Here is a 57,671-nt window from a genome sequence, read left to right as displayed (position 1 = left end):
CCTACTCGGAGCAGTACCTGCTGGCGGCGTTCCTGCTGGCCGATCGGGGGCGGTACGTGGTGGAGCTGCCCAACGCGTACATCACCGACGACCCGGCGCTCGGCGGCCTGTTCGACGACCTGTGGGCGGACCTAGGCCTGGGCGACCGCCTGCACCCTTCGTCGTTCTGGCTCTCGGTGGGGCCCTGAGAGGCGCGTATGGGGTTCCGCCGCGGCGTGATCCACAACCATGAATCTTGCGCAGGCACGGTTCCGGCGGTCAGGACGAAGTCCTGACCGCCGGACTATCGCCGCCACTGCTGTCCGCCCATCCACGCCGCAATATGGCTACTGGCTGATGAAAGAGCCTGGAAGTTCCATATTGACCGGCCGGTAGTATTGCTGTAATTTCCTGCTCACGCTCCGCAAAAGACTTGCAAGTCGCAGTCATAGCGTTGACCACTCGGCCGTTAACAGGTTCCACGCCGCCGCCAACCGTGGTGACCTGTCCAGTCCGGGCGCGTGCTCCCGCCCCGGGCCTGCCGCCGTGCGCGGCGGCCAATGTACGCCCCGTCGCACCGATGCGGGCGCATCCGGTATCACCCCTCCTCAGCGCAGTCGCGCCCCTCCAAGAGAGCCGATGAGGATGAACAACACACGCAGACCCCGCCGACTGCGGACGGTCACCCTGGCGCTGGTAGGCCTCGTGGCCGCCGCGCTACCCACGTTCAGCACCACAACCGCCCACGCCGCGAGCACGAACCTGGCGCTGGGTAAGGCGGTCGCGGTCAGCAGCAGCAACGGCCAGTATGTGGCGGCCAACATCAACGACGGGAACCAGGCCAGCTACTGGGAGAGCGCCAACGGCACCTTCCCGCAGTGGGCCCAGGTCGACCTGGGCTCCGCGACGTCGGTCAACCAGGTCGTCCTCAAGCTGCCCACCGGCTGGGGTGCCCGCACCGAGACGCTATCGGTCCAGGGCAGCACGGACAACTCGACATTCTCCACCATCGTCGCCTCGGCCGGGTACAACTTCGACCCCAGTGGCAACGGCAACACGGTGACGATCTCGTTCGGCGCGACGTCGACCCGCTACCTGCGAATCAACATCACGGCGAACACCGGCTGGCCGGCCGGGCAGATCTCCGAGTTCGAGATCTACGGCACCATCACCTCGACCACGAACCTGGCGCTGGGCAAGACGATGAGCGCCAGCGGCGTCAACCAGACCTACGTGGCCGCCAACGCCAACGATGGCAACGCCTCGACCTACTGGGAGAGCACGAACAACGCCTTCCCGCAGTGGCTGCAGGTCGACCTCGGCGCCTCCGTCGCCGTCAACCAGGTCGTGTTGAAGCTGCCGCCGTCCACGTCCTGGGGCGCGCGGACCCAGACGCTGGCGGTGCGGGGAAGCACCGACGGGTCGACGTTCACCGACATCGTCGCCGCGGCCGCGTACACGTTCGACCCGAACACGGGCAACGTGGTCACGATCAACTTCAACGCCACGACCACCCGGTACGTGCGGCTGAACATCACCGCCAACACCGGCTGGCCGGCCGGGCAGATCTCCGAGTTCGAGGTCTACGGCCCCGCGACCGGCGACACGCAGCCGCCGACCGCCCCGTCCAACCTCGCCTACACCCAGAACTCCAGCGGCGCGGTCACCCTGACCTGGGGTGCGAGCACCGACAACGTCGGCGTCACCGGCTACGACGTGTACGCCAACAACGCCCTGCTCACCTCGGTGCCCGGCACGGTGCTGACCTACACGGACAACCCGCCGCTCACCTCGACGATCACGTATTTCGTCCGGGCGCACGACGCGGCGGGCAACCAGTCGAGCAACAGCAACAGCGTCACCCGCACCGGCCAGTCCGGCGGCGACACACAGCCGCCGACCGCTCCGTCCAACCTCGCCTACACCCAGCCCGCCTCTGGCCAGATCAAGCTGACCTGGGGCGCGTCGACGGACAACGTCGGGGTTACGGGCTACGACGTCTTCCGCAACGGCACGCAGATCGGCACGGTCTCAGGCACCACCCTGACCTACACCGACGCGCAGCCGGACACCGCCACGGTCTCGTACTACGTCAAGGCGCACGACGCGGCCGGCAACGTCTCCGCCCCGAGCAACACCGTGACCCGGACGGGTTCCGGCGGCAGCGGTACCAACCTCGCGCTCGGCAAACCGATCGACGGCACGGCGAACACGTACATCTACGTGCCCGCCAATGCTAACGACGGCGACGTGACCACGTACTTCGAGGGCTCCTCCTACCCGTCTCAGTTGACGGTGCACCTGGGCGCCAACGCCGACATCACCTCGGTTGTGGTCAAGCTGAACCCGGCCTCGGTGTGGGCGGCCCGCACCCAGACCATCGCGGTGCTCGGCCGGGAGCAGAGCGCGACGGCGTTCACCACGATCGCCGCCGCGCAGACGTACTCGTTCGACCCGAACACCAACCAGAACACGGTCACCATCCCGGTCACCGCGCGGGTCGCCGACGTCGAGCTGTCCATCACGTCCAACAGCGGCGCCCCGGGCGGGCAGGTCGGCGAGTTCCAGGTGATGGGCACGCCCGCGCCGAACCCGGACCTGACCCCGACGTCCAGCTCGTGGACGCCGTCCGCACCAGTGGAGTCGGACACGATCACCGCCTCGGCCGTGATCCAGAACGCCGGCACCGCGGCCTCGGTGGCCACTGACGTGAACTTCTACGTCGGCAGCAACAAGGTCGGCTCCACGACGGTCGGCGCGCTCGCCCCCGGGGCGACGCAGACCGTGTCCGCCTCGATCGGCACGCTGAGCGCCGGCACCTATCAGCTGACGACCAAGGTCGACGAGTCGAAGAAGAACTTTGAGCAGCAGGCCAACCAGAGCTACACCAACCCGACCAACCTGGTCGTCACCCCGGTGCAGTCCGCCGACCTGGTCGGCACCGTCAACTGGACGCCGAGCACGCCGAGCGCCGGCAACACGGTGAACTTCACGGTCACCGTGAAGAACCAGGGCAACGTGGCCACCACGTCCGGATCGCACGGCATCACCCTGACCCTGCTGGACGCCAACAACAACACCGTGGCCACCCTGTCCGGCTCGGTGTCCGGCGTCATCGCCGCCGGGGCCTCGGCCGCACCGGTGAACATCGGCTCGTGGACCGCGGCCAACGGCAAGTACACCGCACACCTCGTGCTGGCCACCGACCCCAACGAACTGCCGGTCAAGCAGCCGCACCTCACCAGCGACACCCCGCTGTTCGTCGGCCAGGGCGCGAACATGCCGTACGGCATGTACAAGGCCACCGACGGCACGCTCGGCGGGTCCGCAGCCGTGGTCGGGCCGAACCGCACGATCGGCGACATCGCCGGCGAGGCCACCGGCCGCAAGGCTGTGACGCTGAACAACACCGGCGACTCGGTCAGCTGGACCTCACGCGAACAGACGAACACGTTCGTGCTGCGCTACTCGATCCCGGACGCCCCGGGCGGCGGGGGCACCACGGCCACCCTGAACCTGTACGCGAACGGGCAGCTGGTCCAGCCGCTGAACCTCACCTCGCACTACGCGTGGCTCTACGGTTCCGAGACCGGGCCGGGCGACTCGCCCAGTGCCGCCTCGCCGCGGCACATCTACGACGAATCCAGCTTCCTGCTGTCCCAGACGTACTCCGTCGGCACCGTCTTCAAGCTGCAGAAGGACTCGTCGAACCAGTCGCAGTACGCGATCGACTTCATGAACCTCGAGAAGACCGCGCCGACCGCGAACCCCGACCCGGCCCACCTGGTCGTCCCGGCCGGCTTCACCCAGCAGGACGTCCAGAACGCCCTGGACAAGGTCCGCATGGACACCACCAACACCTTCACCGGCGTGTACCTGCCGACCGGGCAGTACAGCGTGTCCGGGCGCCTGCTGATCTACAACAAGCCGGTCAAGGTGGTCGGCGCCGGCGTCTGGTACACCCAGCTCCTCGCGCCGCAGAACCAGACCAACACCGACACTGGGTGGGACCTGCAGTCCGGCGCCAGCGGCTCGACGTTCACCGGGTTCGCGTGGTTCGGCAACTACACCACCCGCCAGGACGGCCCCGGCCACACCTGGGATCTGCGCAACCAGTCGAACATCACCATCGACAACGTCTGGATCGAGCACAACGTCGTCGGCGTTTGGGGCGCGTCCAACGTCCAGAACTCGACGTTCACCAACATGCGCATCCGCGACACGATGGCCGATGGGATCAACCTGACCAACGGCAGCCAAGGCAACCTCATCTCCAACGACGAGGCCCGCACCACCGGCGACGACAGCTTCGCGCTGTTCGCCGCGCAGGACCAGTGCGGCGGCTGCAAGCTCGCGAACAACACCATCCAGAACGTCACCGCGATCGCCCCCTGGCGGGCGGCCGGCATGGCGGTCTACGGCGGCGGCGGCAACACGATCCAGAACTTCACCGTCTCCGACACCCTCTGCTACCCGGGCCTGACGATCAGCTCCCTGAACTTCGGGTTCTCCTTCGAAGGGTTCGAGTCGACACCGCAGACGACGATCCAGAACTTCTCGCTGCAGCGCGACGGCGGCCACTTCTGGGGCAACCAGGCGTTCGGCGCGATCTGGGTCTTCTCCGCGACCCAGCCGTTCCAGGGCATCCGGGTCAACAACGCCACGATCACCGACCCGACGTACACCGGCATCATGTTCCAGACCGACTACAGCGGCGGTACCGCGCTGAACCCGGTCAAGGACACGATCTTCACCGACACCACAATCACCGGCGCCCACACCAACAACGACGGCTTCGGCAACGGCAAGTCCGGCTTCGGCATCTGGGCCAACCCGCTGCCGGAACCGGGCCAGGGCCCGGCGGTCGGCTCGGTCACGTTCAACCACCTGACCGAGAGCAACAACGACGTCAACATCCAGAACACCACATCCACGTTCACCATCACCGTCAACCCGTGACCGCCTGCCGGTCCTGACGTGACGCACGCGGCGCCTGCCCGGGTTTCTCCGGGCGGGCACCGTCGTGTCGGCGTCAGCCGGCCGCGAGCGGTTCGAGGGCCCCGGACAGCAGGTCGGGGCCCGTCGAGCATGAAACTCTCCCGGCCGCACTTGGCGACCTCACCGCGGCTCGTGTCGGGCGGGTGTCCGGAATCAACCACAAAGCGCGTGAATCACCATGTCGGTCCACATTGGACACCGGGGCCGAAAATCCTTCCCTCGCGCCGCTACGATGATGGCGATCGACGCCGATCGTGGCGTCGTCACGGGGAGGTACACGTCCACATGAAACGCATCGGAACGGCGATGCTGGTAAGCGCGGTCGGTGTCGCCGCCGCAGTCCTGGCCACCGGCCAGCCCGCCCTCGCCGCCACCTCGGCCAATCTACCCCTGTCGAGCTGGGCCTATCTCGACTCCCAGAGCCCGAAGGCGAAGTTCGTCAACCCGACGGTCCCGCCACCCGTCGGCACGCTGGTCGACAGCGCGAACAACGCGCACACCTACCGCTCCTACTTCACGTATGACCTGACCCAGCTCAAGGGTGCGGTCGTGCACAGCTCGTATCTCTACACCTTTGAGAACGCGGTCACGGACTGCAACAGTCCCGCGACGATCGAAGTGTGGCGGACCGCTGCGGTGAAGGACAACACGACCTGGAAGAACCCGCCGGCCGAGCTGGAGAAGCTGGTCTCCGCCAACCGCGGGAAGGGCTCCTACTACTGCCCCGGCTACCTGGGCATCGACATGGTGTCGGTGCTCAACGCCGCGCTCAGCCGGCACGAGAAGTCGGTCACCCTGGAGTACCGGATCACGGCGACTCAGGAGACAGACCCGCACGCCGGCCGCACGATTGAGCGGCCGACGCTGAGTTCGACCTCCAACCGGCCGCCGACCGTCAGCGACCTGCACCTGGCCGGCCCTGACCGGCCGTGCGGCACGCTGAACAAGCCGTCGCCGGCGGCGGCTTGGACTTCGTTCAAGGCTACGGCCAACGATCCCGACGGCGACTACGCGACGGTCCTGTATGCGATCTGGCCGGTCGACCACCCGGACCAGCGCCGGGAGTTTCACGACTACTACGGCACCGACCTGAGTCAGTACGCCGACGGTGCGCTGCTCGCCTGGCAGGCGCGGGCCAGCGACTACTACGACCCCGGCCCGTGGAGCAAGGTCTGCTACATCGTCATGGACAAGACGGCGCCGGCAAACCCGCCGAACGTCTCGTCGAACATCTACCCCGAGGGCAACACACCGGGTGGCGGCACCGGTATCAAGGGGAAGTTCCGCCTCGACTCGGGTGGTGACCGTGACGTCGTCGCCTTCGCGTGGCGGGACTCAATGGGCTACTACGGCCAAGTCCCGGCGCGGCACCCGGGCGGTGCAGCGATCCTGGAGTACACCCCGCAGCGGGCGTGGTTCGCAGATCTTTACATCACCGCGATCGACGCGGCGGGCAACCGCGGGCCGGAGAAGGACTACCGGTTCTGGGTCGCCGACACCGCGCCGAGCGCGCAGGTCGACATGAACGGAGTCGGGCTGCCGAGCACGATCCACCTAACCGCGCCGAAGCCCGAGACGACCGCCTTCGGCTACCAGATCAAGGGCAGCCCCGAGACGCGGGTGCCGGCGGTCGGCGGCAAGGCGACCGGCCACGTCACCTTCGCCGCGACCGGCGACACCGAGGTCATTGTCAGCAGCTACGCGAAGAACAAGCTGATCGGGCAGGACACCCTGCGGATCTGGGTCACCGACGCCCCCGGGGTCGAGTCGGCCGAGTTCAACTTCGAGAACGAACAGATCGCCGGCAAGGTGGGCTCGTTCAAGTTCACGCCGCACAACAGCGACGTGGTCGCCTACGAGTACCTGCTGGACGATGCCTGGCAGACCGTCCAGGCGGCGGCCGACAACACCGCCGTGGTGCAATGGACGGCGACCGCCGGGTGGCATGCCATGTATGTCCGGTCGATCAAGGCCGACGGCTCCAAGTCGTTTGAGAACTACTACCAGTTCCGCGTCCTCAACCCCGTGCCGAGCCTGTACTCGCCGACGCTGCAGCACCTGGACCGGATCGACGGCGTCGGGCTCCCGGTGCAGTTCTATCTGAGCAGCGAACTGCCGAACCTGAGCGGGTTCGCCTATCGGTTCGACGGCGGCGCGGAGGTCGTCGTCCACGACAGCGCCTGGTGGAACACCGCGGAGATCTACGTCACGCCGGTACACACCGGTGACAACACGCTCATCGTCGAGGCGCTGCTGTCCGACGGCACCCGGTCGCCGCAGCAGACCTTCACGTGGAAGCCCTTCGAGGGGCCGGTCGTCACCACCGACCCGCCCAACGGCGGCGCGGCGGCTCAGCCGATGACGCTGACCTTCCGTTCGGTTCTGCCGAACACGAAGGAGTTCCGCTACTCGCTGGAATTCAGCGAGTACCAGACCGTCGCGGCGGGGCCGGACGGCACGGCGACCGTGTCGTTCACACCGCAGTGGAACGGCTGGTTCTCCACCCGGGTCGTCAGTATCGCCCAGGACGGCACGCAGTCACCGGAGCGGGTGATGACGGTCCCGGTCCGCGACACGCGGGTCTCGGTGTGGAGCCAGTACAACGAGTGGGTTCCGAGGGGTGGCATCGGCGTGCCCGGTGACTTCTCCTTCAGCACCGCCTGGACGCCGGAGGTCGTGGAGTACCACTACCGTTTCAACGGCGGCCCGGAGCTGACCGTGCCGATCGCGGACAGCTGGAACACCCTGGTCACGCTCGTGCCCGACCGCAACGGGCTCAACACGCTCACCGTCCAGGGCCGCACCGCGGACGGCCGGCTCTCGCCGGTGACCGAATATGCTTTCCAGGTCGGCACCATGCCGTACGTCTACTCCGAGGTCTACCCGGAGGGGACGCCCGGCGGCGGGCCCGGCGTCGAGGGCCGGTTCGAGTTCAGCGGCGGCACGGCCGGCATCACATCGTTCGAGTACGAGATCGGTGGGGTGGCCGGCACGGTCGACGCCGACGCGCAGGGCCGCGCGTCGATCACGTGGACTCCGACCGAGGCGACCGGCGTCTACCTGGTCGTCAAGGGCCGCAAGGCGGACGGCGGCACGACCGACGAGGTCTGGTACTACATCTCGGTCAAGTCGGCCTGAGCAATCGTCTCGGACGACCATAAGGCCACAGCGTTCTACCAGTGACAGCGTGACGCTCCGCAGACCGGCGACGGCCTGCGGAGCGTCACCTGCTCTCGCCGGCAACGCTATCGTGGCGATGTGACCGCGGAATGGACCCTCTCGGATGCCTGGATTTTTGCCTCCATCGCGGGAACAGGTCCTGACGACGGCTGCACGCTCACCCAGATCATCGCGACGGCGGACGCCATCAACCACGCCATCCCGACCGAGGCCGAGTTCGTCCAGGCCGTGCCCCGCCTGATCGCCGCGGGTCTCGTCGGAGCCCAGCCGGAGGCCGACCGCTACTGGCACACCCCGGCCGGTCGGGCACTGAACGGCCGCGACCTCTTCGGCTGGATGGACGCGATACCACCGGCGCTACGACGCCTCGGCGAGCCTCAGGACACCGCGTGGTCACTGCCCCCGGGCGCGTTCAACCGTGCGACCCAGGAATGGCTGCAGCGCGCCGACGCGATCCTGAAACGCAGGTCCCGGACCGCCGGAAATCCGTTGCCCTGAGGATCCCACGGCTCGTATCGTTCACCTCGAACGCGACGCCGCAACCCGCAAGTTCACTCAGGAGCAGACCCGTGAACACCTGGCACGCCAATCACACCCGGCAGCACCGGCCGGCGTGCGAGCAGACGGGACGCGGCGAGAAACGGTGGTGGCGAGGGTAAGCCCAGAAGCTTCCCGACGCCGCCCGCCCCGCAAGGGACCCGGGCGGTTTTTCGTTGCAGGACAAGCATTTTCATAGGGGCGTAGCTCAACTGGCCGAGCAGCGGTCTCCAAAACCGCAGGTTGCAGGTTCGAATCCTGTCGCCCCTGCGCACAGCCCCATCATTCCCGCGTAGCTCAATCGGCAGATGCGCCCGGCTGTTAACCGGGAGGTTGTGTGTTCGAGTCACACCGCGGGAGCGCATGGAAGAAGCGGCGGCGTCGCCTGGCCGCCATAGGTTCGAATCCCACCTCCGCTTCTTGCTCGCGTAGCTCAGCCGGGATGAGCGCCGCCCTCACACGGCGGAGGCCGCAGGTTCGATCCCTGCCGCGAGTACGGTGACCGTGGTGTACCGGATGTGCACGCCGGATTGTGGCTCCGGAAGGCGAGGGTTCGACTCCCCGCGGCCACCCCAAGGGAGCGCCGACGTTGGTTCGACTCGGGGCGGCGGTTCTTCTCGATGCCATCCACTGTGGACACCGAGACCCACTTGCCCCGTAGGCGCGTTGTTCTCGGGAAGCCGCCCGTAGCGGCCGGGTCAGATGCCGCCGGGCGACTGCGAACCGTCAGGGCACGGCCCATCCGTCTCGGGCCGGGCCCGACTCCGCTGCCGCGGCCGGGACTGGGTTCGGCGCCGCGGCCGGGTCCGAGTTCGGCGCCATGCTCGGCGTCGTGTTCGGGGCCGCGGCCTGGGCCGGCGGGGTCCAGCCGGACCAGGACCACACCGTGGCGTGCGTCGACGCCGGGGCGGGCGTCCGGACGAACCGCTTGGTGCGCGGGTCGACGAGGCCCACCACGGCGGCCATTGTCAGCGCGACGCCGGTCGCCATCCCGGCGAGGAGTGCGACGCCGACCGGCGGTGGCACGTGCCGTGCGGCGCCCGACGGCGAGCCGGCGGCGACGGCCGAGATCTCCACCAGCAGTACGACATCCAGGGTCTTGACATCCTCCCCTCCCTAAAGGGAGGGGATTGCCTGGGTCGCCCCAGGGGTTTCCTGCTTCACCGCCGGTCGCCGCGTCCGGGAGGACTCCCGTTGAGGTCTTACACCAACTCCACAGGCCGACACCGCCAGCCCGGCGGCCAGGATGTTGCGTGCCGCGTTCACGTCCCGGTCGTGGACGGTGCCGCACCGGCACGTCCACTTCCGCACGTGCAGCGGCAGCTGCTCGGCCAGCGCGCCGCAGGCCGAACAGCGTTTGGAGGACGGGTACCAGCGGTCGACCGCGATCACCTCACGGCCGTACCAGGTGGCCTTGTACTCCAGCATGGTCCGGAACTGCCGCCACGCCGCATCCGAGATGGCACGGGCCAGCGTGCGATTCTTGACCATGTTCCGTACGGTCAGGTCCTCGATCACGATCGTTTGGTTGTCACGAACGAGCCGAGTGCTCAGCTTGTGCAGGTGGTCGCGCCGCCGGTCGGCGATCCGGGCATGGACGCGGGCGACCTTGACCCGGGCCTTCACCCGGTTGCTGGAGCCCTTCTCCTTGCGGGACAACGCCCGCTGCGCGCGGACCAGTCGCGCCCGGTCGCGGCGCTCGTGCCGCAGGTTGGGGATCTTCTCCCCGGTGGAGAGGGTGAGCAGACTGTCCAGCCCGGCATCGACCCCGACAGCAGCAGCCGCTGCCGGGGCGTCGGGGATCACGTCGTCGCAGAGCAGGGACACGAACCAGCGCCCGGCCACGTCCTGCGACACGGTCACCGTCGACGGCGAAGCCCCCTCCGGCAGCGGCCGGGACCACACGATGTCCAGCGACCCGGCCATCTTCGCCAACGTCAGCCTGCCGCCACGGAACCGGAACGCGCTGGTGGTGTACTCCGCCGACCGCCGAGACTTCTTCTTCGACTTGAAGCTCGGGTAGCAGGCCCGGCCAGCGAAGAAGTTCGCAAACCCCGCCTGCAGATGCCGCAGGGCCTGCTGCAACGGCACGGACGAGACGTCGTTGAGGAACGCCAGTTCCTCGGTCTGCTTCCACGCGGTCAGCATCGCCGAGGTCGCGTTGTAGCCCACCCGCTCCCGCCGCAACGTCCACGCCTCGCTGCGGGCTGCGAGGGCCAGGTTGTAGACCTTCCGGACACACCCGAACGTCCGCGCCAGCTCAGCGGCCTGCGCGCCGGTCGGGTAGCAGCGGTACTTGAACGCCCGCTTCACCGTCCTGCACACGCCACACATCTTGGCCGATCTATTTTGTGAACCTTGCGGTGACACGCCGGTAGACGCCGATCCGCCATGGCGGCGAATCAGCTATCTCTGCCCTGCTCCGCAGGGGTTCCGTTTCCTCCCCGGGCCTGAAGGCCGGGTATCCACGGAAGGAATCCGATGACGATCCCGGCGGCCGCGCGGGCCAGCAGCGCCGCGACCCGGCGACCGCGCTGGCGGCGCAGGCGGCGGCGGTGGCCACGGTGTACGGGGCGAGGACCACCGCGACGAAGGTCAACGCCGAGGCGAGCTGGTCGGGGCGGACCACGATCGCCACGGCGGCGACGAAGGACGCGACGCTGAGCGCCCCGCCGAGTGCGAAGCGGCGTAGCGCGGGCACCGCGAACCCGGTGTCCACCATCGGCAGCTCGGGCACCGCCGGCGGCGCCTGCGGCTCGGACCGCGATGCTTGTCAGGCCCGGACGCGTCACCGCCAGCCTCCCCCGCCGGTTGCCAGGACCGCCGGCGGGGCGCCGGATGAGAGGTCAGGCGAGTCGGCCTGGGCCAAGGGGTCGGGCGAACAGACGGACCAGCCGTGGGCCCCGGAGGTCATAATGCCCCGGTGGCCACGGACGCATCGTTGACGACCGCAACCCGCCCGCGCGACGTGGTGAACGCCGCCGGCGCGTGGCTCGGCGCCGCCCTGGCCGCGGAGGGCTTCCGGTGGCTGCCGCGACGCCGCCGGCTGGAGCGTGAGGCCGGTGGCCTGCTGCACCGGATCAGCCTCGCCCCCAGCGCGTACAACCGAACCGGATCGTCGATCGAGGTGACGACGTACGTGAGCGTCCACGACCCGGCGCTGCGCGCCCGGCGGGGCGGCGACGACGATCTGGTGTGCGGGCACGCGCTCGGCTACACCGCCGGCCGGGCCAACGGCTACGTGTACGGCGACTTCACCGACGGGCAACTCCAGCTGGCCGACCCGGTGCTGCGGCTCGGCGTTCTGGAGCGGTTCGCGGCGACGGTCCGCGAGGGCGTGCTCCCGTGGTTCGCCGAGGCGAGCGACGTCGAGACCGTCGTCGGCTCCTTCGCCGGGGATCACACGGCCAACCCGGAGGCGCTGGTCGACTGGCTGGCGAGCCGCGGCCGCCCCGACCTGGTCGCGGCGTACGGCGCACGGTACCTGGCCCGCCACCCCGGCCGCGAGGAGGGCTGGGCGGCCAGGATCGCGAGAGGCAACGGCGGCCCACCGGCTGGCCGGTGACGCCCTGAGCGGACGGTCAGTGGTGGTAGCGGTCGCCGGCGTAGGTTTCCAGGGACTCGCGGACCAGTTGGTCGCCGAAGCCGCTGGTGCTGGTCAGGAAGAACACGCTGTACGGGCGGGACCAGAAGCGGGCCGTGCCGTGGTCGCTGCCCAGCGCCGTGTTGCTCGCCGGCGTGCAGACCAGCCAGCGGCTGAAGCGGTGCGGGCGGAAGTACACCGTCGCCATCTGCGCCCACGGGAACGTCGTGTCCTGACCGTTCAGCGTGATGGTGATGCCGGTCGCGTCGATCGTCGTCGGGCGGGTGTCGCGCGAGCACATCGCCCACTGGAACAGCTTCACCGCCAGGCCCGCACCGCCGGCCAGGAGCAGCAGCCAGCTCAGTGCCGTGAACAGCAGGCCGTCGAAAGCGCCCAGGATCAGGCCGACGACGAAGAGCGCGCCGAAGCGGAACGTCGCGCCGGAGTGGTGGCGGTACGGGTTGGCGATGAGCTTGCGCTTGTCCTGTTGGCGCGCCGGCGGCGGGGCCGGGGGCGGCGGCATCATCGGCGCGGGCTGCGGATGCGGTGGTGGCGGCGGCGGGGGCATGACGACGGTGACCGTCTCCCGCAGCGTGTTGCCGTCCCGGCCGGGGGCGGTGAAGGGCGTGGGCGGCGCGGTCGTGGGGGCCGCCGGCATCGGTACGGTCCGGCGGCGCGGCGGTGGCTCGTTGCCCACCATCGCGAGGTACCACAGCGCCCCCTCGGCGACGACGAGCTCCGGGTGCTCGACCCGGCGCGGCGAGCGGCCCGTGCTCTGGCCCAGCAGCGTGCCGACGAGCGGGGTGCGGGTGGCCCCGCCGACCAGGAACAGCTCGGCGCGGTCGTCGCGGCCGATCTTCGCGCGGCGCAGCACCGACTCGGTCATCGCGACGGTGCGCTGCAGCAGGGCCCGGGCGTCGCGCTCGAAGTCGCCGCGGGTGACCGAGACGTCCTCGTCGACGAGCGGCACCGACACGCGGGCCACGCGCTCGGTGCTCAGCCGCTCCTTCGCGCCGCGGCAGTCGTCCCACAGCAGGCGGGCCGACCAGCGGTCCGGGCCCTCGGGCTCGACGAGCCGGGCCCACTCGTCCGGGTGGCGGTCGCCGACGGACCGGCCGACGCGGCGCAGCACGACCTCGTCGAGGTCCAGGCCGCCGACGTCGTCGAGGCCGGCCTTGGCCAGCTGCTGGAACTCCCGGCCGGTGCGCAGCACCGCGGTGACGTCGCAGGTGCCGGCGCCCAGGTCGTAGACGACCAGCGGGTCGCCGTCGGCGACGGTGGCGCCGCTGGCCAGCAGGTGCGCGGCGGCCGCCTCCGGCTCGCTGATCAGGCTCGGCTGATGCAGGCCGGCATGGCCGGCGGCGGCGCGTAGCACCGCCTGCCGGTCGGCGGACCAGGCCGCCGGGTGGGTGAGCACGACCCGGAGCCGGTCGGTACCGGCGAGGCGGACCGCCTCGGCGTAGACCTGGGCCAGGGTCGCGCCGATGAGCTGAGCGACGTCGAACTCGTCACCGCCGAGCAGCACCCGGCGCTCGCCGATGCGCCGCTTCGGGTTGGGCTCGTAGCGGCCGGGGTCGAGCCGGGCCGAGCGCACCGCGGCGTTGCCGACGACCAGGGACCGGTGCTCGTCGGCCCACACCGCCGAGGGCAGCAGCGGGCGCCCGTCGAACTGCAGCGGAAACGGCGCCTCGCCCGGCGGCTGCAGGTAGGCCACCGTGTTCGTGGTGCCGTAGTCGATGCTCAGCCGGTATTCGCTCACTGGGAACCCCCCTGCAGGCTGAAGATCACGACGGCGACGAGGGCGACGACGACGAGCGCGATCGCGGCCACGGCGAGGACCGTGCGCGGCTGCGCCCGGCCGACGACGGAGGCGACCCCGCGTCCGGAGCGGGTCCCCGTGCGAGCCCCGGTGCCGTCCACCGTGCCGGACGCCACCGGCAGCGCGCGGACCCGGGTCCGGCGTTCGGCCAGGAGCAGCTCGGTGCGCTCGGGCCAGATGTCGGGCAGGCCCGCGTCCAGGTAGCGGTCCCGGGCGGCGAGCTGGTCGACGCGCGCCTTGCCTGCCAGCGTCGGCTGGAAGCGCCGCAGGGCGAAGAGCAGCGCCGGCGGTACCTCGGAGATGGCATCGCGCGCGAGGAACTTCAGCACGTCGTGGAGCGTGCGCCCGTCCTCGGCGCCGAGCTGCGGCCCGAACGCGGCCTTGAGCACGCGGTACCAGCGGTCCTGGGCCAGCTGCGCGTCGCCGGGCAGGAACGGGATGCAGTGCACGAGGTAGTCGGTGCGCTCCAGCGCCACGTGGGTGGCCTGCAGCGCGTCGGGGTCGAACCGGCGCGCCTCGGCCGCGCTGAGCAGCAGCTCGGTGATGTGCACGTCGGAGCTGGTGTGCCGGTTGGCCAGTTCGATGAGGTCGGCGAGGGAGATGCGGTCCATGAGGGCGCGGATGCCCGGCGACTGCAGGGCGGGCGGCACGCCGAAGGACACGGCCCGCTGGGCCAGCTCGACGATCACGGCCGGGCTGGCGGTGGCGTTGCGGCCGTGCCCCACCCAGCCGCGCAGGTGGTCGTCGACGACGGCGGGCTCGAACGCCGAGCTGCGTAGCGCGTCGCGCAGGGCGTTGCTGGCCGAGGTGCGCATGCAGCGCTGCACGGTGTACCGCGTGACGACCGCCGCCGCGCCCGGGTGGTGCGCGGCGAGCCGGCCGGTGGGCTGCCACGCGAGATACACGGTGCGCAGGTCCCCGTCGTTGAGCTTGGCCAGCTCCGCCTCGAACTGTTGCAGCCCCTCCGCGGTGCGCAGCAGGTCCAGGTGCTCGGGCGCGGCCTGCCCGGAAGTGACCGCCTGGACGAGCGTGGTCTGCAGGATGCGGCCGGCGACGAGCACCTCGCTCTGCCATTGCCGCACTTCGGCGGCGCCGGCCAGGCTGCGCGCGCCGCGCAGCGGTGCCACGGCCGCGGCGCCGCCGCCGCGCCACACGTCGGCGAGCTGCTGGGCGAAGCCGGACTGGCGGGCGCCGGCCGCGCCGGGATAGAGCCGGAACCGGGTGGCCGCGTAGCCGGTGCCGCCGGCGACGGCGTCGAGGAAGACGATCCTGGGCAGGTCGGGGTCGGTGTCGTCGTCCTCGTTGGTGGCGAACGTCAGCTCGCGGCCGTCGCCGAGCACGTCGACCAGGCCGCGGACCAGCGCCGTGGCCGGTGCGTCGGGCAGCACGACGGTGAGCGGGGCGGCCGGGTTGTCCAGGACCCGGCCCAGCAGCTCGTCGAAGACCGGGCCGGGGTCGGTGACCGGCCGGGCCAGCGCCGCCCCGGCGTGCTCGCGCAGCGCCGGGTAGTCCACCGGGTGGAGCCGGCCGGGCGGGTACGCCTCGGGCCCGTTGTGCCCGGCCCAGCCCGGCCAGTCCTCGAGGCCGAGCGCGAGCTGCACGTTGACGACGTCCTCGGGGCCGATCAGCGCGTGCGCGATCGCCGCGCCGGGCCGGTTCTTGTCGTCGCGGGCCGGCACCTTGTGCAGCACCACCCCGGAGCCGTCGACGCGCAGGTAGGCCAGCGACGGCCGGTCGTTGCGGCCGCTGGCCCGGTTGATGCGCAGCGCCAGCCGCTCGTCCCACCACGGCACCGCGGCGTCGGGCAGCGACGTGGCGTCGGGGCCGACGCCGTCGTGGCCGGTGGCGTGCGCCCGGGCCCGCCAGCGGAACACGATCTGGTCGATCCGGGTCCGGCCGCTGCCCGCTCCCTGGCTCATCGCTCCCCCTCTCAGTTGCCCAGCAGGGACCGGTCGAGCACGCCGGTCATGGCGAACAGGGACAGCAGCGGGCGCAGCACCCGGCGCGGGCCGAAGCCCTCGGCCGGGAAGTGCCCGTCCACCGGCGCGACGCCGGCCGCGGAGGCGAAGTGCAGGCTCACGTCGCTGACCCGGTTGACCGGCGGCAGGAAGCGCTCGGCGCCGTTGGTGGCGAGGAACTCGTACACCTCCTCGCTCTCCTCGGCGACGGTCTGCAGCCGCCGGGTGTCGTCGCGGGACAGCCACCGCGCGACCTCGGGCCGGCGCGGGGCGAGCAGGTCGGACTTGGCCACCACCATCGCCGCCGGGATCGGCAGGAACTGGGTGCCGGTCTCGCCGCGGACCTCGACGAGGCGGTCCATGACGGCGTTGAACGCCGGGTCGCCGTACACGGTGGCCGGCTCGCCGAGCACGGTCGGCAGCGCCTTCTCCGGGTCGACCACGAAGATGAGCGCGTTGACCGCGGACAGGAACGACGTGTCGAGGAACCGGTCGCCGGAGCGGCGGCGGCGCAGCTGCTCGCCGGCCACGTCGAAGAACGCGACGGCGAAGTCGCGCCGGGCGTACGCGCTGTAGACCTTCGCGACGTAGCTGAACGCGATCGGGCTGATCTGGGTCAGCGGCAGCTGCTCGCGGCGCTGGCAGAACGGCTCGACGAAGCGGGTCATGTAGTTGTGCTCGATGGCCTCGTCGAGCCGCTCGACGCGCAGCCCGAGGTCGGCCAGCTCGAGGTTGTTGCGCAGCGCCTCGACCATCGCGGCCAGCAGCAGGGTCTTGCCGGCGGCGCGGTGCCCGACGAGCCCGATGACGATCGGGTCGCCGTAGTCGCCGTACCGGTCGGGCAGGTAGTGCGTGGTCGCCATGCCGTCGCGCATGAGCGTGCAGGAGCGCTGCGCGCCGAGGCGCCGCTCGGCGAAGGCCTCCTTCGTCTCGTCGGCGCCGCGCGGCCGGAACGGCCGGTGCTGCTGGGTCTCCACGTCGACCTCGACCCGCTGCGCCTTGCTCCAGTGGATCCACTGCAGGCAGATCGGGCACAGCACCCGGCCGAGCAGCCGGCTCGGGCTCGGCAGGCTCATTTCGCCCCTCCCAGGTGCGACACGACGAGGATGACCAGCACCAGCGGCACGCCGAGGACGACGAGCGCGCCGGCGCCGAGGACGATGCGGCTGGAGAGGTCGTCGCGGCTGTACCACAGCACGTCGAACGTCTCCCGCACGTACCGCCAGGCGACCGCCTGCGGCGTGGCCCGCGCGGCCCGGTACTCCCGCTTCGCCTCGACCAGCCGGCGGAACTCGTCGCGGGCCGGGCTGAGCGGCACCGCGGCCCGCGCGACCGCGGCCGCCGGCGGCGGGGCCGGCGAGAACTGCTGCGGGATCGAGCGGTCCTGGGGGATCTGGACGGTGGCGGTCGTCGCGTCGGACGGGTCCGCGCTCTGCCACACCGGCTCGTAGCGGGCCTCCTCGACACGGCGCAGCAGCTGGTGCGCGTCGGGCCGCTCCCGCGGGTCGTCGGCGAACACCCCGTCGAGCAGCGCCGAGAGTGCCGAGCCGCCGCCGCGGGCCAGCTCCTCGCGCACGCCGGGCGCGTCGGCCGGGCCGGTCTGCAGGGCGATGCAGTACACCACCATCCCGGCCTGATAGACGTCGTGCGCATCGGTGGCCAGGCGCAGCCCGTCCGGGCCGGGCGGGGGCTGCCACAGCGGTTCGAGCGCCGCCCGGGCCGGCTCGCCGACGGCGGCGCCCTCGCCGAGGTTGACCAGCTGCGCGTGGCTGCCGTCCCATAGCACGAACTCGGGCAGGATCGCGCCGTGGGTCAGCCCCGCCTTCGCCAGCGTCTGGATCGCCAGCAGGAGGTCGCCGAAGATGGTCAGCAGCGTCTCCGGCAGCGGCGCGCCGGGCAGCCCGGCGACCGGCACGCCCCGGTAGGTGGTGGTGACCTGCGGGTGAGGGCCGGTCAGCTCGTGGTCCACGACCCGGCACAGCTGCAGCGGGTACATGGTGTCGGCCAGCCCCCACAGCAGGTTGCCGGCGTTGACCTCGGCGTGCACGAGCCGGTTGGCCTCGGCGTTGCGGGCGGTCTTGCGCAGCACCCGCTCGCCGGACGTCGCCAGCCGGCCCCACTGCAGCTCGAACAGGTCGGTGAAGCGCCGGTCGGGATCGAACTCGATGTGCACCGTCATATGGGCAGTCGCTCCCCGTCGTCGGCGTTGATGGCGAACAGTGTGTAGCCGTTGTCGAGGTACACGACACCGTCGCCGACGACCGGCGCGCGGGTGGCGTGGATGTCGGGCGCGGACCAGCGGGCGGCGCCGTCGTCGCGCGAGTACGCGTGCAGGATGCCGGCGTCGACCACGTAGACCAGTGTCGCGGTGACGCGCACCTCGGGCCACACGACGACGCCGGGGACGCGCCAGCGCACCAAGCCGTCGGGGCCGAGCGCGGTGAGGCCGGTCGGCTCGGCCACGAAGACGGCGCCGGGCACGGCGTGCGGGGTACCGTCGCCGGGCAGCCGCCAGCGCAGCGCGCCGTCGGCCGGGTCAAGGCCGAGCAGCTCCCCACCGGCCGGCTGCACCACGATCTCGGCCGTGGCGGCCGGGGCGGCGCGCGGCGGCAGCCCGGTGCGGCGGAAGCGCAGCCCGCCGTCGCGGGCGCCGATGCCGAGCAGCTCGTCCGCGACGCGGACCAGCACCAGGTCGCCGGCCGCACTCAGCACGCTGGCCGGTGCGGGCAGCTCGCCGTGCTGCCAGCCCTCCCCGCCGTGGCTGAGCCGCTCCCGCACGAGCCGCCCCTGGATCACCGCCACGCCGCCGGGGACCGGCACCGGCCGGATGCCCGCCGACGTGGTGCGCCACCCGGGCGCGCCGGTGGCGGCGTCGACGGCGTGCAGGTTGCGTAGGCCGGGGCCGAGCACGTGGACGAGGCCGTGCGCGTACACCGGCTCGCCGTGCGGCGGCACCGGCAGCTCCCACCGCTGCGCGCCGGTGCGCAGGTCGAGCGCGGTCACGCCGGCCGGGGTCGGGCTGACCACGACGCCGGCGGCGACGAGCGGCCGGTACCCGGGCGCGGTGGCCGCCGGATGCCGCCAGCGCTCGCTGCCGTCGCCGGCCTCGAGCACGTGCACGCCGTCGTCGGCGCTGACCACGACCGCGTCGCCGGCCACGACCGTCTCGCTGCGCGCCATCGCGTGCCGGGCCGCCCGCCACGGCCGGCGCGCGCCCGAGGCGTGCAGCAGCCGGGCCACCGCCCGGCCGCGCCCGGCGATCTCGGCCAGCACCGGGTCGGGCAGCCACGGCCCGGACGCCCACGGCCGGCCGGCAGGCAGGCCGGCGGCGAGGCGCTCGCTGACCTGACGGGCGGTGGGCCGGTCCTCCGGCGCCGCCTCCAGGCACTTGCGCAGCGTCCAGGTCATGCCGACCGGCACGCCGGTCAGGTTGGGGGCGCTGTAGTGCACGGCGTAGAGGTACTGCTCCATGGAGGTGCCTTCGAAGGGCAGCCGGCCGGTCGCGGCGCGCACCAGGATCGCGGCGAGGGCGAACACGTCGGAGGCCGGGGTGCCCGGCTTGCCGGCGAACCGCTCCGGCGCCATGTAACCGACGGTGCCGTGGAAGTGACGCGACGCGGTCATGCGCGGGGCGTCGTCCGGCCGGGCGATGCCGAAGTCGATGATCCGCAGCCCGTCGGCGAGCACCAGCACGTTGCTGGGCTTGAGGTCGCGGTGCACGACCCGGGCCGCGTGGATGGCCGCGAGCCCGTCGGCGAGCGCCGCGCCGAGCCGCCGGACCAGCTCCTCGGGCAGCGCCCCGGCGAGCTCCTCCACCTCGGCGAGGGTGATCCCGGGCAGGTATTCGGTGGCCAGCCACGGCGGCGAGCCGGCCGGGTCGGCGTCGAGCAGCCGCGCGGTGTGCTCGGAGCGGATCTTCGCAGCCAGGTCGACCTCGCCGCGGAACCGCGCGACCAGCTCGTCGTCCTCGTTGACAGGGCCGGCGCCGAGGTGCAGGGTCTTCACCGCCGCGGCCGCGCCGGAGGCGTCGCGGCCGAGAAAGACCTGCCCCATCCCGCCGGCGCCGAGCCGGCCCAGGATGCGGTACGGCCCGAGGCGGCGCGGATCGTCGCGCCGTAACGGGTCAACCACCGCTGCTCACGACCCCCATGGTGGACCCTGCGCGCAACCCGGGGACGGGTCCGTCGCGATGGCCACTGTCCGGAGTGCACATCGAAGGGGTATTCCCCTCGAGGCGGGCGCCGTACGTGGCAACGAGGTGAACCGCCCCGCGAGGCTCACCCCCGCCCACCCCGCCTTCACCCCGGGGCGCCTCGAGCGCCACCGGCTACGGCGCCGCCCGCTGGATCGTGATCGTGCCGTACCACGTGCGGGCGTGGACGGTGACGCGCTCGGCGAAGCCGTCCGGCCCGTCGCGGACCTCCAGCAGGTTGTGCACCGAGCCCAGCGTCGAGCGCGCGTCCACGTGCGCCGCGGTCCCCTCCCCGATGCCGACGTCCACCGAGCCCCGCGCGGTGGTCAGCCACGCCTGGCCGCGGACGAGCTCGCCGACGCGGATGTCGCCGTTGGCGGTCTTCGCGGTGAGGCTGCGGGCCGCCCGGGCGACCTCGACGCCGCCGTTGGCGGTGGACACGCTGACGTCCCCGGCGCACTCGCGCAGGCGCACGCTCGCGGTGGACGCCTGCACGTCGACCGGGCCGGCCACGCGCTCGGCGACGACGTCGGAGCCGGACGTCGACACGTGCAGCGCGTCGGCGCCCTCCAGGCGGATGGGGCCGGACATGGTGCTGAACCGGCAGTCGCCGAGCTCGCCCTCGGCGCGCACGTCGACCAGGACCGCGCTCACCGCCAGGCTCGACCCGGCCGGCAGCTCCAGCCGGACGTCGATGCCGCCGCCCGGGTGCGGGAACGCGCGCTTCGGCGCGGTGACGCTCAGCGCCCCGGCGGCGTGCTCGACCCGGGTCTGCTCGGCGTCGGCCGCCGCGGACGAGGCGGTGCCGGCCGGGCGCACCTCGACCAGCGTGTCGGCGCGGTCGCCGGCGACGACCCGCACCCGGCCGGTATCCATGGTGATCTTGACCGCGACCGGCTCCGGGGTGGCGAACGTGGGCATCGGCGTCCTTCCTGCGCGCCTGGGGTTCCAGTATGGCGCCAGGTTGGCGCCATACTGGGCCCTGGCCGGATCAGGGCGCGAGGATCTCGTTCCAGTCCCTGATCTCGTACGCGCTGACCACCCCGTTCATCACGAACGGGTCCTCGGCCACGAACTCCTCCGCGCTCTCGCGGGTGCGGAAGATCGCCATCGAGCCCTCCCGCTGCGGGTCGCCGAAGGCGCCGACCAGGAGCAGCTCGCCGCGCGCGTGAAACTCGTCGAGGCGCCGCTTGTGCGCCGGGAAGTGGGCCGGTGCCCGGCTCGCCACGTCGTCGGCGGAGGTGTACAGCACCACGTACTTCACGCCGCCTCCCCGATCCCCCGCGCGTAGGCGTCCAGGGTTGCGGTCCAGGCGCCGGGCTGCTCGAACGTCTCGCGCATCGCGGCCGCGTCGGCGCCGAACGCCTCAAGGTCGCGGTGCTCCAGCCGCACGCGGGTCCGGCCGGGCGCGTCCTCGGTGAAGCGGACGTCCACGGTGGTCACGAGGTCGGTGTGGTACTTCCAGTCGCTGCCGATCTGCCAGGTGACCACGAGCCGTTCGGGCGGGTCCCACACGGTGACGACGCCGGTGTACGTCTCCGACCCGTCCTGATGCACCGTGTACCACCGCCCGCCGACCCGCGGCTCGATCATGACCCGCTCGATCGGCGCGGATCCGATGTGATGGGCGCTCGGCCACCACGACGTCATGTCCGCGGTGAAGATCTCGAACGCCCGCTCCCGGCCGACGCCGACCACGATCTCCCGCCGGATGGCCTCAATTGTCTGCGTCATCACGCTCGCCTCACTCATTCCTGTTCTCGTTCTCGACTCGTCGCTGAAAGGCCGTCAGGGAGCGCGCCCACATCTCGTCCAGGTGCGCGCGCAGCGTCGCGACGCCGTCCGGATCGACCTGGTAGAGGCGCCGCGTCCCCTCCTGACGGTCCGTCACCAGCCCCACGTCCTTGAGCACCTTGAGGTGCTGCGAGACGGCGGGCCGGCTGATCGGCAGCACCTCGGCCAGCCGGCCGACGGGCATCGGCCCGTCGGACAGCCGGTCCAATATCGACTGCCGCATGGGGTCACCGAGCGCGACCAGCATCGCGGTTATGTTCGTCATGGCTAACCGTAAGTTACCACTTACCAAATCCGGCCGACAAGCACCGCCTCACCGCGGGCTTCCCTGCAACCTGGGCGATCTTCGGCCGATAGGCGTTCGTGTCCCGTTTCGCTGTCGTCGCGGCCGTCGGAGCGCGCGCCATGCGGTCCAAACGCCAACCCAAGCGCTGCTCGTGACCTGGGGGGTTCCAAGGCGGCGGGCGAGCCGCCCGGTCAGGCGCCTTCGATCGGAATCTCGACCATCAGCGACGTCCCGATTCCGGCGGGACTCGTGAAGTCCATCTGTCCACCGAGTGCCTCGACCCGATCTTTGAGACCAATGAGCCCGGACCCACGGCCAGGATCGGCTCCTCCGACCCCGTCATCGCGAATCGAGAGCTGGAGGACCCCGTCGTCCGTGCCGACGTCGACATGCACCACGGACGCGCATGCATGTTTGGCCGCGTTGGTCAGTGATTCCGACACGACGTAGTACGCGGCCACCTCTACCTGCTCCGGCAGCTGTCGGTCGTTGTGCATGTCGAGCTTGACCAGGACAGCAGAGCGGCGGGCAAGCGTTCTGAGCGCTGGCCCGAGACCGCCCTTGGAAAGGATCGCCGGATGAATCCCCCGTGAGGTCTCCCGCAGGTTGTCCAAGATCTCTACCAGGCTCGTCGCTACGCGCGACAACTGCCCCTTGAGCTCGTCCAGCTCAGCAGGCGCGGCCGCTGCCATTCTCGACTCGAGCGCGAGTGCGACGAGCTGCTGTTGCGCGCCGTCGTGCAGGTCGCGCTCGATGCGGCGGCGGGCCTCATCGGCGGCGGCGACGATACGGGCACGGGATGCGACGAGCGCGTTGCGACTGTCGGCGTTGGCGATGCCGATGGCGGCGAGATCGGTGAAGTTCGCGATGCGCGCCTCTGTGTCGGATGGCAGCGGCTCGGGCCCCGTTGACGCGACCTCCGCCACGCCCCACAGCCGCCCTCCGATGAGGATCGGCACGCCGACCGAGGAGCGGATGCCCAGCTCACGTGCCATCGCGGCAGGGCGGCCGGTGGCGGTCTCCTGGTTGTCGATCCGGGCGGGGCGGCCGGTGTTCCACACCAGCGCGATGACGTTGTCGCCCTCGAACGGCCAGCGCAGTTGCTCCGCCGTCAGGCCGCGCACGGTGGTCGAGACGTAAGCGGCCATGCCATCGGGCTCGTAGCGCAGCAGGCAGGTGGTGTCCGCGCCCAGGAGCCGGCGCAGCTCCTTCGTGACCGCGTCGAGGATCTCGGAAGGCGGGACGCCGCGCGCGACGAGGGTGGCCACCCGCCGCAACGCCGCCTGCTCGCCGGCCAGCAGGCGGAGTTTCTCGTGGCTTGCCTCGAGAGAGTTCAGCATGGCCGTGCGCTCGTGTGCGGCGTACAGCAGCGACTCCAACGACGGCGCCACCCGCTCGTGCAGGCGCCGCCTCGCCCGCTTCGGCAGGCCGGCTGGCACGAGCAGTGTGCCTATCGGGATGCCGTTCGCGCGTAGCGGGAACGGCGCGTGGCGCTCGTCAGCGGGGACCGTTTCGAGCTCGATCGTCGCGGACGGCAGCTTGAGCGCCTGTGCCAGGCGCTGTGCGACCGCCGGAACCGCCGAGCGCGGATCGTCGGTGTACAGCAGGATGCGGGCCATGTCAGCGGCAAGGTCTGACTCAGCCGCCCGCGATCGGGACCGGTCCGCGAGGAAGCTGGTCACCAGCGCGACGATCAGGAAGACGGTGGCCCTCACCATGTCCTGGGACTCGACGGTGAAGGTCCCGGTCGGCGGGATGTGGAAGAAGTTGAAGGCGAGAACGCTCGCCACCGCCGTCGCCAGTCCCAGCCGCAGCCCCCACCCCGTCACCACCACGAGGATGCCGATCAGGTAGATCACACCCAGGGACGGTACGGGCGTGAAACGTTTGAGCGGATAGACCACCAAGGTCTCCGCCGCGACCAACGAAGCAGCGACCGCGATCCCCAACGTCAGGGGTGGGGGCGTCGGGCGCAGCAACAGCGAACCCGCACGCATTTCCCCCTAATTTACTCCCTAATTTACTCCCTGCCGAACGAGGCGGTCAGCGACGGATCAGTCCTCGGGTCTTGGCGGTGGCCACGGCCGCGGTGCGGGAGTCGACGCCGAGCTTGTCGTAGATGTGTACCAGGTGGGTTTTGACGGTGGCCTGGCTGAGGTAGAGCTGCTTGCTGATCTGTTGGTTCGACAAGCCGTCGGCGACGAGCTGGAGGACTTCGACCTCACGACGGCTCAACGCGGCACCGGGGGTGCGAATCCGGTCGATCAGGCGGTTGGCGATCGTGGGGGCGAGCGCGGACTGACCGGCGGCAGCGGTGCGCACGGCCGCGGCAAGCTCGTCGGGTGGGGCGTCTTTGAGCAGATAGCCTGTGGCACCGGCCTCGATGGCGGCGAGGATGTCCGCGTCGGTGTCGTAGGTGGTCAACACGAGCACGCGGGGACCGTCAGGGCGTGCGGTGATGGCGGCGGTGGCTTCGGCGCCGTGCATGCCGGCGCCGAACTGCAGATCCATGAGCACCACGTCGACCTGCTCCTGCGCGGCGAGTGCGACTGCTTGTTCGGCGGTGGCGGCCTCGGCGACCACCTCAAGGTCGGGTTCGGTAGCCAGGACGGCGCGCAGGCCGGAACGCACCACCGGGTGGTCGTCGGCCAGCAGCAGCCGGATCGGGTCACTCATGCGCTCGTCGGTGTCCCTTCACTCGTCGGTGCCCCTGCAACCGTCTGGTGGGCGAAGGTGACGGCAAGCGCGGTCCCCTGCCCGGGTGTCGACTCCACAGTCAGTGTTCCGCCGAGCTCTGCGGCCCGAGCTCGCATCGCGGCCAGGCCGAAGCCCCCGTCGCCGCCGCACGGAGCGGCTTGGGCGTCCGGGTCGAAGCCGACCCCGTTGTCGACCACGTCGAGGGCAACGTGGTACTCCATGTAGCTCAACGTGACCTCTGCCCGGGTGGCCCCGGCGTGGCGGGCAGTGTTGGCCAGCGCGGACTGAGCGATGCGGAGCAGGGCCACCTCGAACGGGGTGGGCAGCGGCACCGCGGTGCCGTCGAGATGGAATTGCACGGCCAGCCCAGACCGGGCACCGGTCGTGGCGCACAGCCGTTGCAGGGCCGCGGGCAGCGACCCCGCTTCCAGGGCGGGCGGAGACAGCGCGCGGACGAATCGTCGCGCCTCGGCGAGGTTGTCCTGTGCCGTCTGCCGGGCCTGCTCGACGTGTCCGGCGACGACGTCGAGCTGCCCAGGCAGTGCCCGTTGGGCGGCGCGCAGCAGCAATTGGATGCTGGACAGCCCCTGGGCGAGCGTGTCGTGGATTTCGCGGGCGAGCCGTTCGCGTTCGGCGAGGACACCGGCGGTGTGTTCGGCGGCGGCGAGGTCCGCGCGGGTGGCGGTCAACTGCTCGATCAATTGCCGACGCTGCTCGCTCTCGCGGTACAGCGTCTGGTAGCCCAACACGGTGGCGACCGCGACGGCGGCACCGATGACCGGGCCGATCACCGCTCCCGGGGTGACCGCGCGTTGATGCAGGACGACGCCGGCGACCGCCGTCACAGTCGTGACCGCCACCGCGAACGTCCCCCAGCGGGCAGGCAGCAGATGCAACTGCATCAGAAACAGGGGGAACGCCAGCCACACCCCGTCCGGGGTCAGCCCGAGCAGTAGCAGCCATGCGGCGGTGAGCGCCGTCATCCACGTCGCTGCTGCGAGGAGTGATCGGCGCCCCCGCAGCAACGCGGGTCCGGCGGCGTAGACGGCGGCCAGCACCGCCGACGCGGCGACCACGGCCGCGCGGTGCGGTACCTGCTCGACGAGGGCGCGGCCGGCGGCCAGCGCGAGCAGGGCGGCGACCAGCAGGTGCAGGCAGACGCGCAGCGTCCGCAGCGGCTGAATGAGCGATTCCGGGTTCACGGTATCTCCAGGCTAGGACGCGGCGGAGCGCCGGCATCAACCAAAGGGTTGATCCCGTGATGCACAGTTCGATGCTCGGCAGGCGATCCGCGGCGCGATGCCGGCGGACGGGAACCTGGCCACAGTTGATGCCAGGCCGCGTAACCCGGCGCGGCGTCCCCGAAGTGGAGGGCTCGACCCGCCGTGTTCGTCGCCTGGAGAGATCTACGATTCGCCAAGGGCCGATTCGCCCTGATGGGAACCGTCGTCACCTTGATGACGCTGCTCGTCGTCCTACTGTCCGGTCTGACCGCCGGGCTGGGCAGGGAAAGCACGTCGGCGATCAGCGATCTGCCCACCGACCATCTGGTGTTTTCCGTTCCGGCCAGCGGCCAGAAGGTCTCCTTCACCGAGTCCACCGTCACCGAAGCACAATGGCGGCGGTGGTCCGAAGTCCCCGGAGTGACCAGCGCCTCCCCGCTGGGTATCACCACCACCAAGGCGAGCGCCGGCGACCGCACCGCGGCGCTGTCCGCGTTCGGCGTGCTTCCCGGCTCGAAACTCGCCCCCGAAGCCGACAAGATCACCGCTGGGCGGGTCGTGCTGTCCCGGGGAGCGGCCGACGCCCTGAACGCCCAGCCAGGACAGGCCGTGATCGTGGCTGGGCAGCGGCTGAGCGTCGTCGCCGTAGCCGGTGACGCCTCCTACAGCCACACACCGGTGATCTGGACCAGCCTCACCGACTGGCAGCGACTGACCCCAGGCTCGAGCGGCGGCAACGCAACGATCATCGCGTTGACCACAACGAGCGGCGCCGACCTGCCTTCCGCCGACCGGCAACTGCACACCAGCACCGTCACCCGTGCGGCGGCGCTGTCCGCGATCGGCTCCTACACCTCCGAGAACGGGTCACTGCAGCTGATGCGTGGCCTGCTGTTCGCGATCTCCGCGCTGGTCATCGGCGCCTTCTTCACCGTGTGGACGATCCAGCGCAGCGGCGACGTCGCCGTACTGAAGGCGCTCGGTGCGACCACCCGCTACCTCCTGCGTGACGCCCTCGGCCAAGCCTTGGCCCTCCTGCTCGCCGGCACGGCGATCGGCACCGGGCTCGCCGCCGCGATCGGCGCCGCAGCGGCCGGAAGCGTGCCATTCGCGCTCACAGCCGGCTCCGTCCTACCGCCGGCCGCCGTGATGATCGCCCTCGGCGCGACCGGAGCCGCCCTGTCCATCCGCCGTATCACGTCCATCGACCCGCTGACTGCACTGGGGAGCGCCCGATGAGCCTCGACCTGCTCGACATCACCCTGACCTATCCCGATGGGGACACCCGGCTGACGGCTCTCGACCGGGTCAGCCTGAGGGTGCCGGCCGGCACCACCACCGCCGTCATCGGCCCTTCCGGCTCCGGCAAGTCCAGCCTGCTGGCCGTAGCCGCCACCCTGATCACCCCCGACAAAGGGCAGGTCGTCATCGCCGGCACCGACACCGCCGGGATGAGCCTCGAGGCGACCACAGCGCTGCGCCGCGAAAAGATTGGGATCATCTTCCAGCAGCCCAACCTGATCGCCTCACTGACCGCCGCCGAACAGCTGCAGGTCATGGCGCACCTCAATGGCCGCTCACCCGGACAGGCCCGCGACCGCGCCAAGCACCTGCTGGCCGCGGTCGGGCTCACCGGCCAGACCGACCGCCGGCCACACCAGCTCTCCGGCGGACAACGCCAGCGGGTCAACATCGCCCGCGCCCTGATGAACGACCCCGCCGTGCTGCTCGTCGACGAACCCACCAGCGCGCTCGACCACGACCGCGGTGCGGCAATCATCGACCTGCTCACCGATCTCACCCGCGAACGCGGTACCGCCACCGTGCTCGTCACGCACGACCATGGCCACCTCGACCGCGTCGACCACGTCGCCGAGATGGTCGACGGCCGACTTCGCGCCCCCGCCCGGACCTGACGGCGTTGCCGCAAGCAACGCACCCGCTCTGGTGCGCTCCCTCGGCGCTGACGACGTCATCGACTACACCCGCGACGGGTGCCGGGCTCCAGCGCCGGCCGGTCGGGCCGGCGCTGGAGACCGCGCACTCAGCTGGTCGGGAAGTTGTCCGGGGTGCGGATCCGGTTGCGCACGTACGTCCCGGACTCGGTCAGCGACGAGGCGTTGGTGTACGAGCCAGCCGCGCAGGTGCCGGGCTTGAACGCCGCGCTGCTCTCGTTCGCGTCGGAGTACGTCCAGTTCGCGTAGCTGATCTTGTTCTGGTCGAGCAGGTCGAGCCAGGTGGTGGTGCTGGCCAGGTCGGTCGCGCCGCCACCGGTCGCGCTGACCGTGCCGAACTCGCTGACGAACAGCGGCAGCACCTTCGCGGCACGGGCGACGACCGTGCGGTAGTTGTCCTTGTGCGACGCCGCGTAGAAGTGGAACGCGTACATGATGTTCGTCGCGTTGACCGGGCTGTTGACGATCTCGGTCTCGCTCGAGCCGTCGGAGACGCCCAGCGACGACCAGCCGCGGGTGCCGACGATGATGACCGCGTTCGGAGCGGCCGCCCGGATCACCGGGATGACCTGCTCGGCGTAGGTCTTGATGCCCTGCCAGCTCACGCCGTTGGGCTCGTTGGCGATCTCGTAGATGACGTTCTTCTTGCCCGCGTTGCGCGCCGCGACGGAGGCGAAGAAGGTCTTGGCCCGGTCCAGGTTGTAGTTCGGGTCGCCCGGGGTGAGGGTGTGGAAGTCGATGATCGCGTACATGCCGCGCGCCTCGGCGAGGTCGACGTAGCTGTTGACCTGCGCGGTGAACGCGGACGGGTTGGTCTCGTAGCCCTGCTCCTGCACGTACATCGCGATGCGCAGCAGGTCGGCGTTCCAGTCGTTGGCCAGCGCGTTGAGGGATGTGGCGTTGATGCAGGAGGCGAACCACTGGATGCCGTGGGTGCTCATCCCGCGCAGCTGGATCGCCTTGTTGTACTGGTTGCACAGGTTCACGCCGCAGACGCGCAGCTGCCCGTTGATGCTCAGCGGGGTACCGCCGGGCGGGGGCGTGGACGAACTGGGGCTCGCCGACGGGCTCGTGCTGGGGCTACGGCTCGCCGACGGCGAGGCGGACGGCGAGACTGACGGCGACGCCGACGCCCGGGTCGGTGAGGGCGTGGTGACCGAGCCGGTGCACGCGACGCCGTTGAGCGTGAACGAGGCCGGGTTCGGGTTCGCGGTGGTCCACGTGCCGTTGAAGCCGATGCTCGTCGTCGCGCCGCTGGCCAGCGCACCGTTGTAGTCCAGGCTCTTCGCGGTGACGCTCGTGCCGCTCTGGGCGAAGGTGGCCGACCAGCCCTGGCCGACCTTCTGCCCGGCGTCGGGGAACGTCCAGCCGAGCGTCCACGCGGTCACCGGGTCGCCGAGGTTGGCGATGTCGACGCTCGCGGTGAAGCCGCCGGGCCACTGGTTGCTGACGGTGTACGTGACGCGACACCCGGCGGCCGCGGACGCGTTGACCATCGGCGCGAGGATCAGACCGCCGGCCACGAGGGCACCGACGGCACCGGCCACCCCGAGGGTGCGGCCGCGCGGCAGGCGTTTGAGCAGGCTCATGACGAGGTTCCTCCGATTGCGGGAGCGGTACGGGCGGCGGGCCCGTCCGGCAGGGGATCGTCACGTGCCGACGCCACCAAGCTCAATTCCGGATCTTCCGCGGTCCCCCAACAGGGCCACTGATCAGGCAGATCGCGCGCGGGGTCGATGAAATGTACAGTTCGAAACGCTTCGAAGAAGACCCGGAATGCGGCATCTGAACGCCGATGTGATGCCGGAACCGCGGCTGCCCACAATGTGGCCGTGCCCGATCCCGAACTCGCCGCGCTCCGCGAATCGATTCGCCAGCGCGGACCGGCGGACGTGCCCCGCGCGTCCCGGGTCGTCCACGACTACCTGCAGGAGGTCCTGCGCGACGCGGGCGCGCCCGGGCACCAAGGCGCCCACCGCTGGGCGCGCGACCGGCTGCGCCTGTTCATGGTGGTCAGCTGGGGCAACTGGTTCGGGGTGCTGGAGCGGCTGCCGCAGGAGTACCCGATGCTGCGCGGCGAGTGGCGGGAGCTGGTCGCGGACCCGGGGCGGTTCGGCCCGGAGCATCTCGTCGCGTGGTGGTGGCTGCTGCAGCCGTCGATGTTCCAACCGCTGGTCGCGGGCCAGCTGCGCGAGATGAGCGCGCCCCTGCGCGACGGCGTGGCCGGCGTGCTCAAGGACGGCGGCGACTTCGACGGCCGCCTCGTCGACTGGGTCGCCTTCGGCGCGGCCTGACGGTGGGGTGCACCGCCGCCGTGACCGCCCAGCGTGAGCCAACACCCGCGGGTCACCCCCCGGTCGCCGCGGCGCCATGCGCTTCCGGTACAAACGCGGATCATGGTTGCCCTCGTCCTCGCGGTTGTCGCCGCCGCCGTCTTCGCCGCCTCGGCGGCGGTGCAGCAGCGAGCCGCGCAGCGGGCGGCGCCGGCCGTGCGCGACCGGGCCCTGCCGGTGCGCGTGTTCCTGCTCGTGCGGCGGCTGGTCCGGGACCGCTGGTGGCTGGCGGGCTGGGTGCTCAACGTCATCGCGTTCGCCGCGCACGCCGCGGCGCTGCACCTGGGGTCGCTGACCGTGGTCCAGGCGCTCCTCGTGACGCAGCTGCTGTTCGCGATGCTGACCCTGCGCCGCCCGCCGGCCACGGCCTGGCTGGGCACCGTCGCGGTCTGCGCCGGGCTGGCCCTGCTGGTGGTCGCCCGTCCCGCGGTACCGCAGGCGGTCCACCGCCACGACGTGCCCCCGGCGGTCGGGATCGCCGTCGGCGTGATGGTCGCGCTCATCGGGCTGGCGCACCTGCTGCCCAAGAACGCCGAGGCCCACGTGCGCGGCGCCCTGGCCGGCGTCGCGGCCGGCGTGTGCACCTGCCTGACCGCCGTGTTCGTCGTGCTCGTCACCGACACGCTCGCGCGCGGCGGCGTGCTCGCGCTGGCCCGCGACTGGTCGACGCTCGCCCTGATCGTCTCGACGACCGCGAGCGGCCTGCTGGCCCAGGACGCGTTCGCGGCCGGCTCGCTGCCGACCGCGCTGACCGCGATCAGCATCGCCGACCCGCTGGCCAGCGCGATCTTCGACGCCACCGTCTTCCACGCCGGCTGGCGCGGCGCCATCTGGTGGCCGTGGAGCACGGTGGCCGTGCTCGCCCTGCTCGCGGTGGGCGTGGCGCTGCTGGCCGCCGCCCGGGCCGCGCCGCGGCCGGCGGATCAGAGCAGCCGGCTGATCGGGTCCCCGGCATCGGGGTCGTAGCAGCACGTCGCGCCGGTGCTGACCCGGCGCGAACATGCCTACACCCCCGCCGATCCGCTCACGGCACGGGCTGGCGGCGGCCGGTCGCGGCGCCGAAGACCTCGAGCAGGCCGTCGACCGTCGCCGACCACGGGAACTGCTCGGCCACGGCCCGTGCGTCGGCCTGGCGGCGCTCCGCGGGCACCTCGAGCAGCGACTCCACGCCGTCGGCCAGGCCAATGGGGGTGCCGTCGGTGACCCGGCCCGACTCCGGGCGCAGCAGCAACTCCCCCGCCGCCCCCTTGCCCGGCACCACCACCGGCACGCCGCAGGCCAGCGACTCCAGGGTGGCCAGGCCGAAGGTCTCCGCCGGCGACGGCGACAGCGACACGTCGGCGCCGGCGACGAGGTCGGCCAGGCGCTGCCGCTCGGCGACGTGGCCGAGGAAGCGCACCGGCAGGCCGTCGGCGAGCCGCTCCAGCTTGCGCAGGTTGGGGCCGGTGCCGATGACGTCGAGGGTGGCCGGGATGCCGCGGCGGTGCAGCTCGCGCAGGGCCTCCACGGACAGGTCGGGGTGCTTCTCCGTCGACAGCCGGCTCACGGTGACCAGCCGGATCTGCTCGCCGCCGGTGCGCGGGGCGGGGCGGAACGTGTCCAGATCCACGCCCAGCGGCACCCGGTGCGTCTTGACCGGCTCGAAGGCGCTGAACTCCGCGGCCGAGAACGCCGAGGTCAGCACGATGTGGTCGACCAGGCGGTGCAGCCGCCGGTTGATCGCCGTCGCGGTGGAATCCAGCGGGAACCAGCGCGGCACGCGGGTGCGCAGGATCGCGTTGATGCGCTCGTGCGACACCAGCACCAGCGGCACGCCGCGGCTGCGCGCCCACGGCGAGAGCCAGCCGATGCTGAGCTTGTCGTTGGCCTCCAGCACGTCGGGGCCGACCATGTCGAGCAGCTGGCACACCTTGGCGCGGGCGGTCAGCACCCGGTAGCCGCCCGAGCCGGGCAGCAGCGGGCTACGCACGGTGAGGTGCCGTCCGTCGGGCAGGACGATGTCGCGGTCCTCCGTGCCCGGGACCAGCGTGACGCGCTCGTGGCCGGCCGCGACGTACCCGCGGCCGGTCTGCTCCACGCAGGTGCGAAGGCCGCCCGACACCGGCGTGTAGAAGTTGGCGAGCTGGACTATTCTCACGACGCCGCCGCGTCGAGGACGGCACCGTAGGTGGTGGCGCGGGCGCCGGCCTGTAACGCGCCCTCGATGGCCCGCAGGGTGTCGTCGCGCAGGCCGGGGCGGTGCAGGTCGTCGGGGTGCAGGGCGACCCGGACCAGGCCGCGACGGCGGGCCGCCCAGGCCGCGCCGGCGCGCAGCACCGCGGAGCCGAGCCGCTCGCCGGTGCCGCCCGGGCGGTGCGACAGCGCGAAGCCGCGGCGGGCCACGGACGCCCGGCCGGAGCGCAGGTCCTTCACGCCGAAGTGATCCGTGGTGTACCGGAACCCGGCGTTCGCCAGCGCCCGCACCGCGGCCGGCGAGGCGAGCCAGCCCGGCGGCGTGAAGCCGGTGGTGTGCAGCCCGAGGCGGTCGAGCACGGCCTTGGCGGCGTCGAGCCGCTCGGTCGCCTGTTGCTCGTCCAGCGCGGCGAATTCGGCCGCGCCGCGGGCCACGGCCCGGCCGACCGCCCGCCGCACGGCGCCGCCGTCCGGACCGGCCCGGTGGCACCAGCCGTGCAGCACGAGCTCGTCACCGCGGGCGGCGCGCTCGCGCAGCACCTCCGCGTAGCCGTCGTGCTCCGACAGTTCCATGCCGCGCCACGGCCCGGGAATCACCAGCAGCGACACCGGGATGCCCAGCGCGTCCGCGTCGGCGCACCAGCGGGCGGTCTCGTCGGCGGTAGCCGGCGCCACGTCGTGGACGCTCACCACCATCAACGGCCCGCGTGCGCCACCGGAGTCCTCGCAAGACGGTTCCACACCCATCACCAACGCCCATCACACCAGGTCAAGGCGGCGTACAGCTGCCGAGTCGGGTACCTGCCGCCGGACGGTAGCACGTGCCGCACAACCGGCTGGGGCCTCAGGCGCCCGCCGCCGCGCAATGCGGCGTACGTCACGATCATATCGATGAACAACACCCCACATCGACCTGAATTGGGCGTGTCCGCCCAGCGCTAACCGGCACATTCCGACCCAGTTTTGTCAACACTTGACAATTATCAACCGTTACAGCGACGCTTGTCGATACCGTGCCGGCCATCCGCCATGTGGGGGTTCACCAATGAACCGACTCCGCCCGCTGACCGCTCTGCTCGCCTGTCTCGCCGCCGCCGTCCTGCCCGCCTTGCTGCCGGGCTTGCTGCCGGCCCAGCCGGCCCGCGCCGCCGTCGCCACCCGGCCGATCCGCATCATGCCGCTCGGCGACTCGATCACCTACGGCGTCGGCAGCCCGTCCAGCTCCAGCTACCGCGCCGCGCTGTGGAACCGCCTCGCCGTCCAGGCCGGCTACGCGATCGACTTCGTCGGCTCGCAGCAGTCCGGCGCCCTGCCCGACACCGACAACGAGGGCCACTCCGGCTGGCGCATCGACCAGATCGCCGCGAACGTCGACGGCTGGCTCGCCACCTACCAGCCCGACGTCGTGCTGTTGCACATCGGCACCAACGACATGAACCAGAACTACCAGGTCGACACCGCGCCGCAGCGCCTCGCCGCGCTCGTGGACCGCATCCTCGCCGACCGGCCGGCCGCGACCGTGCTGGTCGCCAAGATCGTGCCCGCGCTCGACGCGACGATCCAGGCCCGCATCAACGCCTTCAACGCCGCCATACCCGGCGCGCTCGCCGGCCGGGCCCGCACGAAGGTCGTCGACCTCAGCGGCCTGTCCGCCGCCGACCTCAACGACACGCTGCACCCCAACGACGCCGGCTACGCCCGGATGGCCGTGCGCTGGTACTCGGCGCTCGAGTCGGTGCTCGGCGACGGCCGCGACTGGCCGCTGTTCTCCACCGCCTTCGAGCCGAGCGACCCCGCCCCGACGTGGCTGGACAGCGCGGGCGCGTCGGTCAACGTCGGCGGGTACTGCTGCGGCCTGGCCGCCGCCGAGTCCTCCCCGCGCGCCGAGCTCGCGCACAGCGGCTCGAGCGCGCTGATGTACTCGGGCTCTGACAACTCCGCCACCCAGTCGTACTCCTACCAGCGCATCTTCGCCGCCGACCTGCCGCTGGGCGCGGGCAGCGTGCTGTCGTACTGGATCTACCCGCAGCAGGCGACCGGCACCTTCGTCGCCGTCGACCTGCAGTTCAGCGACGGCTCGGCGCTGCGCGACTCAGGCGCCGTGGACCAGTACGGGGTGCGGGCGCACCCGCAGTACCAGGGCGAGGGCGGCCACCTCGCGGTGAACCAGTGGAACCTCGTCCGGGTGAGCCTGGCCGGGCTGGCCGGCCGGACCGTGTCGCGCATCGACGTCGGCTTCGACCGCCCCGCCGGTACCGGCGCCTTCCGCGGCTACGTCGACGATGTCACGATCGCCGACGAGTCCGGCGAGTACGCGGGCGCCAACCTGGCCAGCGGCGCCGCCGTCACCGGCTCGGCCGCGTGCGTCGCCGCCGAGTCCCCGGCGAAGGCCGCCGACGGCGTGGTCACCGGCAACAGCAAGTGGTGCAGCGGCGTCGCCGGCGCGGGCCTGCAGCTGGACCTCGGCGCGGCGCGCACGGTGCGGCGGTTCGTGGTCCGGCACGCCGCGGCGGGCGGGGAGCAGCTCGGGTACAACTCCCGGGCCTTCACCATCCAGACCAGCACCGACGGCGCGGCCTGGACCACCGCGGTCACCGTCACCGCCAACGCCGACGGCGTGACCACCCACCCCATCGCGGCGACCACCGCGCGGTACGTGCGGCTGACCGTCACCACGCCGACCCAGAACGTCGACGGCGCGACGCGCATCTACGAGCTGGAGGTGAACGGCGGCTGAGCCCCGGGGCCGGGGGCGGTGCGCCGCCCCCGGCTCGGGTTCCTCGTCAACTCGGGAACGTCGTAAAATGGTCAGGCCACCAAGTTATCTGGAGACCATCATGACCAGCGGGGCCGAGTTCAGCCCGGTGCGGCGCTCCTCCGCCGCGTCGGAGGCGATGCGCAGCATCCAGGAGATGATCGTCGACGGGCGGCTCTCCCCCGGCCAGCGACTGCCCGCGGAGCGCGAGCTCAGCGAGCTGCTCGGCATCAGCCGGCCGACGCTGCGCGAGACGATCCGCTCTCTGGTCAGCATGAACATCCTGGAGAGCCGGCACGGCTCGGGCACGTTCGTCGCCGCGCTGGACACCACGGCCCTGCTCGAGCCGCTGCAGTTCGTGATGGGGCTCAACGCCCGCACCGTCGACGAGCTCTTCGAGGCGCGGCTGCTGCTGGAGCCGGCCCTCGCCGCGCTGGCCGCCGCCCGGGCGGACGCCGCGCAGGTCGCCGCGATGCGCGCCGCGCTGAGCGACCGGGACCGGGTGGCCGCGGACGTGACCCTGCACCGGCTCGTCGCGGACGCGGCCGGCAACGCGCTGCTGTCCACGATGCTGCAGACGCTGTCGACGCTGGGCCGCGCGAGCCGCGCGATGACCGCGTCGCGCCCCGGCGTGCTGCGCCGGACCGCCGCGGAGCACCTGGCGATCGTGGACGCGATCGACCGCCGCGACGCGGCCGCGGCCCGCGATGCGATGGCCGCGCACCTGAACCGCATCGGCGCGGCGGCCCGCCGCCAGGCCGGGGCGGGCGGGGCCGACCAGTAGCCGAGATTGGCTTGACCACTTGGCCGCATCGGTCATACGTTTGCGACCATGAGATTCGCGCGCCTAGGCCCGGCCGGCTCTGAGCGACCCGTCGTGGTCGCCGACGACGGCACATACCTCGACCTGTCCGGACTCACCGGCGACATCGACGGCGCGTTCCTGGCCTCGGGCGGGCCGCAGCGGGCCCGTGCGGCCCTGGGCTCACTGCCGCGGCTGGAGGCGCCGGCCGGCATGCGGCTCGGTCCGCCGATCGCCCGGCCCGGCAAGATCGTCTGCATCGGCCTCAACTACGCACGCCACGCCGCCGAGTCCGGCGCCCAGCCGCCCGCCGAGCCGGTCGTGTTCATGAAGGCCCCGGACACCGTCGTGGGCCCGGGCGACGACGTGCTCATCCCGCGGGCCAGCGTCAAGACCGACTACGAGGTCGAGCTCGCGGTCGTCATCGGGACCGCCGCGCGGTACCTCGACAGCCCCGACGACGCCGCGGCGCACATCGCGGGGTACGCCGTCAGCAACGACGTCTCCGAGCGCGAGTTCCAGCTCGAGCGCGGCGGCCAGTGGGACAAGGGCAAGAACTGCGAGACCTTCAACCCGCTCGGCCCCTGGCTGGTCACGCCCGACGAGCTGGACGTCCCGGCGCTGCGCCTGCGCTCGTGGGTCAACGGCGAGCCCCGCCAGGACGAGCTCGCCGCCGACATGATCTTCGGCGTGCCGCACCTGATCTGGTACCTCAGCCAGTTCATGGTCCTGCACCCCGGCGACGTGGTGAACACGGGCACCCCGGCGGGCGTCGCGATGGGCCTGCCCGGCCAGCCGTACCTGCGCTCGGGCGATGTGGTCGAGCTGGAGATCGGCGGCCTGGGCCGCCAGCGCCAGCGCTTCGCCTGAGGCTGAGGCATGGCAGCCGTCCCCGGGCCGGCCGGACCGGCCGGTCCGAGGACGGCGCCCGCGCCCGCGGGCGTCAGACCGCCGCGACGGTTGCCGCCGCGTCGACCAGGCCGGCCCCGCAGCCACCGGTGCAGCTGCCCGGAATGGGCCGGGCGTGGGCCTGCAGTGCGGTGAGCACCTGCGCCGGCGTCAGGCCGGGGTTCTTGCTCAGCATCAGGGCCACGAGGCCCGCCACGTGGGGCGCCGCCATGCTGGTACCCATGTACGTCGAGTAGATCGGGTTGCCCGGCGTGGTCGCGCCGTCGTTCAGCGTGGAGAGGATGCCGTCCTGCGGTGTCGAGCGGGTGCCCGGTGGGTCGGTCTCGAGCCGGACCTCGCCGCCGGGGGCGGACACCTCGACGGTCGCGCCGAAGTTGGAGTAGAAGGCGCGATTGCCGGCGCGGTCGAGCGCCGCCACGGTCACGACGCCGGGGCAGTTCGCCGGCGTGAACCCCGACGCGTCGGCGTTGGAGTTGCCCGCGGCCACGACGACGGTGGTGCCGCGGCTGTTGGCGGAGCTGATCGCCTTGCGGTAGGTCTGCGAGCAGGAGCCGCTGCCGCCGAGGCTGAGGTTGATGACCTTGGCCGGGTTGGGGTTGGCGGGCACGCCGGCAACCGAGCCGCCGGAGGCCCAGACGATCGCGTCGGCGATGTCGGAGCTCGTCCCGCCGCACTTGCCCAGCACCCGCACCGGCACGACCTTGGCGTTGTAGGCGACCCCGGCCACGCCGATGCCGTTGTTGCCGATGGCCGCGATGGTGCCGGCCACGTGCGTGCCGTGCCAGCTGGAGTTGCTGCCGGTCGTCTGGCCGCACTCGCCCGCCGCGTACCAGTCGCCCTCGTCCTGGGGGTTGGAGTCGCGGCCGTTGCCGTCACGGGCGGTGGCCGAGCTGCTGATGAAGTCGTACCCGGGCAGCCAGTGCGCGTCGAGGTCCGGGTGCGACGTCTTGCCGGTGTCGAGGACCGCCACCACGACGCCCGTGCCGGTGGCGAGATCCCACGCGCCCGGCAGGTTCATGCCGCCGGTCGGCTCGTAGTAGTCCCACTGCTGCGGGTAGTTCGGGTCGTTCGGGGTGGACATCGCATACATCGGCGTGTCCGGCTCCGCGTACTCCACCTCCCCGCGCGCCTGCAGCGCGGCCAGGAGCCCGGCCGTACGACGGTTGACCGTGACGACGTGGGCGCCGACGGCGAGCTGACGCTGATCGGTCAGCGTCACGCCGAGCCGGGCCTCGACGGCCCGCAGCGCCCTTCCGCGATCGGCGCCGGCCTTGAACTGCACGATGAACTGATCGGACTGGCCGTCGGTCGAGACTGCCTCCGCCCCGGCCGGCACCTGTGCCCCGGCCGGGGACGGCCCGGCGAGCGTCGCCGCGGCGAGTGCGGTGGCACCCGCGACGAACGCCATGACACGCGAACGTTTCAATTGGCTCCTCCTTGGTCGGCCAATGGCGTGTGACCACGGAGGCTAGCGTCAATGACATCGAAAAAACAATACGTATCAATGTTCATGCAAGGATCGGCGATGCGGCGGCGGTCCGGCCTCACGAAGTGGCGGGCGGACCGAGAACGGCGTCGAGGAGCAGGGTGATCGCGCGCTCGGCGGCGGTGGCGGCCGGGGTGACGGCGTGCTCCGCGGCCTCGACCGCGCCCGACAGCATCGCGAAGAGCAGGGCCAGGTCGTCCGGGGACAGGTCGGGGCGGACCTGGCCGTCGGCCTGCGCGCGGCGCAGCGGGGCTGCGAGGGTCGCGACCACACGATGGGTGTAGCGGCGGCGGGTCTCGCGGTCACCCCGGCCACCACCGCCACCGATGAGCTGGACGAGCGGGCGCATCGCTACCTGGGTGCGCAGCACCTCGCCGAGCAGGTGGCGGAACGCGGCCGGGCGCTCGGCGTTCGCGGCGACGTAGGACTCCAGCCGCTCCAGCTGGTCGGCCACGACGGCGGCGACGAGGGCCCGGCGGTCGCGGAAGTGGCGGTACAGCGTGGCGTGACCGACGCCGGCCCGGCGCGCGATCTCGGGCGTCAGCACCGCCGATCGGCGGCTCAGCATCAGCTCACTCGCCGCGCGCACGATCGCCGAGCGGTTGCGCTGGGCGTCGCGGCGCTGCGGCGTCGGGGCTCCGTAGAGCACGGCACCCTCCTCAAGCGACACATGTTACCGACCGGTAATGATAATGTCACGAACTTCTCTTTCTCGGAACGGGCTCCTACGCTGCCGCCACCCAACGGCGCCCCCGCCCCGCCAGGAGGAGTGCGTATGCCCCGATCCCGCGCAGCCCGGCCCGTCCGGCTGCTGTCCCTGCTCGCCGCCGTCGTCATCGGCGCGGCCGCGGCGGCACCCGCCACCGCCGCCCCACCGGCCGCCGCGCGCGCCGCCGCGGCCTCGCTCGCCAGGACCTCGCTCGCCACGACCGGGTTCCGGTTCGTCGACGTTCCCGGCGCCGGCGTGACCCTGAAGGCCAACGTCGTCGCGCCGGCCGCCGCCGGGCTGTACCCCGCGATCGTGTTCCCGTCCAGCTGGGGGCTCAACGACCTGGAGTACCTCGCCCAGGCCGGCACCCTGGCCTCGCGCGGCTACGTCGTCGTCTCCTACACCCCGCGCGGCTGGTGGGCCTCGGGCGGCGAGATCGACACGGCCGGCCCGCAGGACATGGCCGACCTGTCGAAGGTGATCGACTGGACGATCGCCAACACGGCCGCCGACCCGGCCCGCATCGGCGCCGCCGGCGTCTCCTACGGCGCCGGCATCAGCCTGCTGGGCTCGGCGTTCGACCGGCGCCTCCGCGCGGTCGCGATGATGAGCGGCTGGACCGACCTGGTGTACTCGCTCTACGGCGACAACACCCGGCACCGCCAGTCCGCCGGGCTGCTGAGCCTCGCCGCCGACCTGCTGGGCAACCCGGGTCCCGACCTTTCCGGCAAGCTCGCCGACTTCAACGCCGACCGCAACGTCGACGCGGTCAAGGCGTGGGCCCGGGCGCGCTCCGCGGCCACGTACGTCGACGCCATCAACGCCAACCGCCCGGCCGTGCTCATCGCCAACGCGTGGGGCGACTCGTTCTTCCCGCCCAACCAGCTGGTCGACCTCTTCGGCCGGCTCACCACGCCCAAGCGCCTCGAGCTGCGCCCCGGCGACCACGCCATCGCGGAGTTCACCGGCCTGCTCGGGCTGCCCAACGACGCCTGGACCAGCCTGTACCGCTGGTTCGACCAGTACCTCGCCGGCGTCGACACCGGCATCGGCGCCGAGCCGCCCGTGCTGCTCAAGCCGCTCAGTGCCGGCACGGCTGGCACCGAGCAGTACCCGGCCTGGGCGTCGCTGAACACCTCGACCAAGCGGTACGGCCTGGGCCAGATCCGCTGGCTGGACGGCACCGGCCTGCTCGGCGGCGCCCCGAGCACCGGCTGGAGCAAGACGATCCCGACCGGCCTGGACACCACGGCGGACGGCGGCGTGGTGCTGCTGACCAACGGCGTGGCCGCGTTCACCGGCCAGCAGCCGCAGATCTGGCTGCCGACCGTCGACCGGCTGCGGGCCGGCGTGTGGGCGTCGGAGCGGCCGGCCTCCGCGCTGCGCATCCGCGGCATCCCGCGGGTGCACCTGGAGCTGACGGGCACCGCGGCGCAGGGCACCGTGATCGCGTACCTCTACGACCTCGACGCGCTCGGCAACGCCAAGCTCATCACCCACGCCCCGGTCACGTGGCTCGGCACCGCCGCCGGGAGCCGCGCCGTGGACGTGGCGCTGTCGGCGACGGCGTACGACGTGCCGGCCGGCCATTCCCTGACCCTGGTCGTGGACACGGTCGACCCGCTGTACTACGACGCCAACGCTCTCGGCGGCTCGGTCACCATCGCCGGCGGCTCCTATGTGGACGTACCGATCAGATGAGGACGTGACGGAGGGGCGGGCGCCGGTCTGGCGCCCGCCCCGATCCCCATCCCGAAGAAAGCGTTAGCGGCGGGGTTTCTGCGCCACGCGCGGCTGGACCAGCGGCGGTCCGGCCGCGGCCAGGTCGCCCTGGACCGTGCGCAGGGACTTCTTCGGTTGGTAGGCCGCGTCCCACAGGCAGCCCGAGCCCTCGGGCGGGTTCTTGAACCAGTTGGGGATCCAGGAGTACTTGTCGGTGAATCCCCAGACCGTGAACGACAGGCAGTGCCGGTTGAGCAGGCACGCCTGCAGCAGGACGTGGTAGTTGTACGCGGAGGCCTGGTCGCGGGCGTTCAGGTCGGCGCCGGCCGCGTCCGTGGCGGGGGCGGACGCGTTCTTGGTCAGGCTGCGCGCGTCCACCTCGGTGAACGCCACGGCCAGGCCGAGGTCGGTGAAGCGCTGCAGCGCGTCGGAGACGGCGAAGACGTCGTAGTTGCCGTACTGCGTGCTCAGGTGGCCCTGGCTGCCGACGCCGTCGATGGGCACGCCGGCCGCACGCAGCCGCTTGACCATGTCGTAGACGAACTGCGTCTTGTCGCCGGGGCCGCCGTCGCCGAAGGCCTCGATGTTGTAGTCGTTGTAGAACAGCAGGGCCTTCGGGTCGGCGGCGCGGGCCCAGCGGAAGGCGTCGGCGAGGTAGTCCGGACCCAGCAGGTCGGCGAACTTCTGCTTGAGCGAGCCGGCGTTGCCGCCGAGGTGGATCGACGACGGGGTCTCCCACGGGTCGGAGACCGCCTCGTTGGCCACGTCCCACTGCCAGATCCGGCCGCGGAAGTGGGTCACGACGTCGGTGATGTGCTTGTGCAGCAGCGCGCGCAGCTGCGGGCCGTCGATGGAGCCGTCCTGGATGCCGGCGTTGAGCCAGCCCGGCAGCTGGCTGTACCAGGCCAGCACGTGGCCGCGCACCAGCTGCTGGTTGCGCGCGGCGGCGTCGACGAGGGCGTCGGCGGCGGCCCAGTCGTACGTGCCGCGGGTCGGTTCGAGGCTCTCCCACTTCATCGCGTTCTCGGCGGTGACCGTCGAGAACTGGCTGTTCACCATCGCCTTGTACTGCGGGTCGGCGGCGTTGGCGTAGGCGGCGGCGTCCACGGCGGTGCCGAAGTACAAGCCGTTACGGGCGGCGAGCCCGCGCAGGCTCTGGTCCTGCGGCGCCGGCGTGCGGCCGTTGGCGGAGGCCGAAACGGCGCCGAGGGTCGCCGCGACCACGGCCGCCAAAAGGCCGGCCGTGGCCATTTTGCGTAATGTCATGAGCGCTGCTCCCAATTGTTTCGAAACAATTCCGGATTCGCCGTGACATTGACGCTATTCGGCTGGAAACTATTCGTCAATGAATCGCCGTTATCGAAACATTGCCAATCACTGGGAGGAGTTCGCGAGCCGCTTGCTGACGATGTCGAAGGCCACCGCGGCGATGAGCACGAGGCCCTTGATTGCCTGCTGCCAGGCCGCGTCGGCGCCGAGGATGGACAGGCCCATGTTGAGCACGCCCATGATGAGCGCCCCGATGACCGCACCGGTGATCTTGCCGATACCGCCCGTCACCGCGGTACCACCGATGAATGCCGCGGCGATGGCGTCCAATTCGTAGTTGGTGCCGGCGCCCGCCACGCCGGCGCCGGCGCGCGAGGTGGTGACGACCGCGGCGATGCCGGCCAGCACGCCCATGTTCACGAAGATCAGGAAATTTACCCGCTTGGTCTTCACGCCGGACAGCTTCGCCGCGGCGAGGTTGCCGCCCATGGCGTAGATGTGCCGGCCGAAGACGGTGTTGCCCATGATGTACGAGTACAGGATGACCAGCGCGCCCACGATGATGAGCACGTTGGGGGTGCCGTCCGTGCTCTCGGCGAGCAGGTAGGTGATGTAGGCGATGAAGGCGGTGAACACGACGAGCTTGCCGATGAACGCGGCGCGCGGCTCGAGGCGCAGGTCGTAGCGGATCAGCTCGCGCCGGGTGCGCACCTGCGACAGGAGCAGGCCGCCGATGGCGACGGCGCCGACGAGCAGGGTCATGCCGTCGAGGTTGCCGACGAAGCCCAGGGCGTTGGGCAGGGACTTGGCGGCGATCGCGCCGAAGCCCTTGTCCTGCACCGGCACGGTCTGGCTGACCGCGAGCACGGCGAGGCCGCGGAACAGCAGCATGCCGCCGAGGGTGACGATGAACGCGGGGATGCCGACGTAGGCGATCCAGAAGCCCTGCCAGCAGCCCACGACGATGCCGATGACGATGCAGGCGGCGACCGCGAGCGGCCACGGCCAGTCCCACTTGGTGATCATCAGCGCGCAGTACCCGCCGATGAACGCCACCACGGATCCGACGGACAGGTCGATGTGCTGGGCGACGATGACCATCACCATGCCGATGGCGAGAATCAGCACGTAGGCGTTCTGCTGCACCAGCGCCGCGACGTTGTCGGGGTAGAGCAGCCGGCCGTCGGTCAGGATCTGGAAGACAACGACGATCGCGAGCAGGATCGTCATCATGCCGTACTGCCAGAGGTTCTGCCCGAGGTAGCCGCGCAGCGAACCGGGCTCGGACGGCTTCGGGTCCTGCTGGGCCGCTTCGAGGGTGCTGGGCGCGCTCACCGCGAGACTCCTCCCTTGGCCGCTTCACTGCTGTCCATCGTCATGTACCGCATCAGGCCCTCCTGGGTCGCCTCGGCGCGGGCCACCTCGCCGGTGATCCGCCCCTGGCTCATCGCATAGATCCGGTCGCAGATCCCGAGCAGCTCCGGCAGCTCGGAGGAGATCACCACGACCGCCTTGCCGGCGTCGGCCAGCGCGTTGATGATTTCGTAGATCTCGTACTTCGCGCCGACGTCGATGCCGCGCGTCGGCTCGTCGAGGATGAGCACCTCGGGCTCGGTGAACAGCCACTTGCTCAGCACGACTTTCTGCTGGTTGCCGCCGGAGAGCTTGCCGGTGAGCACGGCCACGCTGTCGGCCTTGACCCGCATCTCCTTGCGCAGCCGTTCGGCCCGGTGCACCTCCTGCGCGGCGTTGACGATGCCGAGCCGGGCCACGGCGGCGAGCTTGGCCGCGGTGATGTTGCGCTTGATGTCCTCGATGAGGTTGAGGCCGTACCGCTTGCGGTCCTCGGTGGCGTAGGCGATGCCGTGGGCGATGGCCTCGTCCACGCTGCGCACGCGGATCTCCTTGCCGTGCAGGTAGAGCCGCCCGGTGATGCCGGTGCCGTAGCTGTGGCCGAACACGCTCATCGCGAGCTCGGTGCGGCCCGCGCCCATGAGCCCGGCGATGCCCACGATCTCCCCGCCGCGCACGCTGAGACTCGCGTTGTCCACCACGATCCGGCTGCGGTCGATGGGGTGGTGCACGGTCCAGTCCTCGACGCGCAGCACCTCCTCGCCGATGCGGGGGGTGTGCTCGGGGAAGCGGTGCGCGAGGTCGCGCCCGACCATGGCCCGGATGATCTGTTCCTCTGAAACCGGAGTCTCTCGGCCACCGTCAACCCCGTGCATGTCGAAGGTGGCGACGGTACGGCCGTCGCGGATCACCGTCGTGGTGTCGGCGATCGCCGCGATCTCGTTGAGCTTGTGCGAGATGATGATCGAGGTGATCCCCTGGCTCTTGAGCTGGCGGATCAGGTCGAGCAGGTGGGCGGAGTCGGCGTCGTTGAGCGCCGCGGTCGGCTCGTCGAGGATGAGCAGCCGGACCCGCTTGGACAGCGCCTTGGCGATCTCGACGAGCTGCTGCTTGCCGACGCCGATGTCGAGGATCTTGGTGTCCGGCTGCTCGCGCAGGCCGACCCGGGCCAGCAGCTCGGCGGCGCGCTTGTTGGTCTGCGGCCAGTTGACGATCCCGCGGGTGGCCCGCTCGTTGCCCAGGAAGATGTTCTCCGCGATCGACAGGTACGGGCTGAGCGCCAGCTCCTGGTGGATGATGACGATGCCGCGGTGCTCGGAGTCGCGGATGGACCGGAAGTGGCACGGCTCGCCGTCCAGGACGATCTCGCCGTCGTAGCTGCCGTGCGGGTACACGCCGGACAGGATCTTCATCAGCGTCGACTTGCCGGCGCCGTTCTCGCCGCACACGGCGTGGACCTCGCCGGCGGCGACGCTCATCGTGACGTCCTGCAGCGCGCGCACGCCCGGGAAGGTCTTGGTGATCCCGATCATCTGCAGGATCGGGGGTGTCTCGGATGGCATGGGGGTTCCTCGATTCGTGGCGACTCGCGACGAGGGGCCGGGTCCGCGCGCCGACGCGCGGACCCGGCCCGACGGGCGCGGCTGGGCGGCTAGAGGCCCAGGTCCGAGGCCTTGAAGAAGCCGGAGTCGACCAGCTTCGACTTGACGTCGTCCTTGGTCACCACGACCGGCGGCAGCAGGTACGACGGGACGACCTTGACGCCATTGTTGTACGTCTTGGTGTCGTTCGTCTCCACCGTGGTGCCCTTGGTGATCGCGTCGACCATCTTGGCGACCTCGTCGCCCAGTGTCCGGGTGTCCTTCCAGACCGTCATCGACTGCTTGCCGGCCAGGATGTTCTTGGTGTTGGCCAGGTCGGCGTCCTGCCCGGTGAGGATCGGCCAGTCGGCGCCCGGCTTGTACCCGTGCGAGTCCAGCGACTGCGCGATGCCCAGCGCGAGCGAGTCGTTGGGCGAGAGGACGACGTCGACCTTCTTGCCGCCGGTGTAGAACGAGTTGAGCCGGTTGTCCATCTCGGCCTGGGCCTTCTGCGAGTTCCAGCCGTCGATGGAGACGGTCTTCCAGTCGTCGTTGCTGGCCAGCTTCTTGCCCGACGGGATGACCAGCTTGCCGCTATCGACGTACTGCTTGAGCACGTCCCAGGCGCCGGCGAAGAAGAACTTGGCGTTGTTGTCGTCCGAGGAGCCGGCGAAGGGCTCCAGGTTGAACGGGCCCTTGCCCTGGTCGAGGCCGAGCTGGGAGACGATGAACTGCCCCTGCATCTGGCCGACCTTGTAGTTGTCGAAGGTCGCGTAGTAGTCGACGTTCGGGGTCGAGTTGATCAGCCGGTCGTACGCGATGACCTTGATCTTCTTGTCCGCCGCCGTCTGCAGCACCGGCGCGAGCGCGGTGCCGTCGATCGAGGCGATGACCAGGATCTTCGCCTTGTCATTGATCATGTTCTGCAGCTGGGTGATCTGCTGGTCGACCTTGTTGTCGGCGTACTGCAGCGAGGTCTTGTAGCCGGCCTTCTTCAGCAGGTCCTCGAGGTGGGAACCGTCGTTGTTCCAGCGCTCCAGGCTGCGCGTCGGCATGGCGATGCCGATCAGCGCGGGCCCGCTGTCGCCACCACCGTTGTTGTCCTCGGTCCGGGTCTTGCTGCAGGCCGACGTCGTGGCCAGCAGCGCGGCAAGTGCGGTGGCGGCCAGGAGCCTGAGTGTCTTGGACATCCTCGACGGCCTCCTTTCGCGTATCGGGAGGGGTGTGTCGCGCAGGGGTTTGTTATGGGCGCGAACATACCTGTCCGGAGCGAAGATCGCGCGTAACAGATCGGTAACAGCATGGTCCACTCCCCTTGCCCCGCAAGGGTTTCGAAACATGTGCCGGGTCAACGAGGTCGCCGGCGCGCCGTCGATCACCATCGACGGCGCCGGCCAGGCGGTCGACCGGCTGGCCGCGCGCGGGCTGTGCGCACGGCGGCCCGATCCCGACCGACCGGCGATCGTCCATTGTGGAACTCACGGCCGCATACGCACCAGGGGCACTCATGCAGGATGCGCCCGGCTTTCGGCATCGGGCGCATCCTCGACGGTACGGCCGCCTACCTCGCGCGCTGAGCCGCGCGGCGCAGGGCGGCCAGCGACGCCTCGACGTCGGCGCCGTCGGTCGACCAGTTGCTCACCGAGACCCGCAGGACGGCCCTGCCGCGCCAGCGGGAGCCGGACATCCACGCGGTACCGTCCTCCAGCAGCGCCCGGGTCACCGCGGCCGTGCGCTCGTCGTCGCCGAACGCGGCGCACACCTGGGTGAACACGACGTCGTTGAGCACCTCGGCGCCGTCGATCGCGGCGATGCCGTCGGCCAGCGCGCGGGCGTTGCCCACCAGGCCGTCGACCAGGCCGGCGACGCCGCCGCGGCCCAGCGAGCGCAGCGCGGCCCACACCGGCACGCCGCGGGCCCGCCGGGACAGCTCCGGCACCTTCTCGAAGGGGTCGGCGGCGCCGCCGGGCCCGGCCGGCTGGAGGAGATAGCTGGCGTGCACGCCCATCGCCGCACGCACCGCGGCCGGGTCGGCAACGACGACAATGCCGCAGTCGTACGGCACGTTCAGCGTCTTGTGCGCGTCCGTCGCCCACGAGTCGGCCTCGGCCAGGCCGGGCACCAGGTGCCGCAGGGCCGGCGACGCGGCCGCCCACAGCCCGAACGCGCCGTCGACGTGCACCCAGGCGCCGTGGCGGTGGGCGATCCGGGCCGCCTCGCCGATCGGGTCGAACGCTCCACTGTGGACGTTGCCGGCCTGCAGGCACACGATGACGGGTCCGTCCCCGCCGGCCTCGAGCGCCTCGGCGAGCGCGTCGAGCCGGATGCGGCCCTGCTCGTCGGCGGCGACCGTGGTCGGGGCGCCCAGCCCGAGGTACCGCAGCGCGAGATCGAGCGTGTCGTGGCGCTCCTCGCCGACCAGGACCCGGATGCGCGGCGCCCCGAAGAGCCCGTCGGCGTCGAGGTTCCAGCCGGCCCGGGCGAGCACGTGGCGGCGGGCGGCGGCCAGCCCGGTGAAGTTGGCCATGGTGGCCCCGGTGGCGAACCCGACGTCGGCGCCTGCGGGCAGGCCCAGCAGGTCGAGGACCCAGGCACCGGCCGCCTCCTCGAGCGCGGCGACGGCCGGCGTCGGGTACCGCATCGCGGCGTTCTGGTCCCAGGCACTCACGAGCCAGTCGGCGCCGAGCGCCGCGGGCAGGGTGCCGCCGATGACCCAGCCGTAGAACCGCCCGGAGGGCATCGCCATGAGCCCGGGCTCGGCCGAGCGGGCCAGCAGGTCGACCACTTCGGCGGGATCGGCCGGGCCGTCGGGCAGCGGCCCGCCGAACACCGGAGCGAGCCGGTCGGCGTCGGCCCGCGGCGGGACGGACCGGTCCGCCAGCGAGCCCAGCCAGGCCCGGGCGTGCGCCCCGGCCATGTCCAGCGCCGCGTCGTAGGCATCCTTCTGTGCACTCATGCCGTCTACTGTGCGCCCCGCCACCGGGCGGCCGTCGAGGGCCACCGGTGATCGACTGGACTGCGTAGGATGTGGGGAGCGTCGCGGTGTACCCGGCTCGGAGGCCGCCGAGGGCATGGAGGCGCGGAACCCCTTCCGGAACCCTACCTTGGACGAGTTCACCCCGCCGCGCCTGCAGGCGCACGGCAACCAGCTCATCGAGATCCACCAGCAGTTGCGGGCGTTGCTGGCCGACGCCGCCGATATTTCGGATATTTCACGAGACTTCAGGAACCACTGCCTGGCGTTCTGTTCGGCCCTCGACCGGCATCACACCGGCGAGGAGCGTGGCATGTTCCGGGTGCTGGCCGAGCGCCACCCCGAGCTGCGGCCGGTCGTCGAGGAGCTGCGCCGCGACCACGAGCAGATCGCCGAGCTGCTGCGCCGGGTCGCGGCCGCACCGACCCGCGCCGAGCTCGACGGCCTCGCCGCGGTGATGGAGTCGCACTTCGCCTTCGAGGAGCGCCGCTTGGTCGCGGCACTCAACGCGCTGACCTGATCGCCCGGCAGAACATGCCGTTGGTCAGGACAGGACATCCCACAGGCAGCGCACAACGGCGGCGAAGCCCGCCTGATCGCATTGCCTCCTGTGTCCGGCGGCCGGCTCGACGGCCGGTGTACTCCCACTGTCGGTGCCGCGCGTCCGCGGTACATCAGTCATCTGACTCCGCCGCCGGGGAACGCCGCCGGCCGACGACCTAATCTGGTCGGGTGGATGCGGATGTGATCGTCGTCGGGGCGGGACTGGCGGGGCTGGTGGCCGCGGCCGAGGTGGCCGACGCGGGCAAGCGGGTGATCCTGCTGGACCAGGAGCCCGAGCAGAGCCTCGGCGGGCAGGCGTTCTGGTCGTTCGGCGGGCTGTTTCTGGTCGGCTCGCCGGAGCAGCGCCGGATGGGCATCCGCGACTCGGTCGAGCTGGCCTGGCAGGACTGGCTGGGCAGCGCGCAGTTCGACCGGCCGGAGGACGAGTGGCCGCGCCGCTGGGCCGAGGCCTACGTGCACTTCGCCGCGGGCGAGAAGCGGGCCTGGCTGCGCGCCATGGGACACCGGCTGTTCCCGGTGGTCGGGTGGGCCGAGCGCGGCGGCGGGCCGGCCGACGGCCACGGCAACTCGGTGCCGCGCTTCCACATCACGTGGGGCACCGGGCCGGGCGTCATCGAGCCGTTCGTACGCCGGGTGCGCGCGAGCGACCGCGTGCAGTTGCGCTTCCGCCACCGCGTCGACGCGCTGCTGCCCGGCGGCGTGGTGCGCGGCACGATCCTGGAGCCCAGCACCGTCCTTCGTGGACAGACGAGCTCGCGCACCGCGGCCGGCGAGTTCGAGCTCTCCGCGCAGGCCGTCATCGTCACCTCCGGCGGCATCGGCGGCGACCACGACCTGGTCCGCAAGGCGTGGCCGGCCCGGCTGGGCGCCCCGCCGCGGCGCATGGTCGCCGGGGTGCCCGCCCACGTCGACGGCCGGATGCTCGGCATCACCGAGGCGGCCGGCGGCCGGGTCATCAACCCCGACCGGATGTGGCACTACACCGAGGGCCTGCGCAACTGGGACCCGGTCTGGCCCAACCACGGCATCCGCATCCTGCCCGGCCCGTCGTCGCTGTGGCTGGACGCGACCGGCCGGCGCCTGCTGGGGCCGTGCTTCCCGGGCTTCGACACGCTGAGCACCCTGCGACATCTCATGGCCACCGGATACGACCACAGCTGGTTCATCCTGACCCAGAAGATCATCGAGAAGGAGTTCGCGCTGTCGGGCTCCGAGCAGAACCCCGACCTCACCAACCGCAGCGTCCGGCAGGTGCTGCAGCGGGTGAAGAAGGGCGCGCCGGGGCCGGTCGAGGCGTTCAAGCGGCACGGCTCGGACTTCGTCGTCGCGTCCACGCTGGACGAGCTGGTGGCCGGGATGCGGCGGCTGGAGCCCGATGTCCCGCTCGACCTCGCCGCGATCCGCGGCACCGTCGAGGCCCGCGACCGCGAGCTGGCCAACACGTTCACCAAGGATGCGCAGATCACGGCGATCCGCGGCGCCCGGTCGTACCGGGGCGACAAGCTCATCCGCGTCGCCACCCCGCACCGCCTGCTGGACCCGAAGGCGGGCCCGCTGATCGCGGTACGCCTGAACATCCTGACCCGCAAGACCCTCGGCGGCCTGGAGACGGACCTGTCGGGCCGCGTGCTGCGCGCCGACGGCAGCCCGCTGCCGGGCGTCTACGCGGCCGGCGAGGTGGCCGGCTTCGGCGGCGGGGGCATGCACGGGTACAACTCACTGGAGGGCACGTTCCTGGGCGGCTGCCTGTTCTCGGGTCGCACCGCCGGCCGCGCCGCGGCCGCAGCCGTCTAGCCCGGTTTTCTAGGTGTTCTGCGCGGGGTGGGCGGCGCGCCGGGACTGCAGGGCCACGACGATCTCGGCCGTGCCGATGATCAGCGACGTGATGCCGGTCAGCAGGATCAGCGCGGGCAGCGACAGGCCCGGGTAGGACAGGAACACCAGGCCGACCACGATCGAGGCGACGGCCAGGACGAACAGTCCCAGCCGCGCCCGGCCGCGGGACAACAGGCCGAGCAGCAGCTCCGCGAAGCCGCTGAGCAGCCAGGCCAGGCCGATGACGACCGACAGGGCGATGGCCCCGGACACCGTGTCGCGCAGGCAGGTCGCGCCGACGACGAGCAGGATCAGGCCCAGCGCGCCATCGAGGATCTGCTGGGTCAGCCCGTGGGCGCGGCTGAAGGCGCCGACGAGCCGCATCAGGCCCATGCCGACGAGCCAGATGCCGGCCAGGACGCCGAGCAGGCGCAGGGTGGCGTGCGGCTGCACGAGGACGGCGATGCCGAAGGCCAGGGTGACGGCGCCGACGGCGAGCAGCTGCCAGAACGGCAGGGCGACGGCGGCGCGCTCGGTCGTGGCGGTGGTCATGAGGTACCTCCCAGGGCTTTGCGCCACGAGACGGCGATGGCGGCGACGGGTGGGGCCAGGAACACGCCGAACAGTCCGCCGATCACGGCGCCGAGGATGGTGACGCCGAGCACGGCCACCGGGTGCAGGCCGAGCGCGCGGCCGAACACCGCGGGGCGCAGGATGCCCTCGAGGATGTTCTGCGTGATGAGGACGATGAGCAGCATCCACAGCGCGGCCGGCACCCCGCCGGAGCCGAGGGCGATGAGCACTGCGAACGCGGCGGAGATCCAGGCGCCGAGGTACGGCACGTACGCGGCGGCGAACGTCAGCACCGCGATCGTCCCGGCCAGCGGCAGCCCCAGCAGCAGCGCGCCGAGCGTGATGACGGCGGCGTCCATCAGCGCGATGAACGTGGTGCCGAGCATGTACCGCCGGAACTGGTACGCGGCGCTGCCGGCGAGCTCGCGCAGCAGGCCCGGCCGCAGCGGCAGCCGCGCCTCGATCGCCTCGAAGCCGCGCGGGCCGTCGCGGAAGGCGTAGAAGAGGAGGTACCCGCCGATGAGGACGCCGACGGCGACCTGACCGGCCACGACGGCACCGCTGGTGAGGGCGGAGCCGAGCCCCGTGAGCGCGGTGCGCCAGCCCGGCCACTGCCGCAGGGTCTGCACCGGGTCGGCGCCGAGCGCCTGGTGCAGCCGCACCCCGGCGTGCTCGAGGGCGGGCAGCCATTTCGGGGCCTCGGCGACGACCGCGAGGCTGAGCAGCACCGCGAGCGCGAGGAGTGCGAGCGGCACCGCGATGGCCCCGGCCAGAGCCGCCACTCCGGCCGGGACCCCGCGGCGGCGAAGACCGTCGACGGCGGGTTGCAGGGTCGCGCCGACGAGGGCCATCACCAGCAGGGGCAGTACGAGCGGGAGCAGGATCCCCGCGGCGATCACCAGCAGCGCAGCGCCGATGACCAGGCCGGCGAAGGACCAGCCCAGCCGGCCGTACCGCCCGAGCCGCCCGGTCGGGCCGGTGGGATCAGGCACGCGTCCAGCCGGCGGCGGTGTTGCCGTTCGTCACGACCGGGGCGCCGGTCGTGGGCCCGGACGCGAGCAGTGCCGCCTTGGCGCGGTCGTACTCGGCCTCGGTCAGCACGCCGCGCTGCTTGAGGTCGGCGAGCTTGGTCAGTTCGTCGGCGGTGCTCGGCGCGGGAGCGACGTCGCGGGCCTGTTCGCGGACGTAGTCGCGGACCTGGGCCTCCTGCTGCCGGGCGCGCTCGGCGGCGCGTGCGTTCATCGACCGGCCGCGCGCGATGAGGTAGACCAGTGCGCCCAACCACGGGAACACGATGAGGAACACGGTCCAGGCCGCCTTCGCCCACCCGTTCATCGAATGGTCCCGGAAGATGTCGGTCAGGATGCTCACCATCAGCCAGATCCAGGCGAACACCACCATGAACCACAGCGTCGACAGCACGACGTCACCGAACGAGATGTCGTCCATTGCCTGCCTCCCGACTGGTCGCCACCGTGTGGCATCGGCTCGGGGCCGGGTGACCCCGACGGATCCAGCGTCTGGTCAGGGCGACACCCCGCCATCGCCCTCGGCGGGCGAGCGGGGCGGTAGAGTCGGCGCACATGCGACGACCGCCGATATCCGGCCTGCTGGCGCCCGCGGTGACCGTCCCCGGCGTGGTCGTCGCCCTCGCCGGCGTCGATCCGCCGGCCGCCGGGGCGGCGCTCATCTTCGGCGCCGCCATCGTCGGGGCCGCGTTCGTGCTCGCCTGGGCCGCCGAGGCGGCGCAGGTCGACGTGTCGGCCGGGCTCGCCGTCGCGGTGCTCGCGCTGATCGCCGTCCTGCCCGAGTACTCCGTCGATTTCGTGTTCACCTGGCGCGGCGGCGAGGCCGCGGCGCGGTACGGCGCCGCCTGCGCTCCCCCGGGCGACGAGACCCCGGCGTGCTCGCTGGCGCTGGCGAACATGACCGGGGCCAACCGGATCCTCGTCGGCGTCGGCTGGGTCCTCGTGGTGCTCATCGCGTGGCGGCGCTCGAAGGTGCGGGGGATCCGGCTGGGGCGCGCGGATGCGGTACCGCTGGCATTCCTGGCCATCGCGTCGCTGTACTGCCTGCTGCTGCCGTTGCAGCGCACGCTGACGCTGTGGGACACCGGCGTGCTCGTCGCGGTGTTCGTCGCCTACAGCTGGCGCGTGTCGCGGGCGCCCGCCGGCGAGCCCGACCTGATCGGCCCGTCGGCATGGGTCGGCGGCCTGGCCAAGACGCCCCGCCGGGCCACGGTCGTCGCGCTGTTCGTCGTGTCGGCCGGGGTCATCCTGCTCTGCGCCGAGCCGTTCGCCGAGGGTCTCGTCAACACCGGCGCTCAGCTGGGCATCAGCCAGTTCCTGCTCGTGCAGTGGGTGGCGCCGCTCGCCTCGGAGGCGCCGGAGCTGCTCGTCGCCGGCCTGTACGCGTGGCGCCTGCACACCACGGAGGCCCTCGGCGCGCTGGTCTCCTCGAAGGTCAACCAGTGGACCCTGCTGGTCGGCACGCTGCCGATCGCGTTCGCCGCCTCCAGCGGCGGCCGGTCGGGCCTGCCGATCGAGCCCGCACAGCGCGACGAGCTGCTGCTGACGGCGGCCCAGTCGCTGCTGGCGATCGCGCTGCTGCTCGGCCTGACCCTGAGCCTGCGCGCGGCGCTGCTGCTGGCCGGCCTGTTCGTCCTGCAGTTCGCGCTCGGCGCGGCGGTCCCGGAGGCGTGGCACGACCGCGAGCTGCTCGGCCTGTCCCTGCTCTACCTCGCCCTGGCCGCCCTGACCCTGGTACGCAAGCGGGCCCACCTGCTGCCCACGCTCCGCGACGGCCTGCTGACCCGCTACGACGAACTCGGCGAGGACATGCACTGCACCACGACCGGCGGCGGGCGCCTCCGGCTGCGCACCCGGCTGAAGGCCCGCATCCACGCGTGACCCCGGAAGCGCCGTCCCCGGTGACGGTCGGGGACGGCACTGCCCTCACCTCCGGTGTTAACGCTCACAGTCCGCGAAAAGCCGCCGCCGATTTGCGCGACCAGCGGGTTGTGTGAACGCTAACGGCTTGTAGCCGGGGACAGTCTCCCGCCCGGCAGCGAGGCCTGTCAATACCGTCCCCGGCCGCCGGGCCCCTTGGCGTACAGCATGTACAGCGCCGGCCCGATGGGGAACGACAGCACGATGATCAGCGCCCACGTGTTGCGGTCGAAGTAGCGCAACTCCCGGTCGCCGGTCCGGGCGAGATCGGCCAGGCACCGCCGATCGAACCAGACCACCACCCCCGCGAGCGCGACCACGGTGATCAGGACGACCGTCAGGCTGTTGTTCATCGCCACCTCCGCTGCAAACTTTGTACCTCAGCGAGCGCGAGCGAGCCAGGGCCCGACATCGTAATCGACGTCAACCGGTGTTCTTTGCGTAGCCTCCGCGGGCGCGGCCGAACGAACTCATCGTGTACATCGTGAATTGGCCCGTCACGTCACTGAGCATCTGTACCCGGCCCAGGTTGCCGGCCAGGGACAGAAACTTGGTCAGAGTCACCTGGTCGTCGCGGAACTGAGGCAGCGGCACCAAGTGATGCACGGCTTTCAGGCTGCCGATGTGCCGATTGATGCGGGCGGTGGCGGACGCCCGGTCATTGGCGTAGAGGTCGTCGAGCGCGGCAAAGGTCACCTCGCTGGTCCACAGGCCGATGCCATGGGCCAGGACGGTCTCGGCGGACAGCCCACCGGTGCCTGTCAGCGGCAGCGTATGGGTGACGGGCTCGTGGGCGACGGTGTCGGCGTACTGGACGGTCGCGGTGCCGAGGGACTGGTCGCGGCCGGGCGGGAGCTGCACCTCCAGCACGACCCAGTAGGTTTCGCCGAACGCGAGGTCCGGGGCGAAGATGCGCACGCCGCCCGGGGTGTCGATGATGTGCTCAATCGGCCGCACACCGTGCCGTTGGTGGGCGAGGTCGCGCAGCTCGTCGGCTTCCCGCAGGATCGCTTCGCGGGCGGCGGGCTCGTCGACGAGATCATGGCCGTAGAGCCGCCAGAGCACGACGTCGGGCTCGAGGTCGATGCGCAGTTGCAGGTTCATGGCGGCAAGCCGGTCGCGGCGCTGCAGATCGTCGGCGAGGGTGAGCCGGATGTCCATCGGGTCCGTCACGAACGTCGAGTGACCGCCGGTCAGACCGGCCAGCGCGTCGAGTTCGCCCGTCCGCGCGTCGGAGCCGAAGCCGAAACACGACAAGGTGATGTCGCCGCGCAGCAGTTCGGCGGCGTTGCGGCGGATGTTGATCCAGTTCGACTCGCCGGAGTTCGGCTCGCCGTCGGAGAACAAGTAGACGCAGTTGACCATGGATGGTGCGCCGTCGTCGTGGCGGCGAATTTCCGCGATGCCGTACTGCAGGCCGAGGTTGAGGTCGGTACCGCCGCCGGCCCGCAGGGCCCCGACCGTCGCCGCCAGGTCGTCCGCGGAGAGGTCGGCGCGGCGGATGGACGGCAGGACGGTCTGCACGCCGGTATCGAACGCGACGATGCCGAGGACGTCGTCGGGGCTCAGCTTGCGGTACAACTCGCGGACGGCGACCTTGACGGTGTCGAGCTTGGCGCCGCTCATCGAGCCGCTCACGTCGACCACGAACACGAAGTTGACCGGCACCGGCGAGGCCGCCGCCCGGTGCGCCGGAGCGGACGGCGCGGCGCGCAAGGCGATCTCGATGAAGTGCGTGGTGGCCGGCTCGGCCTTGGCGTCGCCGACGACCGCCGCGGCGCCGAAACTGACGGCGAGTGCTCTGCCGGGCGGTGGGAGCGGCACGGCGTCGGTGTCGGACACGAAGTCGTCGAAGCGGATCTGACTCTGCTCGATCAGCACGCCGTTGTCGATGAGGTCGCGAATACCGACCGCGGAACGGGTGCCGAAGGCGTTGTTCCGCCGGACGAACAGCCCGTCGTGTGGCAGAGGCCCGTCCCGCTTCGCCCGTTCGGGCGACCCTCCCGGGGCGCTGCGCTCCAGACGGAGCCGTGCGGTGGCCCGCTCCATTCCCATGTCGTCGTCGTAGAAGCGGCCGAGGGAATCCTCGTCGTCGGCGGCGCCGGCCCGCCGGGCGGAATACATTTGACGCTCTACCTCGTGCTGCTCGAGCCGGAACTGCGGCCGGTGGGTGTGAGCGTCGGGGAGGCCGGCAGCCGGCGGCCTCAGCGGGCCGCAGAGCCGGTCGAGCGTCTCGTTGCGGGAGAGCTTGCCGAACGGCACCAGGATGTCGACGCCGTCATCAAACCATCGGCGGATGAGGCGCCGCACGTCATCGGAGCGTACCTCCCCCACCCGAGGGTCTAGGTCGACCACGACAGCGGCGAACGGGCCTCCCTCGACCCCCCACAGGATCTCCAGGCGCGATACCTCGCCGTCGGCGGGGATGCGCAGCACCGCCTGGCGGGCGATGGGCAGTCCACTGGTGTTCGCGCGGTCGCTGCCGCGGCGCAGCGCCGCGGTCTCCTCGGCGGCTGTCGCGCCTGCGGATAGCAGTACCAGGACCAGGACACCGTTGCGATCGTCGGGCATGCGCTTGTCACCTACTCGGGTTGGTCGGTTGCGGCGCACTCAGCCTCGCCGGCATCGGGCAGGTTCCGTCGAGCTCCGCCGCAGTGGTGACGCCTGGGCGGAATTGGTTTCCGGCTCTGAGGCAGTCAAGCCAGCCGTCGAGCGCCCTGTCGACGCCGCGCATCGAGTCGGCCAGTTGCCGCGCGCGCTCCCGGTCGCCGCGGCGCGGGCTGAGGATCAGCAACCGGATCTTCAGCGCCGCGCCGGGAACGTACTGCGGCTCCCGCTTGAGCGCCTCATCGGCGTAGGCGATGGCGACCGGCAGGTTGCCGCGTGCGGCCGCGATGCGTGCCCGCCAATACCAGACCGGCGCCTCCTCGTGCCCCGCGCGGAAGAGCCGGGCCAGTTCGTGTTCGGCGGCGTCCAGGGAGCCGCGGTCGATCAGCCGCTCGATGTCGCCGGCCTCGGAAGCGGCGTCCGTCGCCGCAACGGTTCTCGGCTCCCGGTGCGGGCCGATGAGAACCAGCACGACAACGGCGAAGCAGAGCAAGAGCCCGACCAGGATCAGGAACGTCACCGGCCCCGCGTCGGCGACGAGGCCGGCGAACACGCCGACGACCGCCACGGCGAACGTGAGGATCACAACCGCGGCGAACAGCGTAGTGGCCTGGCTCGACGACAATGTCCGGAACGCGCGCCGCCGCACCAACTGCCGGACGAAGTCGCGATAGACGAGCAGCACGACCCCGAGCCCCAACCCCCCGATACCGGCGACAGCGCCGACCACCTGGAGTACTTCGGCCATGCCGTGTAATGGACCACAGATCGCACCGGCATGACATTGGGCATTCGGCTGATGGCATTCCGCGACAACGCTGGCGTGTCGACGGGGCGCCAGGACAGGGTTAGGTCTCGGGTTGGGGTGCGCTACTGCGCTTCGGCGGCCGTCGCAGCCT

At 71.6% G+C, this 57,671-nt stretch carries 47 protein-coding genes and 4 tRNA genes (2 of these 51 running past the window's edge); 20 read left to right on the top strand and 31 right to left on the bottom strand.

Annotation, left to right across the window (positions count from 1 at the left end; translation table 11 throughout):
• From ACGFI8_RS18275 to ACGFI8_RS18240, 8 genes are all read left to right on the top strand, one after another.
• A protein-coding gene (locus tag ACGFI8_RS18275) for a class I SAM-dependent methyltransferase (RefSeq protein WP_392806214.1) crosses the window boundary here: on the top strand, positions 1-188 show its 3' end. It extends 805 nt beyond the left edge of the window; the window shows 188 of its 993 coding nt (coding positions 806-993); its start codon lies off the left edge, out of view; its stop codon occupies positions 186-188.
• Between the two features lie 436 nt (positions 189-624).
• On the top strand, positions 625-4,938 hold the full coding sequence (locus ACGFI8_RS18270) for a discoidin domain-containing protein (protein ID WP_392806211.1): 4,314 nt from the start codon (positions 625-627) through the stop codon (positions 4,936-4,938).
• A gap of 324 nt (positions 4,939-5,262) precedes the next feature.
• Positions 5,263-8,115 carry a hypothetical protein gene (locus tag ACGFI8_RS18265; RefSeq protein ID WP_392806209.1) on the top strand — a complete coding sequence of 951 codons (2,853 nt, stop codon included), beginning with the start codon at positions 5,263-5,265 and terminating at the stop codon, positions 8,113-8,115.
• Between the two features lie 120 nt (positions 8,116-8,235).
• The gene (locus tag ACGFI8_RS18260) at positions 8,236-8,655 is read left to right on the top strand and encodes a hypothetical protein (RefSeq protein ID WP_392806206.1); all 420 of its coding nucleotides are present in this window, start codon (positions 8,236-8,238) and stop codon (positions 8,653-8,655) included.
• A gap of 236 nt (positions 8,656-8,891) precedes the next feature.
• Positions 8,892-8,964: transfer RNA gene (locus ACGFI8_RS18255), tRNA-Trp, on the top strand.
• Positions 8,965-8,980: 16 nt separating this feature from the next.
• Positions 8,981-9,054: transfer RNA gene (locus ACGFI8_RS18250), tRNA-Asn, on the top strand.
• 62 nt (positions 9,055-9,116) lie between these two features.
• Positions 9,117-9,190: transfer RNA gene (locus tag ACGFI8_RS18245), tRNA-Val, on the top strand.
• Between the two features lie 2 nt (positions 9,191-9,192).
• Positions 9,193-9,269: transfer RNA gene (locus ACGFI8_RS18240), tRNA-His, on the top strand.
• 151 nt (positions 9,270-9,420) lie between these two features.
• Here ACGFI8_RS18240 and ACGFI8_RS18235 read toward each other — a convergent pair.
• The 3 genes from ACGFI8_RS18235 to ACGFI8_RS18225 are packed head-to-tail and all read right to left on the bottom strand — an operon-like array spanning position 9,421 to position 11,431.
• Positions 9,421-9,771, bottom strand: a complete 351-nt coding sequence (locus ACGFI8_RS18235) for a hypothetical protein (RefSeq protein WP_392806203.1) — start codon at positions 9,769-9,771, stop codon at positions 9,421-9,423.
• 39 nt (positions 9,772-9,810) lie between these two features.
• Positions 9,811-11,019 (bottom strand): RNA-guided endonuclease InsQ/TnpB family protein, encoded by a 1,209-nt coding sequence (locus tag ACGFI8_RS18230; protein ID WP_392806200.1) that lies wholly within the window; start codon positions 11,017-11,019, stop codon positions 9,811-9,813.
• 19 nt (positions 11,020-11,038) lie between these two features.
• Positions 11,039-11,431, bottom strand: a complete 393-nt coding sequence (locus ACGFI8_RS18225; RefSeq protein WP_392806197.1) for a hypothetical protein — start codon at positions 11,429-11,431, stop codon at positions 11,039-11,041.
• Between the two features lie 186 nt (positions 11,432-11,617).
• Here ACGFI8_RS18225 and ACGFI8_RS18220 point away from each other — a divergent pair, with 186 nt between their 5' ends.
• A complete protein-coding gene (locus tag ACGFI8_RS18220; RefSeq protein WP_392806195.1) occupies positions 11,618-12,259 on the top strand; it encodes a hypothetical protein in 642 nt (213 codons plus the stop codon).
• Positions 12,260-12,275: 16 nt separating this feature from the next.
• On the opposite strand, the gene ACGFI8_RS18215 is transcribed toward ACGFI8_RS18220, so the two are convergent.
• The 12 genes from ACGFI8_RS18215 to ACGFI8_RS18160 all read right to left on the bottom strand — a co-directional run bounded on the left by ACGFI8_RS18215 (position 12,276) and on the right by ACGFI8_RS18160 (position 26,225).
• Positions 12,276-14,036, bottom strand: a complete 1,761-nt coding sequence (locus ACGFI8_RS18215) for an Hsp70 family protein (protein ID WP_392806192.1) — start codon at positions 14,034-14,036, stop codon at positions 12,276-12,278.
• Positions 14,033-16,015, bottom strand: coding sequence for a hypothetical protein (locus tag ACGFI8_RS18210; RefSeq protein ID WP_392806189.1), 1,983 nt, complete (start codon positions 16,013-16,015; stop codon positions 14,033-14,035). Before ACGFI8_RS18210 ends, ACGFI8_RS18215 begins: the two co-directional genes overlap by 4 nt.
• 11 nt (positions 16,016-16,026) lie before the next feature.
• Positions 16,027-17,130, bottom strand: coding sequence for a hypothetical protein (locus ACGFI8_RS18205; protein ID WP_392806186.1), 1,104 nt, complete (start codon positions 17,128-17,130; stop codon positions 16,027-16,029).
• Complete coding sequence (locus ACGFI8_RS18200; RefSeq protein WP_392806184.1) at positions 17,127-18,233, bottom strand: hypothetical protein; 1,107 nt, start codon at positions 18,231-18,233, stop codon at positions 17,127-17,129. The genes ACGFI8_RS18205 and ACGFI8_RS18200 overlap by 4 nt, the downstream gene beginning before the upstream one ends.
• Positions 18,230-20,185 (bottom strand): PQQ-binding-like beta-propeller repeat protein, encoded by a 1,956-nt coding sequence (locus tag ACGFI8_RS18195; RefSeq protein ID WP_392806181.1) that lies wholly within the window; start codon positions 20,183-20,185, stop codon positions 18,230-18,232. The genes ACGFI8_RS18200 and ACGFI8_RS18195 overlap by 4 nt, the downstream gene beginning before the upstream one ends.
• Positions 20,186-20,381: 196 nt before the next feature.
• Positions 20,382-21,167: a DUF4097 domain-containing protein gene (locus ACGFI8_RS18190; protein ID WP_392806178.1), complete on the bottom strand. Its 786-nt coding sequence runs from the start codon at positions 21,165-21,167 to the stop codon at positions 20,382-20,384.
• 70 nt (positions 21,168-21,237) lie between these two features.
• The gene (locus tag ACGFI8_RS18185) at positions 21,238-21,510 is read right to left on the bottom strand and encodes a YciI family protein (protein ID WP_392806175.1); all 273 of its coding nucleotides are present in this window, start codon (positions 21,508-21,510) and stop codon (positions 21,238-21,240) included.
• Positions 21,507-21,980, bottom strand: coding sequence for an SRPBCC family protein (locus ACGFI8_RS18180; RefSeq protein WP_392806173.1), 474 nt, complete (start codon positions 21,978-21,980; stop codon positions 21,507-21,509). Before ACGFI8_RS18180 ends, ACGFI8_RS18185 begins: the two co-directional genes overlap by 4 nt.
• Positions 21,981-21,990: 10 nt before the next feature.
• Positions 21,991-22,287 (bottom strand): ArsR/SmtB family transcription factor, encoded by a 297-nt coding sequence (locus tag ACGFI8_RS18175; protein ID WP_392806170.1) that lies wholly within the window; start codon positions 22,285-22,287, stop codon positions 21,991-21,993.
• A gap of 230 nt (positions 22,288-22,517) precedes the next feature.
• Positions 22,518-24,323 (bottom strand): DUF4118 domain-containing protein, encoded by a 1,806-nt coding sequence (locus ACGFI8_RS18170; protein ID WP_392806167.1) that lies wholly within the window; start codon positions 24,321-24,323, stop codon positions 22,518-22,520.
• Positions 24,324-24,369: 46 nt separating this feature from the next.
• Positions 24,370-25,002 carry a response regulator gene (locus tag ACGFI8_RS18165; protein ID WP_392806164.1) on the bottom strand — a complete coding sequence of 211 codons (633 nt, stop codon included), beginning with the start codon at positions 25,000-25,002 and terminating at the stop codon, positions 24,370-24,372.
• A complete protein-coding gene (locus ACGFI8_RS18160; RefSeq protein ID WP_392806161.1) occupies positions 24,999-26,225 on the bottom strand; it encodes a sensor histidine kinase in 1,227 nt (408 codons plus the stop codon). The genes ACGFI8_RS18165 and ACGFI8_RS18160 overlap by 4 nt, the downstream gene beginning before the upstream one ends.
• A gap of 234 nt (positions 26,226-26,459) precedes the next feature.
• On the opposite strand from ACGFI8_RS18160, the gene ACGFI8_RS18155 reads away from it, so the two are divergent.
• Both ACGFI8_RS18155 and ACGFI8_RS18150 read left to right on the top strand, forming a co-directional pair.
• Entirely contained in the window at positions 26,460-27,485 is a 1,026-nt protein-coding gene (locus ACGFI8_RS18155; protein WP_392806158.1) for an ABC transporter permease, read from the top strand.
• Positions 27,482-28,162 (top strand): ABC transporter ATP-binding protein, encoded by a 681-nt coding sequence (locus tag ACGFI8_RS18150; protein WP_392806155.1) that lies wholly within the window; start codon positions 27,482-27,484, stop codon positions 28,160-28,162. Before ACGFI8_RS18155 ends, ACGFI8_RS18150 begins: the two co-directional genes overlap by 4 nt.
• A 128-nt stretch (positions 28,163-28,290) precedes the next feature.
• On the opposite strand, the gene ACGFI8_RS18145 is transcribed toward ACGFI8_RS18150, so the two are convergent.
• The gene (locus ACGFI8_RS18145; RefSeq protein WP_392806152.1) at positions 28,291-29,790 is read right to left on the bottom strand and encodes a cellulase family glycosylhydrolase; all 1,500 of its coding nucleotides are present in this window, start codon (positions 29,788-29,790) and stop codon (positions 28,291-28,293) included.
• A 243-nt stretch (positions 29,791-30,033) separates the two neighbouring features.
• Here ACGFI8_RS18145 and ACGFI8_RS18140 point away from each other — a divergent pair, with 243 nt between their 5' ends.
• Together ACGFI8_RS18140 and ACGFI8_RS18135 are read left to right on the top strand one after the other, a co-directional pair.
• On the top strand, positions 30,034-30,495 hold the full coding sequence (locus ACGFI8_RS18140) for a hypothetical protein (RefSeq protein WP_392806149.1): 462 nt from the start codon (positions 30,034-30,036) through the stop codon (positions 30,493-30,495).
• A 102-nt stretch (positions 30,496-30,597) separates the two neighbouring features.
• Positions 30,598-31,500 (top strand): DMT family transporter, encoded by a 903-nt coding sequence (locus ACGFI8_RS18135; RefSeq protein WP_392806146.1) that lies wholly within the window; start codon positions 30,598-30,600, stop codon positions 31,498-31,500.
• A 58-nt stretch (positions 31,501-31,558) separates the two neighbouring features.
• Here ACGFI8_RS18135 and ACGFI8_RS18130 read toward each other — a convergent pair whose 3' ends face one another.
• The gene (locus ACGFI8_RS18130; protein WP_392806143.1) at positions 31,559-32,671 is read right to left on the bottom strand and encodes a glycosyltransferase; all 1,113 of its coding nucleotides are present in this window, start codon (positions 32,669-32,671) and stop codon (positions 31,559-31,561) included.
• Positions 32,668-33,402 (bottom strand): DUF2334 domain-containing protein, encoded by a 735-nt coding sequence (locus ACGFI8_RS18125; RefSeq protein WP_392806140.1) that lies wholly within the window; start codon positions 33,400-33,402, stop codon positions 32,668-32,670. Before ACGFI8_RS18125 ends, ACGFI8_RS18130 begins: the two co-directional genes overlap by 4 nt.
• 349 nt (positions 33,403-33,751) lie before the next feature.
• Here ACGFI8_RS18125 and ACGFI8_RS18120 point away from each other — a divergent pair, with 349 nt between their 5' ends.
• From ACGFI8_RS18120 to ACGFI8_RS18110, 3 genes are all read left to right on the top strand, one after another.
• Positions 33,752-35,443: a GDSL-type esterase/lipase family protein gene (locus ACGFI8_RS18120; protein ID WP_392806137.1), complete on the top strand. Its 1,692-nt coding sequence runs from the start codon at positions 33,752-33,754 to the stop codon at positions 35,441-35,443.
• Positions 35,444-35,510: 67 nt separating this feature from the next.
• Complete coding sequence (locus ACGFI8_RS18115) at positions 35,511-36,245, top strand: FadR/GntR family transcriptional regulator (RefSeq protein WP_392806134.1); 735 nt, start codon at positions 35,511-35,513, stop codon at positions 36,243-36,245.
• Positions 36,246-36,293: 48 nt separating this feature from the next.
• Positions 36,294-37,133 (top strand): fumarylacetoacetate hydrolase family protein, encoded by an 840-nt coding sequence (locus ACGFI8_RS18110; protein WP_392806131.1) that lies wholly within the window; start codon positions 36,294-36,296, stop codon positions 37,131-37,133.
• A 73-nt stretch (positions 37,134-37,206) separates the two neighbouring features.
• On the opposite strand, the gene ACGFI8_RS18105 is transcribed toward ACGFI8_RS18110, so the two are convergent.
• Entirely contained in the window at positions 37,207-38,598 is a 1,392-nt protein-coding gene (locus ACGFI8_RS18105) for a S8 family peptidase (protein ID WP_392806128.1), read from the bottom strand.
• Between the two features lie 118 nt (positions 38,599-38,716).
• Positions 38,717-39,307, bottom strand: coding sequence for a TetR/AcrR family transcriptional regulator (locus ACGFI8_RS18100; protein ID WP_392806125.1), 591 nt, complete (start codon positions 39,305-39,307; stop codon positions 38,717-38,719).
• Positions 39,308-39,433: 126 nt separating this feature from the next.
• Between ACGFI8_RS18100 and ACGFI8_RS18095 the strand changes: the two genes are divergently transcribed.
• Complete coding sequence (locus ACGFI8_RS18095; RefSeq protein WP_392806122.1) at positions 39,434-41,068, top strand: CocE/NonD family hydrolase; 1,635 nt, start codon at positions 39,434-39,436, stop codon at positions 41,066-41,068.
• 63 nt (positions 41,069-41,131) lie between these two features.
• Here ACGFI8_RS18095 and ACGFI8_RS18090 read toward each other — a convergent pair whose 3' ends face one another.
• The 5 genes from ACGFI8_RS18090 to ACGFI8_RS18070 all read right to left on the bottom strand — a co-directional run bounded on the left by ACGFI8_RS18090 (position 41,132) and on the right by ACGFI8_RS18070 (position 48,247).
• The gene (locus tag ACGFI8_RS18090; protein WP_392806120.1) at positions 41,132-42,355 is read right to left on the bottom strand and encodes an endo-1,4-beta-xylanase; all 1,224 of its coding nucleotides are present in this window, start codon (positions 42,353-42,355) and stop codon (positions 41,132-41,134) included.
• Positions 42,356-42,463: 108 nt separating this feature from the next.
• Positions 42,464-43,693, bottom strand: a complete 1,230-nt coding sequence (gene mmsB, locus ACGFI8_RS18085; RefSeq protein WP_392806118.1) for a multiple monosaccharide ABC transporter permease — start codon at positions 43,691-43,693, stop codon at positions 42,464-42,466.
• Positions 43,690-45,273, bottom strand: a complete 1,584-nt coding sequence (gene mmsA, locus ACGFI8_RS18080; protein ID WP_392806116.1) for a multiple monosaccharide ABC transporter ATP-binding protein — start codon at positions 45,271-45,273, stop codon at positions 43,690-43,692. The genes mmsB and mmsA overlap by 4 nt, the downstream gene beginning before the upstream one ends.
• An 89-nt stretch (positions 45,274-45,362) precedes the next feature.
• Entirely contained in the window at positions 45,363-46,481 is a 1,119-nt protein-coding gene (gene chvE / locus ACGFI8_RS18075) for a multiple monosaccharide ABC transporter substrate-binding protein (RefSeq protein WP_392806114.1), read from the bottom strand.
• Positions 46,482-46,852: 371 nt separating this feature from the next.
• Positions 46,853-48,247, bottom strand: a complete 1,395-nt coding sequence (locus tag ACGFI8_RS18070) for a pyridoxal phosphate-dependent decarboxylase family protein (RefSeq protein WP_392806112.1) — start codon at positions 48,245-48,247, stop codon at positions 46,853-46,855.
• A gap of 148 nt (positions 48,248-48,395) precedes the next feature.
• On the opposite strand from ACGFI8_RS18070, the gene ACGFI8_RS18065 reads away from it, so the two are divergent.
• Entirely contained in the window at positions 48,396-48,785 is a 390-nt protein-coding gene (locus ACGFI8_RS18065; RefSeq protein ID WP_392806110.1) for a hemerythrin domain-containing protein, read from the top strand.
• A 212-nt stretch (positions 48,786-48,997) separates the two neighbouring features.
• Positions 48,998-50,623, top strand: coding sequence for an FAD-binding dehydrogenase (locus tag ACGFI8_RS18060; RefSeq protein ID WP_392806108.1), 1,626 nt, complete (start codon positions 48,998-49,000; stop codon positions 50,621-50,623).
• 9 nt (positions 50,624-50,632) lie between these two features.
• Here the strand turns inward: ACGFI8_RS18060 and ACGFI8_RS18055 are convergent, their stop codons facing one another.
• Genes ACGFI8_RS18055 through ACGFI8_RS18045 form a run of 3 tightly spaced genes read right to left on the bottom strand, consistent with a single transcriptional unit; the run spans position 50,633 to position 52,666 of the window.
• Entirely contained in the window at positions 50,633-51,196 is a 564-nt protein-coding gene (locus ACGFI8_RS18055) for an HdeD family acid-resistance protein (protein WP_392806106.1), read from the bottom strand.
• Positions 51,193-52,209 carry an AI-2E family transporter gene (locus tag ACGFI8_RS18050; RefSeq protein WP_392806105.1) on the bottom strand — a complete coding sequence of 339 codons (1,017 nt, stop codon included), beginning with the start codon at positions 52,207-52,209 and terminating at the stop codon, positions 51,193-51,195. Before ACGFI8_RS18050 ends, ACGFI8_RS18055 begins: the two co-directional genes overlap by 4 nt.
• Positions 52,202-52,666: a PLDc N-terminal domain-containing protein gene (locus ACGFI8_RS18045; RefSeq protein WP_392806103.1), complete on the bottom strand. Its 465-nt coding sequence runs from the start codon at positions 52,664-52,666 to the stop codon at positions 52,202-52,204. Before ACGFI8_RS18045 ends, ACGFI8_RS18050 begins: the two co-directional genes overlap by 8 nt.
• A 134-nt stretch (positions 52,667-52,800) precedes the next feature.
• Here ACGFI8_RS18045 and ACGFI8_RS18040 point away from each other — a divergent pair, with 134 nt between their 5' ends.
• Positions 52,801-54,126, top strand: coding sequence for a sodium:proton exchanger (locus tag ACGFI8_RS18040; RefSeq protein WP_392806101.1), 1,326 nt, complete (start codon positions 52,801-52,803; stop codon positions 54,124-54,126).
• A 167-nt stretch (positions 54,127-54,293) separates the two neighbouring features.
• On the opposite strand, the gene ACGFI8_RS18035 is transcribed toward ACGFI8_RS18040, so the two are convergent.
• The 3 genes from ACGFI8_RS18035 to ACGFI8_RS18025 all read right to left on the bottom strand — a co-directional run.
• Positions 54,294-54,518, bottom strand: a complete 225-nt coding sequence (locus tag ACGFI8_RS18035; protein ID WP_392806098.1) for a hypothetical protein — start codon at positions 54,516-54,518, stop codon at positions 54,294-54,296.
• A gap of 70 nt (positions 54,519-54,588) precedes the next feature.
• Positions 54,589-56,736 carry a VWA domain-containing protein gene (locus ACGFI8_RS18030; protein ID WP_392806095.1) on the bottom strand — a complete coding sequence of 716 codons (2,148 nt, stop codon included), beginning with the start codon at positions 56,734-56,736 and terminating at the stop codon, positions 54,589-54,591.
• A 7-nt stretch (positions 56,737-56,743) separates the two neighbouring features.
• On the bottom strand, positions 56,744-57,671 hold the 3' portion of the coding sequence (locus tag ACGFI8_RS18025; protein WP_392806411.1) for a type IV pilus biogenesis/stability protein PilW. It continues 515 nt past the right edge of the window; 928 of the gene's 1,443 nt are visible here — the last part of the coding sequence; its start codon lies beyond the right edge, outside the window — the gene reads right to left on this strand; the stop codon is at positions 56,744-56,746.

Source organism: Dactylosporangium sp. NPDC048998, from assembly GCF_043197855.1.
GTDB lineage: Bacteria > Actinomycetota > Actinomycetes > Mycobacteriales > Micromonosporaceae > Dactylosporangium.
This window is presented reverse-complemented; position numbering and strand designations above follow the sequence as displayed.

What these genes read in the sequence shown, in the direction of transcription:
- ACGFI8_RS18155 (WP_392806158.1), top strand. Translation starts at nt 26,460, where the DNA reads ATGGGAACCGTCGTCACCTTGATGACGCTGCTCGTCGTCCTACTGTCC.
- ACGFI8_RS18090 (WP_392806120.1), bottom strand. Translation starts at nt 42,355, where the DNA reads ATGACATTACGCAAAATGGCCACGGCCGGCCTTTTGGCGGCCGTGGTC.
- ACGFI8_RS18135 (WP_392806146.1), top strand. Translation starts at nt 30,598, where the DNA reads ATGGTTGCCCTCGTCCTCGCGGTTGTCGCCGCCGCCGTCTTCGCCGCC.
- ACGFI8_RS18040 (WP_392806101.1), top strand. Translation starts at nt 52,801, where the DNA reads ATGCGACGACCGCCGATATCCGGCCTGCTGGCGCCCGCGGTGACCGTC.
- ACGFI8_RS18070 (WP_392806112.1), bottom strand. Translation starts at nt 48,247, where the DNA reads ATGAGTGCACAGAAGGATGCCTACGACGCGGCGCTGGACATGGCCGGG.
- ACGFI8_RS18115 (WP_392806134.1), top strand. Translation starts at nt 35,511, where the DNA reads ATGGTCAGGCCACCAAGTTATCTGGAGACCATCATGACCAGCGGGGCC.
- ACGFI8_RS18120 (WP_392806137.1), top strand. Translation starts at nt 33,752, where the DNA reads ATGAACCGACTCCGCCCGCTGACCGCTCTGCTCGCCTGTCTCGCCGCC.
- ACGFI8_RS18125 (WP_392806140.1), bottom strand. Translation starts at nt 33,402, where the DNA reads ATGGTGGTGAGCGTCCACGACGTGGCGCCGGCTACCGCCGACGAGACC.
- ACGFI8_RS18030 (WP_392806095.1), bottom strand. Translation starts at nt 56,736, where the DNA reads ATGCCCGACGATCGCAACGGTGTCCTGGTCCTGGTACTGCTATCCGCA.
- ACGFI8_RS18190 (WP_392806178.1), bottom strand. Translation starts at nt 21,167, where the DNA reads ATGCCCACGTTCGCCACCCCGGAGCCGGTCGCGGTCAAGATCACCATG.
- ACGFI8_RS18145 (WP_392806152.1), bottom strand. Translation starts at nt 29,790, where the DNA reads ATGAGCCTGCTCAAACGCCTGCCGCGCGGCCGCACCCTCGGGGTGGCC.
- ACGFI8_RS18200 (WP_392806184.1), bottom strand. Translation starts at nt 18,233, where the DNA reads ATGACGGTGCACATCGAGTTCGATCCCGACCGGCGCTTCACCGACCTG.
- ACGFI8_RS18265 (WP_392806209.1), top strand. Translation starts at nt 5,263, where the DNA reads ATGAAACGCATCGGAACGGCGATGCTGGTAAGCGCGGTCGGTGTCGCC.
- ACGFI8_RS18045 (WP_392806103.1), bottom strand. Translation starts at nt 52,666, where the DNA reads ATGGACGACATCTCGTTCGGTGACGTCGTGCTGTCGACGCTGTGGTTC.
- ACGFI8_RS18210 (WP_392806189.1), bottom strand. Translation starts at nt 16,015, where the DNA reads ATGAGCCAGGGAGCGGGCAGCGGCCGGACCCGGATCGACCAGATCGTG.
- mmsA (WP_392806116.1), bottom strand. Translation starts at nt 45,273, where the DNA reads ATGCCATCCGAGACACCCCCGATCCTGCAGATGATCGGGATCACCAAG.
- ACGFI8_RS18150 (WP_392806155.1), top strand. Translation starts at nt 27,482, where the DNA reads ATGAGCCTCGACCTGCTCGACATCACCCTGACCTATCCCGATGGGGAC.
- ACGFI8_RS18180 (WP_392806173.1), bottom strand. Translation starts at nt 21,980, where the DNA reads ATGACGCAGACAATTGAGGCCATCCGGCGGGAGATCGTGGTCGGCGTC.
- ACGFI8_RS18170 (WP_392806167.1), bottom strand. Translation starts at nt 24,323, where the DNA reads ATGCGTGCGGGTTCGCTGTTGCTGCGCCCGACGCCCCCACCCCTGACG.
- ACGFI8_RS18165 (WP_392806164.1), bottom strand. Translation starts at nt 25,002, where the DNA reads ATGAGTGACCCGATCCGGCTGCTGCTGGCCGACGACCACCCGGTGGTG.
- ACGFI8_RS18175 (WP_392806170.1), bottom strand. Translation starts at nt 22,287, where the DNA reads ATGCTGGTCGCGCTCGGTGACCCCATGCGGCAGTCGATATTGGACCGG.
- ACGFI8_RS18205 (WP_392806186.1), bottom strand. Translation starts at nt 17,130, where the DNA reads ATGAGCCTGCCGAGCCCGAGCCGGCTGCTCGGCCGGGTGCTGTGCCCG.
- ACGFI8_RS18035 (WP_392806098.1), bottom strand. Translation starts at nt 54,518, where the DNA reads ATGAACAACAGCCTGACGGTCGTCCTGATCACCGTGGTCGCGCTCGCG.
- ACGFI8_RS18270 (WP_392806211.1), top strand. Translation starts at nt 625, where the DNA reads ATGAACAACACACGCAGACCCCGCCGACTGCGGACGGTCACCCTGGCG.
- ACGFI8_RS18110 (WP_392806131.1), top strand. Translation starts at nt 36,294, where the DNA reads ATGAGATTCGCGCGCCTAGGCCCGGCCGGCTCTGAGCGACCCGTCGTG.
- ACGFI8_RS18095 (WP_392806122.1), top strand. Translation starts at nt 39,434, where the DNA reads ATGCCCCGATCCCGCGCAGCCCGGCCCGTCCGGCTGCTGTCCCTGCTC.
- chvE (WP_392806114.1), bottom strand. Translation starts at nt 46,481, where the DNA reads ATGTCCAAGACACTCAGGCTCCTGGCCGCCACCGCACTTGCCGCGCTG.
- ACGFI8_RS18055 (WP_392806106.1), bottom strand. Translation starts at nt 51,196, where the DNA reads ATGACCACCGCCACGACCGAGCGCGCCGCCGTCGCCCTGCCGTTCTGG.